The organism is Blastococcus atacamensis (assembly GCF_002938425.1).
GTDB lineage: Bacteria > Actinomycetota > Actinomycetes > Mycobacteriales > Geodermatophilaceae > Blastococcus > Blastococcus atacamensis.
Genome location: NZ_POQU01000004.1, coordinates 57,019 through 101,479 on the forward strand (window position 1 = coordinate 57,019; position 44,461 = coordinate 101,479).

Here is a 44,461-nt window from a genome sequence, read left to right on the forward strand (position 1 = left end):
GGGTGAGGGCCCGGACCCTGCTCTCCGGGACCGCTGGGCCCGGACGTCCTCCGGGACGACGCCGACGCGCTGCTGCGCGCCCGCGGCCTGGTTGCCCTGGACCGGCGGCCGGCGCCGCTGGTCGAGTCCTCCGCGGCCGCTGCACCGTGCGCCCGGAGTGGCCCGCTCCCGGCGGGAGCGGGCAGGTGGTCCTGCCGGTACCCCGTCGGGGATCTCCTGCGGGAGGAACCGCCGGGCTGAGCTACCCGGCGAGCGCGGCCAGGCGGTCCCCGACGTCGGTGGTGCGGATGGGCGCCTGCGGGTCGCGCGTGGAGAGGTCGAAGGCGACGGCGGCGTCGACCTTGCGGGCCTGCTCGGTGCGACCGAGGTGCTGGAGCAGCAGCCCGACCGACAGCACGGTGGCCGTCGGGTCGGCGGTGCCCTGACCCGCGATGTCGGGCGCCGAGCCGTGGACCGGCTCGAACATGCTCGGGTTGGTGCCCGAGGCGTCGAGGTTGCCGCTGGCCGCGAGGCCGATGCCACCGGTCACGGCCGCGGCGACGTCGGTGACGATGTCGCCGAAGAGGTTGTCGGTGACGATGACGTCGTAGCGGCCCGGGTCGGTGATGAAGAACATCGAGGCGGCGTCGACGTGCTGGTAGGCGACGGTGACCTCCGGGAACTCGACCGACACCTCCTCCACGATCCGCGACCAGAGCCCGCCCGCGTGGCTGAGCACGTTGGTCTTGTGGATCAGCGTGAGGTGCTTGCGCGGGCGGGCGGTGGCCCGCTCGAAGGCGTACCGGACGACCCGCTCCACGCCGAAAGCGGTGTTCAGGCTGACCTCGGTCGCGATCTCGTTCGGGGTGTCCTTGCGCAGGACTCCGCCGTTGCCGACGTAGGGGCCCTCGGTGCCCTCGCGCACGCAGAGCATGTCGATCGGGCCGGGGGCGGCCAGCGGGCTGCGCACGCCGTCGAACAGCCGGGCCGGGCGGAGGTTGACGTGGTGGTCGAGCTCGAAGCGCAGCCGCAGCAGCAGGCCTCGCTCGAGGATCCCCGGCGGCACGCCCGGATCGCCGATCGCGCCGAGCAGGATCGCGTCGTGCTGGCGCAGCTCGTCGATCACCGTGTCAGGCAGCAGCTCGCCGGTGCGCTGCCACCGGGCGGCGCCGAGGTCGTACGGGGTGGTCTCCAGGTCGGGGGCGACCGCGCGAAGGACCTTGAGGCCCTCCGCCACCACCTCGGGACCGATGCCGTCTCCAGGGATCACAGCCAGGCGCATGGGAGGGAACCCTAGGTCAGGGCGTGCTGAGGTCCGCGGCCCGGGCTGCCCGCGCGCCGATGCGCCCGGCGATCGCCTCGAACAGCTCGGGGGCGACGGGGCTGTCGACCGTGACGGTCATGAGCGCCTCGCCGCCCTCGCTCGCGGGGCCGGCCTGGGCACCGGCGATGTCGATGCCGGCCTCACCGAGCGCCGCGCTGACGACGACGGGCCGGTCGGCGTAGATGACGGTGTTCGACGTCGGGGCGTCGACCACCATGACGCCCCGCTCGGTGGCGGCCGCGACGTCGACGTCGTCCGGGCCGATGGCGGCGCGGGCGACGACCCTGGAGGTTCGGCGCCGCGCGCATCCGTGTCCCGGCCAGCGCTCTCGGCCGGTCGGCTTGCCCGTCCGCGACCGCCCCCGACATGCTGGAGTTCGCCTGCACCGGCACGGCGGTGCCGACCGGAGGGAACCATGAGCCAGTCCGACGATCCGTACCGCCCCGCCCCCGGGACGCCACCCTCCGGGGACGACTCCCCGGTCGGGCCGTCCAGCGGTCAGCCGCAGTTCGAGAAGCCCGCGTACGGGCAGCCGCCCCAGTACGGGCAGCCCCAGTACGGCCAGCCCCAGTACGGCCAGCCCCAGTACGGGGAGCCGCAGTACGGGGAGCCGCAGTACGGCCAGCCCCAGTACGGCCAGCAGCCCTACGGACAGCCGTCGTACGGGCAGGCGCAGTACGGCCAGCCCCCGCAGGGGCAGCAGCAGTACGGCCAGCAGCCCTACGGACAACCCCAGTACGGCCAGCAGCAGTTCGGGGGCTACGCCCCCGGGGCCGTGCCGGCCCGTCCGCCGGCCGTCATCGTCGCGGCCGTCCTCGGTTTCCTCTTCGGCGCGTTCGCCCTCCTGGGCCTGGTGGGCATCGCCGTCGCGGGGTCGGAGTTCGCCGAGCTCGGGGGTTACTCCGGCACCGAGGCGGACGCCGTGACCGCCGGGCTGGTGTTCGTCGGCATCCTCGTCCTGGCGTACGCGGTCGTCATGGTCTGGGGGGCCGTGCTGGCCCTGACCGGGCGCAGCCGGGTCCTGCTCATCGTCGGCGGCTCGCTGAGCATCGCCTTCGGAGCGCTGACCCTGCTGGGTGCGCTCGCCGAGGGGGACGGCGCCGGGCTGCTGACCACGCTGGTCGGTCTGGCCGCCGCCATCGCGATCGTGGTGCTCCTCGCCGCCCGCCGCGCTGCCGACTTCTACGCCGCGCACCGGTTCCGCCGCACCGGTCACTGAACCGGGTGGTCCGGGCGGCACCCCCTGCCCGCCACCGCGATCAGTGTGACGATCGGACCGATCCGCCCTCGGTGGCCATCCGGGCAACCGACGACCAGGAGGACGCCGCACCATGTCCAGCCCCACGCCCGACCCCGAACAGCCGCAGCAGCCCGGCTGGGCGCCACCGCCGCCGGCACCCGGCTACGGCCAGCCCGGCCACGGCCAGCCCGGCTACGGCCAGCAGCCCGGGTACGGCCAGCCGCAGCCGTACGGGCAGCAGCCCTACGGCCAGCCCGGCTACGGCCCGGCTCCGGCGTACCCCGGTGGTCCCGGCCCGGGCGCCAAGCGGCCCGGCACGGTGGTCGCCGCCGCCGTCGTCGGCATCGTCGTCGGTTCACTCACGGCGCTGCTCAACCTGCTCGGCCTGCTGGCGGCCGACAGCGTGGGTGTCGAGCTCACCGGTCTCGACGTGCTGCTCGGCGTCCTGGCCATCGTGGTCGCCATCGGCCTGCTGGTCGGCGGGATCCAGGTGCTGCGAGGCGCTCGCCCGCAGACCCTGCTCTACGCCGCGTACGCCGCGGTGGCGCTGGCCCTGATCACCATCATCGTCGTGCTGGCGAACGGCGGGGATCTCGGCGACGCCGGCAGCTTCGGCATCCTCGGCCCGGCCGTGATCATCGCCCTCCTGCGCAGCCGGTCCGCGCAGGAGTGGTACGCGGGACGGAACGGCTCCGCCTGATCCGTCCCGCCTCCGCACGACGGCCCCTCCTGCCCGGCAGGAGGGGCCGTCGTCGTCCCGGCACACGACGGCCCCTCACCCGGCCCGTCCAGGGCGATGACCCGCACGGCAGCTGCTGCTCCTCGGCAGCTATCCCTCGGTTGCCGTCCAGCTGCTCGCACTGATCTGGGCGCTGGTCACCGGATGGGGCCTCGTGTTCCTGGGGCCGCCCGGGGCATCGGCCACCGAGGTGGGCGGGCACGACACGGCCCCCGCTGCCGGGGGCAGCGGGGGCCGTCGTCGGACCGGGGTCGATCAGCTGCGGGCGGCGGTACCGGTGTAGTCGTCCGACGCCGAGACCCAGCTCATGAGACCGCGGAGCTTGCGGCCGGTCTCCTCGATCGGGTGCGCCTCGGCGGCGGCCCGCTTGGCCGTGAAGTCGGGGGCGCCGGCGTCCTGGTCGGCGATGAAGGCCGCGGCCCACGAGCCGTCCTTGATGGCCGCCAGGACCTCGCCCATCGACTCCTTGACGCGGGCGTCGATGACCTTGGGACCGGAGGTGTAGTCGCCGTACTCCGCGGTGTCGGACACCGACCAGCGCTGCTTGGCGATACCGCCCTCGTACATGAGGTCGACGATCAGCTTCAGCTCGTGCAGGCACTCGAAGTAGGCGACCTCGGGCTGGTAGCCGGCCTCGGTGAGGGTCTCGAACCCGGCAGTGATCAGCGCGCTGGCGCCACCGCAGAGCACGGCCTGCTCGCCGAAGAGATCGGTCTCGGTCTCCTCGGCGAACGTGGTCTTGATGACGCCGGCCCGGGTGCCACCGATGGCGGCGGCGTAGGAGAGCGCGAGCTGCAGCGCCGAGCCGCTGGCGTCCTGCTCCACGGCGACGAGGCAGGGCACGCCCTTGCCGTTCTCGAACTCGCGGCGAACCAGGTGGCCGGGGCCCTTCGGCGCGACCATGGCGACGTCGACGCCGGCCGGGGGCTTGATGTAGCCGAACCGGATGTTGAAGCCGTGGCCGAAGAACAGCGCGTCGCCGTCCTGGAGGTTGGGCTCGACGGACTCGGCGTAGAGCGTCCGCTGCACGTGATCGGGCGCCAGGATCATGATCAGGTCGGCCTCGGCGGACGCCTCGGCGGGCGTGACGACCCGCAGGCCCTCGGCCTCCGCCTTGGCGCGGCTCTTCGAACCCTCCGGGAGGCCGACGCGCACGTCGACCCCGGAGTCGCGCAGCGAGAGGGCGTGTGCGTGCCCCTGGCTGCCGTAGCCCAGGACGGCGACCGTGCGCCCCTGGATGATCGAGAGGTCGGCGTCGCTGTCGTAGAAGATCTCGGCGGCCATGCGGTGGTGCACTCCTTCGATTGGTGGACCGGCCGAACGGCCGGGAGGTCGGTGCGGGTGGTTCAGGCAGTGCGCTCGACCGGGCGCAAGGTACCGGCGCCCGACATCGCCCGGGGTCCCCGGCCCAAGGCGACAGTGCCCGACTGCGCCATCTCCTTGATGCCCAGCGGCGCGAGCACCGCGAGCAGGGCCTGGAGCTTGTCCGGCGTACCGGTCGCCTCCAGCGTGACGGTGTCGGTGTTGACGTCGATCACGCGGGCCCGGAAGAGCTCGGCGGTCTGGAGCACCTGGGTGCGCTCGGCCAGCGGTGCGCGGACCTTCACCAGGAGCAGCTCGCGCTGCACGGCGGCGCCGCCGTCCAGTTCGACGATCTTGATGATCTCGATGAGCTTGTTCAGCTGCTTGGTGATCTGCTCGAGCGGCTGGCTCTCCGCGTCGACGACGATCGTCATCCGGGAGAGGTCGGGGTTCTCGGTGGGGCCGACGGCGAGCGACTCGATGTTGAAGCCGCGACGGCTGAACAGCGCCGAGACGCGGGCCAGCACACCGGACTTGTTCTCGACCAGGACCGAGAGCGTGTGGCGGGTCATCAGACCTGTCCCTCTCCGAAGACGGGCCGCAGGTCGCGCGCGGCCAGGATGGCGTCGTTGCTCGCGCCCGCGGCGACCATGGGCCACACCTGGGCGTCGGCGCCGACGGTGAAGTCGATGACGACCGGGGAGTCGTTGATGGCCATGGCCTTCTCGATGACGGCGTCCACGTCGTCCTTGGTCTCGCAGCGCAGGCCGACGCAGCCGAGCGCCTCGGCGAGCGCCACGAAGTCGGGGATGCGGACCGGCTTCGGGCTGCCGTCAGGGTGCTGAGCGTGCAGCTTGGTGTTGGAGTACCGGCCCTCGTAGAAGAGGGTCTGCCACTGGCGCACCATGCCCAGGTTCCCGTTGTTGATGACGGCGACCTTGATCGGGATGCCCTCGATGGCGCAGGTGGCGAGCTCCTGGTTGGTCATCTGGAAGCAGCCGTCGCCGTCGATGGCCCAGACCGTCGTCTCCGGGCAGCCGTACTTGGCGCCCATCGCGGCCGGCACGGCGTAGCCCATCGTGCCGAGGCCGCCGCTGTTGAGCCAGGTGCCGGGCTTCTCGTACCTGATGAACTGCGCCGCCCACATCTGGTGCTGGCCCACGCCGGAGGTGTAGATGGCATCGGGTCCGGCGATGGCGCCCAGGCGCTCGATGACGTACTGCGGGGAGAGCGCGCCGTCCTCGGGCCAGTCGTATCCGAGCGGGTAGCGCTGCCGCCAGTCGTCCAGAGAAGCCCACCATGCGGCCAGGTCGGGCGTGCGCCCGGCGGCGTGCTCGGACCGCAGCGCCTCGACGAGCTGGGCGATGGTCTCCTTGGCGTCCCCGACGATCGGCACGTCGGCCTTGCGGTTCTTGCCGATCTCGGCCGGGTCGATGTCGGCGTGGACCACCAGTGCCTCGGGCGCGAAGCTGGAGAGCTCACCGGTCACGCGGTCGTCGAAGCGGGCGCCGAGCGCCACGATGACGTCGGACTTCTGCAGCGCCGTGACCGCGGCGACCGTGCCGTGCATGCCGGGCATGCCGAGGTGCTGCGGGCTGCTGTCGGGGAAGGCGCCCCGCGCCATGAGCGTGGTGACGACCGGTGCGCCGGTGAGCTCGGCCAGCTCGGCGAGCTCCTCGGTGGCCTGCGCCTTGAGCACGCCGCCGCCGACGTAGAGGACCGGGCGGGTGGCGCGGGCGATCAGCGTCGCCGCCTCGCGCACCTGCTTGCCGTGCGGCCGGGTGGTCGGCTTGTAGCCGGGCAGGTCCAGGCGCGGGGGCCAGGAGAAGTCGGTGATGGCCTGGAGGACGTCCTTGGGGACGTCGACGAGGACCGGCCCCGGGCGCCCGGTGGAGGCGAGGTGGAACGCCTCGGCGATCCGCTGCGGGATCTCGGCGGCGTGCGTCACCAGGAAGTTGTGCTTGGTGATCGGCATCGTGATGCCACGGATGTCCGCCTCCTGGAAGGCGTCCGTTCCGATGGCGGCGCTGGGGACCTGACCGGTGATGGCGACGACCGGCACCGAGTCCATGTAGGCGTCGGCCAGGGGCGTGACCAGGTTGGTCGCACCGGGCCCGGAGGTCGCCATGCAGACGCCGACCCGGCCGGTGGCCTGCGCGTAGCCGGTGGCCGCGTGGCCGGCGCCCTGCTCGTGGCGCACCAGCACGTGCCGCACCTTCGAGTCGAACAGCGGGTCGTAGAGCGGGAGGATCGCGCCGCCGGGGATCCCGAAGACGACGTCCACGCCGACGGCCTCGAGGGAGCGGACGAGGCTCTGCGCGCCGGTGATGCCGGTGGCGGGCTGGGCGGCGCTCTCGGCGACGCTGCGGGCCGTGGTCTCGACGCCGGTCAGGGCCTCGGCAGCCTCACGGGTGGCGGTCTCGGCGCCCGGGGCCTCGGTGGGGGTGGTGGTCATCGCGCGGGTCTCCTGTGCCTTGCGGCGGGGTTCGGGCTGGTGCGACGGACAGCGTGCTCGCTGTGCGGCAGGTCACGGCCAACAAAAAACCCCCCGTGCCACGGGCACGAAGGGTCAGCGCGTCGGTCGGTGACCGGACGCGCTACGCGAGTACGAGGACGCCGCTGGTGCGGGCGTCTGCGGGCATGCTGGTGCGAGGCACATCGACACTGTGCGCCTCACGACGCCGCATCGTCAACCGTCGCGTCCCACTAGGTGGACACCGGTGTCCAGATCTGATTCGTCGGCGTCCAGCACGGCCGGATCGAAGGCGCTCAGCAGCGCGAGCAGGTCGGCGAAGGGCATCGGGCGTCCGAACAGGTACCCCTGCAGGAAGCGGCAGTCCATGTCCCGCAACTCGGCCAGCTGCTCCTCGGTCTCCACACCCTCGGCGACGACGTCCATGCCGAGCGTGCGCCCGAGCTCCACGACGCTGGCCACCAGGGCGCGCCCACGCGGACCGGCCTCGATGCCCGCGATGAACTCCTTGTCCAGCTTGAGCACGTGCACGGGCAGCCGCGCCAGGTAGGCCAGCGAGGACCAGCCCCGCCCGAAGTCGTCGAGGGCGAGCACGACGCCCATCCCCCGCAGCGTCTCGAGGTCGCTGAGCAGCGCGTCCTGCGCGTCCAGCAGGACCGATTCGGTCAGCTCCAGGACCAGTTTTCCGGGCGGGAGCGCCGCGGCGGCCAGAGCGGCGGCGACGTCGGGTGCGAGGCAACCGGCCTGCAGGTGCCGCACCGAGACGTTGACGCCCATCTGGACGTCCCAGCCGTCGGCGAGCAGCACCGCCGCGTGCCGCACCGCGACGTCGAGCACCCACCGCTGCAACGGGACGATCAGACCGTCCTCCTCCGCGAGCGGGATGAACTCGTCGGGCGGCACGGTGCCGAGCAGCGGGTGCTCCCACCGCACGAGGGCCTCGAGCCCGAGGATCCGCCGGTCGTGCACACCGACGACCGGCTGGTACAGCACCCGGAGCTGCCCCTCGGACAGGGCTGCGGGGAGGTCACGCGCCAGGCGCGCGCGCCGGCCGATCGCGGCGTCGACCGCCTCGCCGGAGGAGCGCACGCAGCGCTTGCCGGCGGCCTTCGCCGCGCGCAGTGCCAGGTCGGCCTGCCGTACGACGGCGGGGACGTCCGCGGAGCTGTCGAGCCGGGCCACCCCGATGCTCCCGGAGACCGCGAACAGCGGACCGCTGGGGCCCACCCCGGGCGTGGACGCCTGGAACGTGCGGTCGAGCGCGACCACCAGCCGCTCGGCCAGGCCCATCGCCTCGTCGGGTCCACCCGGCACGAGCAGGGCGAACTCGTCACCGCCGAGCCGCGCCACCAGGTCCTGCTCGCGCGCCCCTGCCCGGAGCTGCTCGGCGACCTGCACGAGCACTTGGTCCCCGGCGTCGTGCCCCGCGACGTCGTTCACGGCCTTGAACCCGTCGAGGTCCACCAGGAGGACGCAGCCCGGCTCCCCCGCGAGCGCCCGGCCGTGCGCCTCCTCCAGTGCGGCCATGAAGCGCGCCCGGTTCGGGAGACCGGTGAGGTAGTCGGTGAAGGCCATGCGCTCGAGCTCGCGCTGGTTGGAGCGGCGCGCGGTCACGTCACGCAGGTGGAGCACGAGGCCCTCGCGCAGCCCCGTCCCCGGAACGCCGACTCGCGCGGCGCCGGAGAGCTCCACGTCGCGCCACTCCCCGGCGCTGGTGCGCAGGCGGACCGTGGGCGGGAGCGCACCCGAGGCACCGACGTCGGCGAGGATCCTCGCGAGGACGGCGGAGTCGGCGGGGTCGACCAGGTCGGCCAGGACACGGTTGGTCAGGTCGCGCGCGGACCACCCGAGCTGCCCCCGGGCGGGGCCGGAGACCCAGCGCACGCGGCCGTCGTCGTCGAGCACGAGGGTGACGTCCTCCGCACTGGCGGCCAGGGCCCGGAAGTAGGCCTCCGCCTGTTCCATGCGGCGGGTCAGACGCCGTCCGTCGGCGGCCCAGCAGAGACCGCGCGCCGACGTCAGCAGCACGACCACGCCGACCATGACCTGCTCCAGCAGCGAGAACGTGCGCCCCGCGCCGAGCATCACGACGACGACGCCCGTGACGCCGTACGCGGTCGCCTGGCCGACGACGACGCCGAGCAGGAGCGGCCCCGGGGCGTCCTCGGACCGGCTCACCGGCGCTCCGGGGTCGCTGTCCACGGCGCGGACGGCGGCGGCGAGCATCCCCATCCAGGCGCTGGTCGTGAGCATGTGGGAGGTCTCCGCGCCCAGGACGTTGGCCATGGCGCCGGCGACGGCGACCACGGCGAAGCAGGCCATGGTGACCAGCAGCCAGGCGGCGGCCCGGCGGCGGACGCGGTCCGCGCGCGAGACGGTCATGATGCCGACGCCGCACACCAGAGCGCCGATGACGGGGTAGCCGACGACCATCAGCGCGCCCACCGGGCCGCGACTCCCGGCCACGGCGTCGCCGAGCACGAGCACTCCGATCAGGGCGACGGCCACGAGGACGATGCCGCCGTCGAGGAGCTCCCGCACGCCCAGCCGGCGTCCGGTCCGGGGCGGCATCAGGAGGAAGCAGACGGCGATGCCGAGCGGGACGGCGAGGACCTGCGGCACCTGGGCCGGGACGCTCTGCGAACCGGCCGGGTCGACCACGTAGACCAGCTCCGCGACCACGAGCAGCCCGGCGACCGCCGTCAGCGCCCGCCAGGGTCGCCGCGACCGGGGGTCCAGCCGGCGCGCGTGCCGTGCGACGACCACGGCGGCCAGCCCCGAGGCCACCGCCAGCAGCACCGGGAAGATGCGGGAGGTCCCGGCACCGAGCGAGGCACGCAGCGCCACCGCCAGCAGGGCCAGTGAGCCCAGGACGGTCAGCGCGGCGGCCGACTCACGGCGCGACCGGGGATCGCGGCCGGCGGGCACGACAGGAACGGCGACCGGCCGCCGCGGCGCGCCACGGAGAGTCGCGCGCGGGGTCATCGAGCAACCCCTCCGCGCCCGCTCGTCCGACGTCCGTCCACACCCGCATGGTCGGCAGGCACGTCCCCCCGGCGAAGCGGGGACCGCGAGGGCTCACCCCTTCGGGGGTCAGCCGCAGATGGCGCCCTGCGCCGCCGATCCGACGAGCTTGGCGTACTTGCCGAGGACCCCGGTGGTGTAGCGCGGCGGCAGCGGCTCCCAGCCGACCTTCCGCTGCGCCAGCTCGTCCTCGTCGACCAGCAGGTCGAGCGTGCGCGTGGTCAGGTCCAGCCGGATCCGGTCGCCGTCGCGCACGTAGGCGATCGGGCCACCGTCGGCGGCCTCCGGGGCGACGTGCCCGATGCACAGACCGGTCGTGCCGCCGGAGAAGCGGCCGTCGGTGAGCAGGAGGACGTCCTTGCCCAGGCCCGCGCCCTTGATCGCGCCGGTGACGGCCAGCATCTCCCGCATGCCGGGACCGCCCCGCGGCCCCTCGTAGCGGATGACGACGACGTCGCCGGCCTGCAGGGTGCCCTCGGTGACGGCGTCCATCGCGCCCTGCTCGCCGTCGAACACGCGCGCGGTGCCCTCGAAGACCTCGGTGTCGAAGCCGGCCGACTTCACGACCGCGCCCTCCGGGGAGAGCGAGCCGCGCAGGATCGACAGGCCGCCGGTCCGGTGGATCGGGTCGTTCATCGCGTGGATGATGGCGCCGTCGGGGTCCGGCGGGGCGATCTCGGCCAGGTTCTCGGCCATCGTCTTCCCGGTCACGGTCAGCACGTCGCCGTGCAGCAGCCCGGCGTCGAGCAGTGCGCGCAGCACCACCGGGACGCCACCGATGCGGTCGACGTCGGTCATGACGAAGCGGCCGAACGGCTTCACGTCGGCCAGGAGCGGCGTGCGGTCGCCGATCCGGTTGAAGTCCTCGAGCTCCAGGTCCACCTGCGCCTCGTGCGCGATCGCCATCAGGTGCAGGACGGCGTTGGTCGAGCCGCCCAGGGCCATGACGACGGTGATGGCGTTCTCGAACGCCTCCCGCGTCATGATCTGCCGCGCGGTGATGCCCTTGCGCAGCAGGTTCACGACAGCCTCGCCCGAGGCGACGGCGTAGTCGTCGCGGCGGCTGTCGGGGGCCGGCGGGGCGGCGCTGCCGGGCAGGGCCATGCCCAGGGCCTCGGCGACGCTGGCCATGGTGTTGGCGGTGTACATGCCGCCGCAGGAACCCTGACCGGGGCAGGCGGCCTTCTCGATCGCGGTCAGCTCGTCGCGGCTGATCAGCCCGCGAGCGCAGGCCCCGACGGCCTCGAAGACGTCGATGATCGTGAGGTCGCGGTCGCCGAGCTTGCCGGGCATCGTCGAGCCCGAGTAGAGGAAGACGCTGGCCAGGTCCAGGCGGGCCGCCGCCATCAGCATGCCGGGCAGCGACTTGTCGCAGCCGGCCAGCAGCACGGAGCCGTCGAGCCGTTCGGCGAACATGACCGTCTCGACCGAGTCGGCGATGACCTCGCGGGAGACCAGCGAGGCGCGCATGCCCTCGTGGCCCATGGAGATGCCGTCGGAGACCGAGATGGTGCCGAACTCCAGCGGGAAGCCACCGGCTGCGTGCACACCCTCCTTGGCCCGCTTGGCCAGCCGGTCCAGCGAGAGGTTGCAGGGGGTGATCTCGTTCCACGACGAGGCCACGCCGATCTGCGGCTTGGCGAAGTCGTCGTCCCCCAGGCCGACGGCGCGCAGCATGGCCCGGGCGGGGGCCTTGGCGTCCCCGTCGGTCACCTCGAAGCTGCGCGGCTTGAGCGGGCTGTGCGTCCCGCTGGCGGAGTCGTTGCCCGGGACGAAGTCCTCACCGATGGTCACGGGAAGGAATGCTAGGCCGGTCGGGCACCTCCACCAGGGGCGGGCTGATACTGGTACCGGTACCACCACCGGGGGAGGGTTCCGTGACCGTTACCGCCCGCCGCGAGCTGGCCGAGTTCCTCGGCTCCCGGCGTCGTCAGCTGTCCCCGGGCACGGTCGGCCTCCCGGCGGGCGGGAACCGGCGGACGCCGGGCCTGCGCCGCGAGGAGGTGGCGATGCTCGCGGGGGTGAGCCACACCTGGTACACGTGGCTCGAGCAGGGCCGCGACATCCGGCCCTCCCGGCAGGTGGTGGACGCCCTGGCCCGGACGCTGCGGCTGTCGGCGGCCGAGCACGAGTACCTGCTCCGCCTCGCCGGCCACGGGGGTGCGCCGGCGGACCGGTCGTTCGACGGGGTGCCGGCGCACCTGCAGCGGCTGATGGACGCCCTGGGTTCCTCCCCCGTCTACGCGATCACGTCGAGCTGGTCCATCGTCGGCTGGAACTCCGCGTACGAGCGCCTCTACCCGGGGGTCGCGGCCATGCCCCCGGCCGACCGGAACCTGCTGTGGGCCGTCTTCACCGACCCCGCCGTCCGCGACCTCCTGGGCGACTGGGTCACCGACAGCCGGCGCTTCCTCACCCAGTTCCGCGCCGAGGTGGGGCCGCGGCTGGCCGATCCCGAGGTGGTCGACCTGGTGGACCGGCTGCAGGCGGCCAGCCCGTCGTTCCGGGAGGGATGGGCCAGCCACGACGTCGACCGGTTCACCTCCACCGAACGGCGCTTCGAGCACCCGGTCGTCGGCACGCTGGTCCTGGAGCACCACCAGCTGACCCCCGCCGACGCCCCGGGTATCCAGCTGGTCGTCTACACCGCCGTCGACGGGACCGGGACCGCCGCGAAGCTGTCGCGGCTGGCCGGCTGAGCGGTCTGGGAGGATCGGTCGTCGTGGACGCCCCCGCCCGCCTGCGGATGAACCGCACCGCCCTGGTCCCCGTCGGCCTGCTGGCGCTGTGCGTCGTCCCGCTGGCCTTCGCCGGCCCGTGGCTGCCCGTCCTGCTGCTCGTCCCGGTGGTCGTGGCGCTCTGGGTGCTCCGCACCGGCGTGGACCTCGACGGCGAGGGCCTCACCGTGCAGGCGCTGCTCGGCCGGCGGCGCCTGCCGTGGACCGACGTCGCCGGGATCCGGGTGGCTCCGCGCGGCGAGCTGTGGCTGGTCACGAATGCGGGCTCGGAGCTGCGGCTGCCGGTCGTGCGGGCCCGGGACCTCCCGCGCCTCGCCGAGTTCTCCGACGGCCGGATCCGGCTGTCGGCTCAGTAGTCGCCGACGACGTTCCCCAGCGGCCGGCCGTCCAGCACCCGGGCGATCTGGTCGGTGACCGCGGCGGCGGCCCGTTCGTTGGTGGCCGGGACGGCGCCGCCGACGTGCGGGGTGATGAGCACCCCCGGCGCCGACCACAGCGGATGCCCCACCGGCAGCGGCTCGGGGTCGGTGACGTCGAGCGCGGCCCGCAGCCGGCCGCTGGACAGCTCCGCGAGCAGGGCGTCGGTGTCCACGACCACGCCCCGCGCCGCGTTCACCAGCAGGGCGCCGTCCTTCATGGCGCCGAGGAAGTCGGCGTCCACCATGCCGCGGGTCTCCGAGGTCACCGGGACGACGAGGACCACCACGTCGGCGTCGGGCAGCAGTTCCGGCAGGTCTGCGGTGGACCGGACGCCGTCCCGGGCGGTGCGGGCGACGTACGTCAGCCGCACGTCGAACCCGGCGAGCATCCGCCCGATCTCCCGGCCGATGTCACCGGCGCCCACGACCAGCACGTTCGCCCCCACCAGCGATCCGTGCGTGCCGAACGACCAGCGGCCCACGGCCTGCTCGCCCACGAAGAAGGGGATGCCGCGCAGGGACGCCAGCACGGCCGTGACCACCCATTCCGCCGTCGAGGGCGTGTGCGCACCCCGTGCGTTGCACAGCACCACGCCCTCGGGCAGCCGGCCGGCGAAGTTCTCGGCTCCCGCGGTCAGCAGCTGGACGACGCGCAACCGGGGCAGCGCCGCGAAGAAGTCGTGCCCCGGGAGCGCAGCACCGTTCGACCGCGGCACCCACACCTGGGCCTGCGCCGCCTCCCCGGCCGGCGGACCGTCGGCGGCGTCGACGCGGTGCGCCCGCACGCGCGGGGAGAGCGCCTCGACGGCGGCCCCGATCGCGCGGGAGGGCACGAGGACGTGCAGGGGCTCGCCGGGTTCCAGGTGCAGGTGCGCCACGCCCGGACTCTAGGCGTCGGCCCGGTTCGCGCACGTACTGTGATCCGGGTGGGACGACGGTCGCGGACGGCACGGCTGGTCGCCGCGGCGCTCGGTGTCGCGCTGCTGGCCGGCTGCGGCGACGACGGCTACGAGCCGGTCGGTCCCTTCCGCCCACTGCCCGAGGGCGCCCCGCCCGAGGTCGGCCGCCCGCCCGAGCAGCTGCCGGGGAGTCCGGCGCAGCCCGGATCGGGCGAGGAGGGCGGCGACCCCAACGTCGTCGCCTCCGGCCTGACCGTGCCCACCGGCCTGGTCCTGCTCCCCGACGGCTCGGCGATCGTGGGCGAGCGCGAGACCGGGCGGCTCCTGCAGGTCTTCCCCGACCGCTCGCCGGCCAAGGAGCTGATGACCCTGCCGGGCATCGACACCACCGGTGACGGCGGACTGCTGGGCCTCACCCTCTCCCCCACGTTCCCCGAGGACGGGCTGCTCTTCGCCTACGTCTCGACCGCGACCGACAACCGGGTGGTCCGCTTCCCGATCGGCGGCACCCCCAACCCGGTGCTGACCGGCATCCCGCGCGGCGAGGTGGGCAACGGCGGCGGCCTGATGACCGGCGCCGACGGCAGCCTCTACGTCGGCACCGGCGACGCCGGCGATCCCGCCCTGGCCGCGGATCCGGCCTCGCTGGCCGGCAAGGTGCTGCGCATCGACGTGTTCGGCCGGGCGGTGGGCGGCGCGAGCCCGGTGTTCAGCCGCGGGCACCGCGATGTCACCGCCCTGTGCCAGGACGAGGAACGCGTGTACGCGACCGACGAGTCGCGGGAGGGGCCCGACGAGCTCGAGGTCGTCACCGACCAGGGCGACGCCACCGCACCGCCGCTCGCGACGGTCCTGCCGGAGGAGGGCGGGCTCGGCGGCTGCGCCGCCGCCTTCGGCACCGTCTTCCTGGGCGCGCTCGACGGGCAGCGGGTGCACGTCCTCACCCTCGACGACGAGGGCGATCCCGTGGAGGACGCGACCGAGGAGGTCCTGGGCGGCCGCTACGGCCGGCTGCGCACCGTGGTCCTCGACACCGAGGGTGCGCTGTGGGTGACGACGTCGAACAAGGACGGCATCGGGACGCCGGCCGAGGACGACGACAAGGTGCTGCGCATCCGCCCGCCCGGCGGCCAGCCCGACTCCCCGCTATGACATTGCGATCCTCCGGATCGCACCGCGGCCAGGAACCGTCCCCCTGCTGAGCTGAGCTGCTGAGTCACGCCTGCGCGGAACCCTCCGGGCCCCACTCGGCGTGACGGCGTGGCCCGGAGGGTTCCGAAGTCAGTTGCTGACCAACCTCTCTTCCAGCATGCGCTTGACCGTGGCGGCGTCGGCCTTGCCGCGGGTGGTCTTCATGACCGCCCCCACGAGCGCGCCGATGGCCTGAACCTTGCCGCCGCGCACCTTGTCCGCGACGTCGGGGTTGCCCTCGATGGCCGCCTCGACGGCCGCGACCAGCTCGTCGGAGTCGCCCATGACCGCCAGCCCGCGCGACTCGACCACCGCCGCCGGGTCGCCCTCGCCGGCGAGCACGCCGTCGAGGGCCTGGCGGGCCAGCTGGTCGTTGACCGTGCCGGCCGCGACCAGCGCGGCCAGCTCGGCGACCTGCTTCGGCGTGACCGCCAGGTCGGTCAGCTCGACGCCGCTGTCGTTGGCACGACGGGCGAGCTCACCCAGCCACCACTTGCGGGCATCGCCGGGCGACGCACCGGCGGCGACGGTGTCGCTCACCAGGGCGAGCGCACCGGCGTTGACGATCCACGCCATCTCGGTGTCCGAGAGCCCCCACTCCTCGCGCAGGCGGACCCGGCGGGCGGCGGGCAGTTCGGGCAGCGCGGCTCGGAGAGCCTCGACCCACTCCTCGTCGGGCGCGATCGGCACCAGGTCGGGCTCGGGGAAGTACCGGTAGTCGGTGGCCTCCTCCTTGCTCCGCCCTGACGACGTGCTGCCGGAGTCCTCGTGGAAGTGCCGGGTCTCCTGCACCACGCGCTCACCGGCGTCGAGGACGGCGGCCTGGCGGCGCATCTCGAAGCGCACCGACCGCTCCACCGAGCGCAGCGAGTTCACGTTCTTCGTCTCGGTCCGGGTGCCCCAGTCGAGGCTGCCGATGGGCGCCAGCGAGGTGTTGACGTCCGACCGCAGGTTGCCCTGCTCCATCCGCACCTCGGAGACCCCCAGGGCGAGCAGGATCTCGCGGAGCTCGGTGACGTAGGCGCGGGCCACCTCCGGCGCCTTGGCGCCGGTCCCGGGGATGGGGCGGGTGACGATCTCGACCAGGGGGATCCCGGCGCGGTTGTAGTCCACCAGCGAGTGGTCCGCGCCGTGGATGCGCCCGGTCGCGCCACCGACGTGCAGGTTCTTGCCGGTGTCCTCCTCGATGTGGACCCGCTCGATCTCCACCCGGTAGGTCTCGCCGTCGAGCTCGATGTCCAGGTGCCCGGCGGTGCACAGCGGCTCGTCGTACTGGCTGGTCTGGAAGCCCTTGGGGATGTCCGGGTAGAAGTAGTTCTTCCGCGCGAACCGCGACCAGGAGGCGATCCGGCAGCCCAGGGCGAGGCCGATCCGGATCGTGGACTCGATGGCGGCCTCGTTGACCACCGGGAGCGCGCCGGGCAGACCCAGGCAGACCGGGCAGGTCTGGGTGTTGGGCTCCGCGCCGAACGTGGTCGAGCAGCCGCAGAACATCTTCGACGCGGTGCCCAGCTCGACGTGGGTCTCCAGGCCGATGACCGGCTCGTAGCGGGTCAGGACCTCGTCGAGGTCGACCAGGGTGTCGCTCATGAGGGGGCGTTCTCCTTCGGGGCGATCCCGGCCAGCAGGGCGTGCCCGCGGGCGGCGTCCTGCGCGGCCTCGAGAGCGGCGGCCACGCGGTAGCAACGGTCGTCGGCCAGCGCCGGCGCCATGATCTGGAAACCGACCGGCAGTCCCTCGGACAGGCCGCAGGGAACCGAGATCGCCGGTACGCCCGCGAGGCTGGCCGGGAGCGTGCACAGGTCGGCGGCGTACATGGCGATCGGGTCGTCGACGCGGGAGCCGATCGGCCAGGCCACGGTGGGGCTGGTCGGGCTGACCAGCACGTCGACGTCGTCCCAGGCGGTGGTGAAGTCGCGGGTGATCAGGGTCCGGACCTTCTGCGCCTGCCCGTAGTAGGCGTCGTAGTAGCCGCTGGACAGCGCGTAGGTGCCCAGGATGATCCGGCGCTTCACCTCCGGGCCGAAGCCCTGCTCGCGGGTCAGGGCCATGACCTCGTCGAGATCGCGGCTTCCGTCGTCGCCGGCCCGCAGGCCGTACCGGACGCCGTCGAAGCGGGCCAAATTGGACGACGCCTCGCTCGGGGCGATGAGGTAGTAGGCGGGCAGGGCCAGGTCGAAGGCGGGGCAGGAGATCTGCCGGACCTCCGCGCCCATGCCCTCCAGCAGCGCCACCGCCTCGGCCGCGCGCTCCAGCACACCGGGGTCGTAGCCGTCGGTGTGCCCGTCGCCGCCCAGCTCGGTGACGACGCCGACCCGGAGGCCGGCCAGGTCTCCCTCGGCACCGCGGCGGGCCGACTCGGCCAGCACCGGCACCGGCGAGTCGATGCTCGTGGAGTCCAACGGGTCGTGGCCGGCGACGGCCTCGTGCAGCAGGGCCGCGTCGAGCACCGTCCGGGTCATCGGACCGGCCTGGTCCAGGCTCGAGGAGAAGGCGATCAGCCCGTAGCGGGAGACCGAGCCGTACGTGGGCTTGTGGCCCACGAGCCCGGTGAGGGCGGCGGGCTGCCGGATGGAGCCCCCGGTGTCGGTGCCGATCGCCCACGGGGCCAGCCCCGCGGCGACGGCGGCCGAGGAGCCACCCGAGGAGCCGCCCGGGACCCGGTCGGTGTCCCACGGGTTGCGGGTGACCTTGTAGGCGGAGTTCTCGGTGGACGAGCCCATCGCGAACTCGTCCATGTTCGTCTTGCCGAGCAGCACCGTGCCGGCGGCCTTGAGCCGGGCGGCCAGGGTCGCGTCGTACGGCGGCCGCCAGCCGTCGAGGATCTTCGAGCCGCTGGTGGTGCGCACGCCCTCGGTGACGACGACGTCCTTGAGCGCCAGCGGCACGCCGGCCAGCGGGCCCAGCTCGGCGCCCTTCGCGCGGGCGGCGTCGATCGACTCGGCGGACGCGAGCGCGGCCTCGGCGTCGACGTGCAGGTAGGCGCCGATGGTGTCGTCGTCGGCGGCGATCCGGTCCAGGTAGGCGCGGGTGACCTCGACGGAGCTCAGCTCGCCGGACTGCAGCGCGCTGGAGAGGTCGGCGGCGCTGCTGCTCGTGACGTCGCTCACGCCTCCTCCCCCAGGATGCGCGGCACGCGGAACCGATCGTCCTCGGCGGCCGGGGCGCCGGCCAGGACGACGTCGCGGGGCAGGCTGGGGCGTACGACGTCGGGCCGCATGACGTTGGTCATCGGCACCGCGTGGGTGGTGGGGGTGACGTCGGTGACGTCGGCCTTGCCCACCTGGGCGACGGCGTCCAGCACGGCGGCGAGCTGACCGGCGAAGAGGTCCAGCTCCTCGTCGCTCACCGCCAGCCGGGACAGGTGCGCCAGGTGCGCCACCTCGTCGCGGGTCAGTTGGCCCTTCGGGGAGGGGGTGCTCATGCTGCGGTGGAACTCCACTTCGGCGATGCCCGGCGGCCCGCTCTCGGGCCGGGACGTGACCGGATCACTGTACGTGGGGCCCATTCGGGCCTGACCAGCGTGAGAGGCTGCCCCGGACCGCGATCGACGGAGATCGAACAAGGACCCCCTGCCCCCGGCACTGGCGCGCTCGCACCGGGGCCCTGCAGGGGGCCGACGTACGGCCCCCGGAGGAACCGTGTCCTATCTCCTGCGCCTCGTGGTGCCCGACCGTCCCGGTGCGCTCGGCGCCGTGGCCACCGCGCTCGGTGCCGCCGGCATCGACATCGTCTCCCTGGACGTCCTCGAACGCGGCAACGGCATCGCCGTGGACGACGTCGTCGTCGACCTGCCCGGGGACCGGCTGCCCGACAGCCTGATCACCGTGGTGCAGGCCGTCGAGGGGGTGCAGGTGGAGTCGCTGCGGCCCTTCGCGGGTCCGCTGGACACCCACCGCGAACTGGACCTGCTCGACGCCCTCGCCCGCGGGAACCACGCACCGACCGGTCTGCTCACCGAGGAGCTGCCGCGGGTGTTCCACAGCGGCTGGGCGGTCATCCTCGAGGGCTCCGCGCAGCCGGCCCCGCTGCCCGCGTCCGCGGTGCTCGCCGCGTCCGACGCGGCGCCCGCCTTCACCGGCCTCACCCTGCCGTGGCTGCCCCTGACGGGTCCGCGACTGCTACCCAGCGACGGATCGTGGCTTCCCGAGCGCTGGCAGGAGATGGCCCTGGAGATGATGGCCGTGCCCTACGGCAGCACCGGCGCGCTGGTGCTCGGACGCTCCGGCGGTCCCGCCTTCCGGCGCTCCGAGCTGCTGCGCCTGGCGCACCTCACCGGCATCGCGGCGACGGTGGCGCAGCTCCCGCCGGCCTGAGCCCGGCACTCTCCGGGTCCAGCAGTGTGCGCGGATGCGCAGTTGTGGCCCGGTTGATTGCGCATCCGCGCACACGGTGGCTGGAGTGGGTCAGCTGCCGTCGCCGATCGTGGCCACCTCGCGGGCGGCGTCGGGCCCGTCGTCCAGCAGCACCTGGAAGCCGTCGTCGTCGAGGATCGGCGCCTTCACCTGCACGGCCTTGTCGTACTTGCTGCCCGGGTCGGCGCCCACGACGACGAACCCGGTCTTCTTCGACACCGAGCCGGTGACCTTGCCGCCGCGCTCCTGGATGGCCGCGATCGCCTGGTCCCGGCTGTGGTCGCGCAACGAGCCGGTGACCACGACGGTGACGCCGGTGAGCGGCCCGGGCGGGGCGTCCTCCCCCGCGTCGGCCATGCGCACGCCGGCCTGCCGCCACTTCTCCACGACGTCGCGGTGCCAGTCGACGGTGAACCAGTCACGGACGGACCTGGCGATCGTCGGACCCACGCCGTCCGCCGCGGCCAGCTCCTCCTCGGTGGCGGCCATGATGCGGTCCATGGACCGGAAGTCGCGGGCCAGCGCCTGTGCGGCTGTGGGGCCGACGTGCCGGATGGACAGCGCGACGAGCACCCGCCACAGCGGGACGTCCTTGCGGGTCTGCAGGTTGGTGAGCAGCTTCGCGCCGTTGGCCGACAGCGTGCCGTTCTTCTTCGTGAAGAACGGCGAGCGCTGCAGCTGTTCCTCGTCCAGGAAGAACAGGTCGCCCTCGTCGGACAGCAGCCGGCTCTGCAGCAGCGCGATCGCCGCCTCGTAACCGAGGTTCTCGATGTCGAAGGCACCGCGGCCGGCGACGTGGAAGACCCGCTCGCGCAACTGCGCGGGGCAGGACCGGGCGTTCGGGCAGCGGATGTCGGCGTCGCCCTCCTTCTCCGGCCGCAGCTCGGTGCCGCACTCGGGGCAGTGGGTCGGGAACACGAACTCGCGCTCGGAGCCGTCGCGGGCTGCCACCACCGGCCCGAGCACCTCGGGGATGACGTCGCCGGCCTTGCGGATGACGACCGTGTCGCCGATCAGCACGCCCTTCCGCTTGACCTCGCTGGCGTTGTGCAGAGTGGCGAGCTGGACCGTGGAGCCGGCGACCTTCACCGGCTCCATGTAGGCGAAGGGGGTGACCCGCCCCGTGCGCCCGACGTTGACCCGGATGTCGTGCAGGGTCGTCGTCGCCTCCTCCGGCGGGTACTTGAACGCGATCGCCCACCGCGGCGCACGCGAGGTCGACCCCAGCCGGCGTTGGAGGGCCACCTGGTCGACCTTCACCACCACGCCGTCGATCTCGTGCTCGACGGAGTGCCGCTGCTCGCGGTAGCGCTCGATGTAGGCCCAGACGCCCTCGAGGTCGTCGACGACCTCGAAGCGGTCGCTGACCGGCAGCCCGAGGGCGCGCAGCCGCTCGTAGGCGGCCGACTGGCGCTCGGGCTCGAAGCCCGTCCGCGCCCCGAGGCCGTGCACCACCAGGCGCAGCGGGCGGGACGCGGTCACCCTGGCGTCCTTCTGCCGCAGCGAGCCGGCGGCGGCGTTGCGCGGATTGGCGAACGGCGCCTTGCCCTGCTCCACCATGCCGGCGTTGACGTCGGCGAAGCCGGCGGTCGGGAAGTAGATCTCGCCCCGCACCTCGAGCAGGTCGGGAATGTCGTCCCCGGTGAGCTCCTGCGGCACGTCCGCCATCGTGCGGACGTTGGCCGTGACGTCCTCACCCGTGGTGCCGTCGCCCCGCGTGGCGGCCCGGACGAGGCGCCCGTGCTCGTAGACGAGGTCCACGGCGACGCCGTCCACCTTCAGCTCGCACAGGTAGCTGCCGCCGGCGGCGCCGTCGCGCTCGGCGCGGGCGGCCCAGGCGGAGAGCTCGTCGCTGCTGAACGCGTTGTCCAGGCTCTGCATCCGCTCCAGGTGCTGCACCGGCGCGAACGTGGCGGTGAAGCCGCCGTTGACCTTCTGGCTGGGCGAGTCGGGCGTGACCAGGGCCGGGTGGGCGGCCTCGATCGCCTTGAGCTCGCCCATCAGCTCGTCGTACTGGCCGTCGCTGATCAGCGGCTCGTCGCGCACGTAGTACGCGAAGGCGTACCGGTCGAGCTCCTCGGAGAGGTCGCGGTGCCGGGTGCGGACGTCGTCGGGGACCTCCGTCAGGTCCTCGCGGTCCGTCGGCGCCCCGACCGGCAGCTGCTCGACGCTGACTTCCTCGACTCCGGCCTCGCTGGTCACGCCCGAACGGTATCCGGCGGGTACGACGACCAACCGACGCTCACCCGGTCGTGGTGCGGACCACGGCGTCCGACGGCGGCCCTCCCTGTCACCATGCCGGGGTGCACGCCCAGCTCGCCCGCGCCCTGGAGCCGGTGCTTCGCGACCTGCGCACGACCGGGGCGCCGACGCCCCGCGTGGAGCCGAGCGACTGGCCCGGCGAGGACGCCGCGGCCGGGGCCATGCTGTGGCACCCGGACGGCAGTGCCTCGGGTGTCTCGGTCGTCCTGGACCGGCCCTTCGCCGAACAGGTGGCGCACGTGACCGACATGGTGCACGACTGGATCCTCGAGGAGCTGTGGGGCCGTGCCGGGACCAACTGGCCGCCGTGTCCCCGGCACCCGACCACCCACCCGCTCGAGGTGCGCCGGAGCGGCGACGAGGTCGCCTGGGTGTGCCCGGCCGACGGCGTCGCGGTGTGCCGGGTGGGCGAGCTGCGGTGAGCTACTCCGGCAGGAGGTACTTCGCCGCCTCCCGCACGTGCCGCATGGCGGTCCGGGCGTAGCCAGGGGTCGCACCGGCCAGGCCGCACGACGGGGTGAGGGTCACCGCCTGCGGGAGCTGCTCGGCGGCGAAGCCGAGCTCACGCCACCACGCCTGCACCCGTGAGGCGCTGGCCTTCGGGGCAGGCAGCGAGGTGTCGGTGCCGGGCACGACACCGGCCAGCAGGTGGACGCCGGCCTCGACGGCCTCGCCCACCGCGTCGAGGTCCTGCACGAGGCTGAGATCGAAGGAGAGCCCCGCCGCCCCCGCGGCGCGGAAGAGCCCCAGAGGCATGCGCCGGGCGCAGCAGTGCACGACGACGGGGCGAGGCAGCGCCCGGACGACCGCCGCCAGCTCCTGCTCGACGACGTCCTCCGGGATCGCGGCGAGCTTGCCGAAACCGCTGGCGGTGGGCAGTCCGCCGATGATCACCGCGGGGACCGAGGGCTCGTCGAGCTGGACGACGATCTCCGCACCCGGCACCCGCGCCTGCACCTCGGCGACGTGCGCCGCCAGGCCCTCGGCCAGCGACTGCCCCAGGTCGCGACGGGCGCCCGGGTCGGTGACGGCACGGTCGCCGCGGGTGCGCTCCAGACCGGCGGCCAGCGTCCACGGGCCGGCGGCCTGGACCTTGAACGGGCCGGTCCAGCCGTCCGCGACGTCGTGCAGCACGTCGAGGTCGCGGGCCAGGAACTCCTCGGCCCGCTGCTGGTCGATGCCGGCCCGCGGCACGAGCCGCCAGCCGGCCGGGGTCAGGTCGAACGACAGGTCCACGAGCAGGGCGGCGCTGCGGCCCAGCAGATCGGCGCCGGCCCCCCGCCCCGGCAGCTCGGGGAGGTGGGCGAACCCCGGCAGCTCCCCCACGACGGTGCGCAGCGCCTCGGCGGGGTCGGTCCCGGGGAGCGATCCGATCCCGGTCGCGGGCCCCCAGAGGGTGGGAGCCGGCCTCGGGTCGGAATTCTCGGAGCTCACGGCGACGACGCTAGTCGCCGGCCGCCGCGGCCCCGTCCGGGGTCAGCGCCGGACGGTTCCCTGCCGTCGGGCCGACGTCCGGATCGCGGCCTGCCCGACGACGCGGTCACCGCGCTCGGCGTCGGGCTCGTACAGGACCGCGGACTGCCCGGCGGCCACCCCGCGCTGCACCTCGTCCAGCCCGATGAGCAGCCCGCCGTCGTCGCCGCCGGTGACCTCGCAGCCCACCGGCGCACCGTGCGCCCGCAGCTGGACCTGCGCCCGGAAGGGCAGCGCCGGCGCCTCTGCGGTCCACGTCGGGGCGGCGGTCGAGATCTGGTCGACGCCGGCGAGGTCTGCGGTGCCGATGGTGACCGTGCGCGTCACCGGCTCGATGCCCAGGACGTAGCGCGGCTGCTGGTCCCCGACACTGACGCCGAGGCCGCGCCGCTGGCCGACGGTGAACCCGTACGTGCCGTCGTGCTCGCCCACCGTCGCCCCGGTCGCGGCGTCGACGAGCGGGCCGGGCCGGCTGCCCAGCTTCCGCGTGAGGAAGCCGCGGGTGTCGCCGTCGGGGATGAAGCAGATGTCGTGCGAGTCGGCCTTGGTCGCGACGGCGAACCCGCGCTCGGCCGCGATCTCCCGCACCCGGTCCTTGGTCATCCCGCCGAGCGGGAACATCGCGGAGGCCAGCTGCTCAGGGGTGAGCACGCCCAGCACGTAGGACTGGTCCTTGCCTGCGTCCACGGAGCGGCGCAGCTCGCCGTCGGCCAGCCGCGCGTGGTGGCCGGTGACCACGGCGTCGAATCCGAGCGCGCGGGCACGGTCGAGCACGGCGGAGAACTTGATCTTCTCGTTGCAGCGCAGGCACGGGTTGGGCGTGCGCCCGGCGGCGTACTCGGCCACGAAGTCGTCGACGACGTCCTCGCGGAAGCGGTCGGCCATGTCCCAGACGTAGAACGGGATGCCCAGCTCGTCGGCGACCCGGCGGGCGTCGTGCGCATCCTCGACGCTGCAGCACCCCCGCGCGCCGCTGCGCAGCGTCTGCCGGTCCGGGGACAGCGCGAGGTGCACACCGGTGACGTCGTGGCCCGCGTCGACGGCCAGCGCCGCCGCCACCGCGGAGTCCACTCCGCCGCTCATCGCCGCCAGGACGCGCATCAGCGTCGCCCCATCCCGGCCCGGCGGGCGCGCTCGACGACCGGCGCGATGACGCCGAGGAGCGCGTCGACGTCGGCCTCGGTGCTGGTGTGCCCGAGGCTGAACCGCAGCGAGCTGCGGGCACGGTCGGCCTCGGCCCCTACTGCGAGGAGCACGTGGCTCGGCCGGGCGACCCCCGCGCTGCATGCCGACCCGGTGGAGCACTCGATGCCCTTGGCGTCCAGCAGCATCAGGAGCGCATCGCCCTCGGCGCCGGGGAAGGACAGGTGGGCGTTGCCCGGCAACCGGCCGGGACCCGAGCGGACGACGTCGTCGAGCGGGGCTCCGTTGAGCTGCGCGTCGGGCACCTGCTCCATCACCCCGGTCACGAGCCGGTCGCGCAGGTCGGCGAGCGCGGCCGCCCGCTCCACCCGGCCCTGCACCGTGGCCACGGTCGCCACACCGAGGCCGACGATCGCCGCGACGTCGAGGGTGCCCGAACGCACGTCGCGCTCCTGGCCGCCGCCGTGCAGCAGCGGGGTGCACTCGGCGTCGCGCCGGAGCAGGAGGGCACCGGCGCCCATGGGGCCGCCGAGCTTGTGCCCGGTCATGGTGAGGGCGTCCACGCCGGTGGCGCCGAAGTCGACCAGGACCTGCCCGACCGCCTGGACGGCGTCTGTGTGCAGGGGCACCCCGACGTCGTGGGCGGTGGCGGCCAGCTCGGCGATGTCGCTCACCGTGCCGATCTCGTTGTTGGCCCACATCACGCTGGCGACGGCGACGTCGCTGCCGTCCCCCAGCGCCTCGGCCAGGGCCTGCGGCGTCACCCGGCCCGACGGCTCCACCCGCAACCAGGTGACCTCGGCGCCCTCGTGGGTGGCCAGCCACTCGACGCTGTCCAGGACGGCGTGGTGCTCGGCCGGGCTGACGACGATGCGGCGGCGGCGGGGGTCGGCCTGGCGCCGGGCCCAGAACAGCCCCTTCACGGCGAGGTTGTCGCTCTCGGTGCCGCCCCCGGTGAAGAGGACCTCCGAGGGGCGGGCGCCCAGCGCCTCGGCCAGGCGCTCGCGGGCCTGCTCGGCGGCGCGGCGGGCGGACCGGCCGCTGGCGTGCAGCGACGAGGCGTTGCCCACCCGGCCCAGCTGCTCGGTCATGGCCGCCAGCACCTCGGGGAGCACGGGCGTGGTCGCCGCGTGGTCCAGGTAGACCGGCTGGGGATGAGTCATGACGCGCTCAGGGTAGTCGCGCGGACCGCCGGGTCCGCCGTCGCCGCCGGGTCCGCCCCCGCCCGCGGGGCCAGCAGGGCACCGGCGAGGGCGACCGCGGTGAGCACTCCCACCCCGGCGAGGACGGCCGCGGGGAGGGACATCGTGCCGGCGGCGGCCGCGGCGACGAGGACCCCGACCACGCCGATGCAGACGGCGCTGCCGGTCACGTCCGCGATCTGGAACGCCGCGGAGTCCGCGCCCCGGCTCTCGTCGGAGGACCGGTCGAGCAGCAGCACGCTGAGGCTCGGCATGCCCAGCCCCATCCCGAGCCCGGCGACCGCCCAGCTCAGGTAGGCCGGCCACCCGCCGATCCCGGGAGCGGCCACCAGGGCCGTGGCGGCCAGGCCGGCGGCCAGGAGCAGGAAGCCGGCGCGGAGCAGCGCCACCCGCGACCAGTGCGGATTGCGCCCCTGCAGTTGCGACGCCGTGGCCCAGCCGAGCGCGCCGGCGGTCAGCGGCACCCCGGCCGCGGCCGCTTCGTAGCCGTGCAGCTCGGTCAGGGCCAGGGGCAGCAGGACGTCCATGCCGAAGAACGCCCCGGCCAGCAGCCCCCGCCCGGCGACCACGGCGGGCAGGCCCGGGCGCGAGCCGGCCGTGCCCGGGGGCATCAGGGGGCGCAGGCCGAGGACCAGCGCGAGCAGTCCGGCGGCGGCCAGGCCGACCGCGAGGAGGTCCAGCCGCTGCCCGGCGTACTGCAGCGTGCCGATGCCCAGCCCGGCCAGGAGCGCCCACCAGCGCCGGGCCGAGGCGACGACGACGCCCCCGGTCGGCGGGGGCAGGGCGCGCACGGCGGGCAGCACGAGCCCCAGGCCCAGCAGGATCAGCGGCAGCAACCCGAGGAAGACCAGGCGCCAGGTCAGGTGCGTGGTGAGCAGCCCGGCGACCGTGGGGCCGACCAGCGCGGGCAGCACCCACGCGGCCGAGAAGGCACCGAACAACCGGGGCCGCAGCCGGGCGTCGAAGGCCTGGCCCGCGACGACGTACAGGGCGACGGAGATGATGCCGGCGCCGATCCCCTGCAGCGCCCGGGCGGCGACCAGCACCCCCATGTGCCCGGCCAGCCCCCCGGCGAGGAGCCCGGCGGCGAAGATCGCGACGCCGGCCAGCAGGGCCACGCGGGAGCCGCGCCGATCACCCAGGTCCCCGCCCAGCACCATGCCGAACACCGAGGCCACCAGGAAGGCGCTGAACGGCCAGGCGTACCAGGCCAGCCCGTCCAGCTCGGCGACCGCGGTGGGCATCGCCGTCGCCACGGCCATGGACTCGAAGGCCACGAAGGTGACCAGCATCAGCAGGCCCGCGGTGGTCAGCCGGTGCGCCCGGTCGAACAACGCGGGCTGCGACTGGGTCTCCACGCCGTGGCCAACCCCTCGGAACCGTCGCTGCTTCCCGCCCCGGACACGCGTCGAGCGCCGACCCCCGGAGGGATCGGCGCTCGAACAGGTGAGGCGATGGAACGGCCTCGTCCAGAGGCTCACGCCGAGCGGAGCGAGGCGTGAGGAGGACGGGGTCCTTCTACTTGCGGGCGTTGATCTGCTCGGTGGCAGCCGGGACGACCGTGTTCAGGTCGCCGATGACACCGAAGTCGGCCAGCTCGAAGATCGGGGCCTCGGGGTCCTTGTTGATGGCCACGATGGTCTTCGAGGTCTGCATGCCGGCGCGGTGCTGGATGGCACCGGAGATCCCGACGGCGACGTAGAGCTGCGGCGAGACGGTCTTGCCGGTCTGACCCACCTGGAAGCTGTGCGGGTAGAAGCCGGAGTCCACCGCGGCGCGGGACGCACCGACGGCCGCGCCGAGCGAGTCGGCCAGGCCCTCGATGATCGAGAAGTTCTCGGCGCTGGCCACACCACGTCCACCGGAGACCACGATCGAGGCCTCGGTGAGCTCGGGGCGGTTGCTCTTCTGCTCCACGACGCGCTCGACGACCCGGACCTGCTTGGCGGCGTCGCTGATCGACACCGACACGGTCTGCTCGGCACCCGCGGCCGGAGCCGGCTCGGGGGTGACCGAGTTGCCCCGCAGGGTGAAGATCGGCGTGCCGGTGGTGACCTTCGAGTGGACGATCGTCTGCCCGGCGAACGCGACCTGGGTCGCGGTGCCGTCGGCGGTGATCTCCGTGACGTCGGTCAGGAAGCCGCTGCCGGTCTTGACGGCCAGGCGGGCGGCGATCTCCTTGCCCTCCGGGGAGGAGGGGATGACGACGGCGGCCGGCGACTTCTCGCTCACCAGCTGGGCCAGCACCTCGGCCTTGGGGGCCACGAGGTAGTCGTCGATGTCGGCCGACTCGGCCACGTAGACCGTGGCCGCGCCGTACTCCGCGAGCTGGTCGCGGACGCCGGCCGCGGTGCCGGGGGCACCGAGGACGACAGCGGAGGGCTCACCGAGCGCGCGGGCCGCGGTGAGGGCCTCCAGGGTGGTCTTGCGGGCGCCGCCGCCGGCCGGGTCGAGCTCGGCCAGGACAAGGACCTCTGCCATGGGTTTTCTCCTCTTCCTTCGATCCGGGCCGGGCTCAGACGATCTTCTGGCCGGCGAGGAAGTCGACGAACTTCTGCGCGCCGTCGCCCTCGTCGGTCACCTTGACGCCCTCGCCCTTCGGCGGGCGGCCGGCGAAGTCGAGCACCTGCGTGGTGGCGTTGGCCAGACCCACGGCGGAGGCGTCGATACCCAGGTCGGCCAGAGACTTGGTCTCGACCGGCTTCTTCTTGGCGGCCATGATCCCCTTGAACGAGGGGTAGCGCGGCTCGTTGATGGTGTCCCAGGTGGAGACGATCGCCGGCAGCGGGGCCTCGAGGGACCAGTAGCCACCGTCGGTCTGCCGCTCGACCTTGGCGGTGCCGCCGTCGATGGTCACCTTGCGGGCACCGGAGAGCTGCGGGATGCCGAGGCGCTCGGAGAGCAGCGCGGGCATGACGCTCATCTGGCTGTCGGTCGCCTCGGCGCCGCACAGGACGAGGTCGTACTCCAGCTGCTCCAGGGCCGCGGCCAGGACGGCGCTGATCTGCACGGCGTCGGAGCCGTGGATCGCCTCGTCGCTGACGTGGACGGCCTTGTCGGCGCCCATGGAGAGCGCCTTGCGGATGGCGTCGGTGGCGCCGTCGGGACCGACGGTCAGGACGGTCACCTCGCCGCCCTGGGCCTCCTTGATGGTGAGCGCCTCTTCGATGGCGTACTCGTCCATCTCGTTGATGACGTTGTCCGCGGACGCGCGGGCGACGGTGTTGTCCGCCGGGTCCAGCTTGCGCTCGCTGCCGGAGTCGGGGACCTGCTTGACCAGAACGACGATGTTCATCGCCAGACCTACCTCCGCGATGGGGTCAGGGGTGCGGGCACGGATGCCCGCATGCACTCATACGAGATCTGCACCGATCATGGAGGTTACTGCGCAGTAACGCGGGAGCGGACCGAGGGGCCGGTGACCCCCGTCACGCACCTCCGCCCGGCACGAGCCACTCCCCCGTGGCCGCGAACCTGACCAGCGTCTCCGTCGCCGGAGCGAGGTCCATGCCCTGCTCGGCGACCCACTCGTCGGAGTAGTAGGTGTGCGCGTACCGCTCCCCGCCGTCGCAGAGCAGGCTGACGACGCTGCCCCGGCGGCCGGCCGCGACCATCTCCGCCACCAGCCCGAAGGCACCCCACAGGTTGGTGCCGGTGGAGCCTCCCGCCCGGCGCCCGGTGACCCGTTCGAGGTGGCGCATCGCGGCCACCGAGGCGGCGTCCGGGACGCCGATCATCCTGTCGACGATGGTCGGGACGAACGACGGCTCGACCCGGGGCCGCCCGATGCCCTCGATGCGCGAGGGCATGCCGGTGGTCCAGCCCGGCTCCCTGGCCTCGTAGCCGGGCAGGAACGCCGAGTTCTCCGGGTCGACGACGGCCAGCCGGGTGGGATGCCGCCGGTAGCGGAGGTAGCGGCCGATGGTGGCGCTGGTGCCCCCGGTCCCGGCGCCGACGACGACCCACTCCGGAACCGGGTGCCGCTCGGCGGAGAGCTGCTCGAAGATCGACTCGGCGATGTTGTTGTTGCCGCGCCAGTCGGTGGCCCGCTCGGCGTAGGTGAACTGGTCCAGGTAGTGCCCGCCGCACTCGGTGGCCAGCCGACGGGCCTCGTCGTACATCTCCGGCGGGCTCTCCACGAAGGAGCACCGCCCCCCGTGGAACTCGATGAGGGCGATCTTCTCCGGACTGGTCGAGCGCGGCATGACCGCGACGAAGGGCAGGCCGAGCATCCGCGCGAAGTAGGCCTCGCTCACCGCCGTCGACCCGCTGGAGGCCTCCACCATCGTGGCGCCCTCGGTGATCTGCCCCGAGCAGAGCCCGTAGAGGAACAGTGAGCGGGCCAGCCGGTGCTTGAGGCTGCCGGTCGGATGGGTGGACTCGTCCTTGAGGTACAGGTCCACACCCCACTCCGGCGGCAGCGGGTAGACCAGCAGGTGGGTGTCGGCGCTGCGCCGGGCGTCGGCCTCGACGATCTCGACCGCGCGGTCCACCCAGGCCCGGCCGCCCGGGTCGGACCGGTCGACGACGGCGGTGCCGCTCACTCCGGCTCCACCGGTGCCACGAGCACCGGGCGCTCGGCCGGCACCACGGAGACCGCCGCGCCCGGCACCAGGGCCTGGCTGTCGGCGCTGGCGACGTCGATCCGCACCTCGGTGCCGTCCGGGAGGGCGACCAGCACCCGGGTGACCGCGCCCGAGAAGGTCCGGGTCACGACCCGCCCGGAACCGGAGCCGTCGGCCCGCACCACCAGCGCCTCGGGGCGGACCAGGCCGACGACGGGGCCGGCGGACGGGGCGGCGCCGGCGATCGGACGGCGGGTGCCGAGCAGCTCCACCGCACCGCCCGCGAGCGTGGCCGGCACCCGGTTCATCGTGCCGACGAACTCCGCCACGAACGCCGTCGCCGGGCGCTCGTACAGCTCGTCGGGCGAGGCGACCTGCTCCAGCCGGCCCGCGCGCATGACACCGACCCGGTCGGCGACCGACAGCGCCTCGGCCTGGTCGTGGGTGACGAAGACGGTGGTGATGCCCAGCTCCAGCTGCAGCCGGCGGATCTCCTCGCGCAGCTGCACCCGGACCTGGGCGTCCAGGGCGGAGAGCGGCTCGTCGAGCAGCAGCACCTGAGGTGCGACGGCCAGCGCCCGGGCCAGCGCGACCCGCTGCTGCTGGCCACCGGAGAGCTGGTGGGGGTAGCGCCTGGCGCGGTCGGCCAGGCCGACGAGCTCGAGCAGCTCGGCCGCCCGGGCGGTGCGCTCGCCCTTGCCCCGCCCGCGGACCCGCAGGCCGTACGCCACGTTGTCCGCGACGGTGAGGTTGGGGAAGAGGCTGTAGGCCTGGAACACCATGCCCATGTCCCGCTTGTTCGCCGGCACCGAGGTCACGTCGCGGTCGCCGAGCAGCACCCGGCCGGAGTCGGGCCGCTCGAAGCCGGCGATCGCGCGCAGCGCCGTCGTCTTGCCGCAGCCGGAGGGGCCCAGCAGGGCCAGCAGCTCCCCGCCGGCGATGTCGAGGTCGAGCCCGTCGAGGGCGACCACGCTGCCGTAGCGGCGGGTCAGCCCGTCCAGCCGGACCGGCGTGCCGGGCCGGGCGCGCAGGTCGGCCGCGGCGCCCGCGGCGGAGGCGGTGTCGGTCGTCATGAGCTCTCCTCGGTCCGTCGCCGGCGGTCCAGCGCGGAGATCAGCAGCAGCAGTGCCCAGGTCACCAGGAGCGAGAGCACCGACACCGCGACCGACAGCTGGGGCTGCGAGCCGGCCACCTGCACGATCCAGGTGGGGAACGTCTCGAAGCCCAGGATCGAGGCCACGGTGTACTCCCCCAGCACCAGCGCCAGGGTCAGGAAGGAGGCGTTGAGCACCGAGGTGCGCAGCAGCGGCAGCACCACCGAGACCAGCACCCGGGGCCACGAGGCGCCCAGGCTCCGGGCGGCCTCGGTGAGGGTGCGCAGCCCCGAGTTCCGGACGCCGGCGTCCAGGGCGCGGTAGACGAACGGCAGCACCAGCACGACGTAGACGAGCACCAGGATCCACGGCAGCGTCGGCTCCTGGAGCGCGAACATCGCATCGGCCACGGGGGTGCCGTAGAAGTGGTCCGGCGCCCAGGACAGGACGCTGCGCACGCCCACGACCAGCGCGATGGGTGGGATCACCAGGGGCATCAGGGTGAGCAGCTCGACGGCGGTGCGCAGCCGCGGCAGCCGCAGCTCGACGAGCACCACGGTGGGCACCATGAGCAGCAGCGCCAGGACGACGGTGAGGACGCCGAGCGCCAGCGAGCGGCCGAACGCCTCGGCGAACCCGGGAGCGCCGGGGATGGCGGCGTAGTGCTCGGCCGTCAGGCCGCCGCTGCCGCGGTCGCGCACCGTGAACCACAGCGAGGACGCGATCGGGACCGCGAAGTACAGGCCCAGCACGACGAGGACGACCATCCGCCAGGCCCCGCCGCGTCGGCCTCCCGTCCGGGCCGGTGCGGCCGGTTCGACGCTGCCCGCGCCGGCGACGCCCTCCGCCAGCGCGGTCATGCCAGCCACCGCTGGGTGCGCCGCTGGACCCAGGCGTAGAAGGCCATGACCAGCCCGACGACGACGACCATGCCCAGCGCCAGCGCCGTCCCGAGGTTCTCCGAGCCGACGACGACGTTGCTGGAGAGCGCATCGGCGATCTGCAGGGTGACCAGCGGGAGGGTGCTCCCGACCAGCGCCTTGGCCGTGGCGTAGGCGGCGAAGGCGGAGGCGAAGAGCAGCATCATGGCGCCCAGCACCGGCGGCAGCAGGACCGGCCCACCGACGTACCGCCAGTACTGCCAGGCCGAGGCGCCGAGGTTGTCCGACGCCTCCCGCCACTGCGGGCGCAGCGCCTCCAGCGCCGGGGTGATGGTGAGGACCATCAGCGGGATGAGGAAGTAGAGGTAGACCAGCGCCAGGCCGGCCATCGAGTACAGCGAGAACCCCCCGAGGCCCAGCCCCAGGGTGTTGGTGAGCAGGCCGGTGACGACCCCTGCGTTGCTGCCGATGGTGGCGATGAAGGCGAAGGCGAGCGGGATGCCGCCGAAGTTGGCGAGCACGCCGGACGCGGTCAGCACCAGACGGCGCAGCAGCCGGCCCCGTTCGGCGCGCAGCACCGCGACGGCCAGCGCCAGACCGAGCACCGTGCCCAGCACGGCGGTGATGGCCGACAGCTGCAGGCTGCCGACGTAGGCGCGCGCCGAGGCGCCCTCGGTGACCGCGGCGAGCGAGTCGGTCGACCAGCTCTCCTCGAACGTCGTCGGGTCGGTGGCCCGGAATGCCTCCACCGCCAGGACGCCGATCGGCAGGAGCAGGACCACCGCGACGAACAGGAGGAACGGCAGCGCACCGAGCAGGGCGAGCGAGCGCCCGCGGCGACCCCGGGAGGGGGCCGGCGCGGGCGCCGTCGTCGTGGCGGTACTCAGCCCGAGATCTCCGCGTTCCAGCGGTCGGCGACCACCTTCTGCGCCGCCGTCTGCTGCTCCTGGGTCGGGAACTCGACGTCCCCGGCGACCTCGGGCAGTCGGGCCAGTGCGTCGGCGTCGGCGGTGCCGGCCTCCTCCATCGCGGGCAGCCGGACGGGGCGGGAGCCGCCCTTCAGCCAGATGTTCTGGCCGTCGTCGCTGTAGAGGAACTCCTGCCACAGCCGCGCGGCCGCCGGGTGCGGGGCGAACTTGTTGATCGCCTGGCTGTAGTAGCTGCCGAAGATCCCGTCGGTGGGAACGGCGACCTGCCACTCGACGCCGGCCTCCGCGAGGGTCTCGGTGAGGCCCGCGTTGACGTAGTCCCAGTCGATGGCCAGCGGCGTCTCACCGCTCTGCACGGTGGCCGGGGTGACCTCGACGGGGTTGAAGTTGCCGGCGTCCTTGACCTTCTTGAAGAAGTCGATGCCGGGCCCGATGTCGTCGAGGTCGCCGCCGTTGGCCAGGGAAGCCGCCCAGACGCCGCTGAAGGCCGCCGCCGCCTGGGTCGGGTTGCCGTTCAGGGCAACCTTGCCGGCGTACTGCGGGTCGAGCAGGTCGGCGATGGTGGTCGGGCACTCGGCGATGACCGAGGCGTTGCACCCGATGGAGATGAAGCCGCCGTAGTCGTTGTACCAGCGGCCCTCGGGGTCCCTCTGGTTCTCGGGGATGTCGTCCCAGGTGGCCACCTGGTACGGGGCGAGCAGGTCCTGGGCGGCGGCCTGCTGGGCGAAGCTGGTGCCGACGTCGAGGACGTCGGGCGCGCGGTCCTGGCCCTTCTGGCTGGTGACGGCGTTGAGCTCGTCCTGGCTGGACGCGTCCGGCGTCGCCTCGTTGATCTCGATGCCGTACTTCTCGCTGAAGGTGTCCAGCATCTCGCCGTAGTTGGCCCAGTCGCGCGGCAGGGCGATGACGTTGAGCTCGCCCTCGGCCTTGGCGGCCTCGACGAGCCCCTCCATCCCGCCGAGGTCCTCGGCGGAGGTGGCCGTCGCCGCCTCCGAGCCCCCGCCCCCGCCGGAGCCACTGCCACCCGAACCGCAGGCGGTCAGCGCCAAGCCGGTGGTGACGACCGCGACAGCGGTCCGCAGGGTGCTTCGTCGCACGTGTCCTCCTGAGGTGGTGCCGTGCTCCGGACGGGCCCCGCTGGCCCATCGGGACGGCGTGGGGATTGTGACCGAGACCGCGCGATCGTGGGCGGTCCTGGCGCTGTCCAGCGGGTGAACGTTCTGCTCTCGAGACCTCAGCGGCCGGTGAACGTGGCCTTGCCGGGCCCGCTCTCGAGGAAGGAGCGCATGCCGGTCTTCTGGTCCTCGGAGCCGAAGAGCTCGGCGAACAGCCGGCTCTCCAGGTCCAGGCCCTCGTCCAGCGAGCCGTCGAGACCCTCGTCGATGGCGCGCTTGGCAGCGGCCAGCGCCAGCGGCGGTCCAGCGGCGAACTTCTTCGCCATCGCCACGGCGGTCCCGTACACCTCGGCGTCGGGGACGACGGCGTCGGCGAGGCCGATCTCCAGGGCCTCCTCCGCACCGACGTGCCGGCCGGTGAAGACCAGGTCCTTGGCCTTGGCGGGGCCCACCAGACGGGTCAGGCGCTGCGTGCCGCCGGCGCCGGGGATGACGCCCAGCAGGATCTCGGGCTGGCCGATCTTGGCGCTCGCGCCGAGCACCCGGAAGTCGGCGCAGAGGGCCAGCTCGTAGCCGCCACCCAGCGCGTAGCCGGTGATCGCGGCGATGACCGGCTTGGGCGTGCGGGCCACGGCCCGGAACGAGTCCTGCAGCTCCTTGCCCCAGGCCTGCATGCCGTCGGCGTCGAGTCGGGACATCGCCTTGATGTCGGCGCCGGCGGCGAACACCCGCTCGCCGCCGTAGATGACCACGGCGCGGACGTCGTTCCGCTGCCCCGCCTCGAGCGCCGCGGCCCGCACCTCCAGGTGGAGCTGCTCGTCGATCGCGTTCATCTTCGGCCGGTCGAGGCGGATCGTGCCCACGCCGTCCTCCACCTGCAGGGTCACGAACTCCGGCTCTCCAGACATGGCCCGCACCCTAGAAGGACCCCGCTGCCCCCCGCACCTCGTCCGCTCGGCGCGGGCCCCGCAGCGGAGCCGTTCCAGCCAGTCACCCTGCGCGGCGGGCGGTGAAGCGGCCGTTCGTCCGGGTGAGCGACAGGGCCAGGCCGAAGGTGTCCGACAGCATCGGCGCGGTCAGGACGTCGTCGGCCGCGCCGGCGGCCACCACCTCGCCGTCGCGGAGCAGCAGGGCGTGCGTGTAGCCCGGCGGGATCTCCTCGACGTGGTGGGTGACCAGCACCTGCGCGGGCGCGTAGTGGTACCTCGCGAGGTCCGAGAGCCGCGCGACGAGGTCCTCGCGGCCACCCAGGTCCAGGCCGGCGCCGGGCTCGTCGAGCAGCAGCAGCTCAGGATCGGGCATGAGCGCCCGGGCGATCTGGGCCCGCTTGCGCTCGCCCTCGCTGAGCGTGCCGAACGGGCGGTGCGCGTACTGCGCGACGCCCCACTGCTGCATCAGGATCCCGGCACGGGTGAGGTCGTGGACGTCGTAGCGCTCCCGCCACCGCCCGACCACGGCGTACCCCGCGGAGACGACGACGTCGCCGGTCTTCTCCTCGGGGGCGATGCGCTGGGCCAGCGAGGCGCTGGTGATGCCGATCCGGGGGCGCAGCTCGAAGACGTCGACCGCTCCCAGGGTCTCCCCCAGCAACTGCACCTCACCGCGCGTGGGGTGCATCAGAGCGGAGGCGAGCTGCATCAGCGTCGTCTTCCCCGCACCGTTGGGCCCCAGGACCACCCACCGGTGATCCGGTTCCACCCGCCAGTCGACCCCCTTGAGCAGGTCGTTCTGCCCTCGGACGACGTCGACCCCGGTCATCCGTACGACGGCCCCCGCGGAGGCGTCTGCGCTCGACACACCCCCATCCAATCAACTCCGTTGCGCCGACGTTGCGCCCCGTCCGCCGTCGGAGGGGGCACGATCGCGCCGTGACCGATTCCTCCCGAGCGGGGCACCACCCCTCCGGCCACCTGAGCGGCGTCGTCCCCGGCCTGCTCCCGGGCACCCCCGCACCGCTCGGGGCCACCTGGGACGGGCGCGCGACGAACTTCGCGCTGTGGTCGGGCGGGGCGTCCGCGGTCGACCTGTGCCTGTTCGATGCCGACGGCACCGAGCACCGCCACCGCCTCGAGGAGACCACGCACCAGGTGTGGCACGGCCGGCTGCCCGGCGTCGGCCCGGGGCAGCGCTACGGCTACCGCGTGCACGGCGGCTACGACCCGTTCTCCGGGCTGCGGTTCAACCCCGCGAAGCTGCTGCTGGATCCCTACGCCCGGGCCGTCGACGGAGAGCTGCAGCTGAGCACCGCGCTGTTCGGCCACCCCTACGAGACGGTCGACTCCCATGTCCCCGACGACCAGGACTCGGCGCCCTTCGTGCCGCGCGGCGTCGTCGTCCACGACCCCTTCCCCTGGGACGGCGACCGGCCGCTGCGCCGCTCGTGGTCGGACACCGTCATCTACGAGGTGCACGTGAAGGGGGCGACCGCGCGGCACCCCGGGGTCCCGCCGCACCTGCGGGGCACCTACGCCGGGCTGGCGCACCCCGCGTTCGTCGAGCACCTGCTGTCCCTGGGCGTCACCGCCGTCGAGCTGCTGCCGGTGCACTCCTTCGTCAGCGAGCCGCACCTGCTGCGCCGCGGGCTCACCAACTACTGGGGCTACAACACCCTGGGCTACTTCGCCCCGCACGCCGGGTTCAGCTCCGCGGGCAGTGGCGGCGGCCAGGTCACCGAGTTCAAGACCATGGTGCGCGAGCTGCACGCCGCCGGCATCGAGGTGATCCTCGACGTCGTCTACAACCACACCGCCGAGGGCGACCACAGCGGGCCGACCCTGTCGTTCAAGGGCATCGACAACGCCGGCTACTACCGCCTCGACGGCGGCAACCGCGCCCGGTACACCGACTACACCGGCTGCGGGAACACCCTCGACGTCCGGCGTCCCGCGGTGCTCGGGCTGCTCATGGACTCGCTGCGCTACTGGGTCACCGAGATGCACGTGGACGGCTTCCGCTTCGACCTCGCCTCCGCGCTGGCCCGCTCGATGCACGACGTCGACCGGCTGTCGGCCTTCTTCGACGTCGTCCACCAGGACCCGGTGGTCAGCCAGGTGAAGCTGATCGCCGAGCCGTGGGACGTCGGCCCCGGCGGCTACCAGGTGGGCAACTTCCCGCCGCCGTGGACGGAGTGGAACGGCAAGTACCGCGACACCGTGCGCGACGTCTGGTCCGGGGCGCACGTCGGCGTCCGCGACCTGGCCTACCGGCTGACCGGCTCCTCGGACCTCTACCGCTCCGACGGCCGCCGTCCGTTCGCCAGCATCAACTTCGTCACCGCGCACGACGGCTTCCCCATGGCCGACCTGGTGGCCTACGAGCACAAGCGCAACGAGGCCAACGGCGAGGACAACCGGGACGGCGAGAGCCACAACCGGAACTGGAACTGCGGCGTCGAGGGGCCCACCGACGACCCGGACGTCCTGGAGCTGCGCGGGCGGCAGGTCCGCAACCTGCTGACGACGCTGCTGCTGTCCACCGGGGTGCCGATGCTGACCGCCGGTGACGAGATCGGCCGCACCCAGCGGGGCAACAACAACGCCTACTGCCAGGACAACGAGATCTCCTGGCTGGACTGGGAGAACGTCGACGAGGACCTGCTCGCCTTCGTCACCCACCTGGTCCGGCTGCGCCGCGGGGCGCCGGTGCTGCGGCAGGAGGCGTTCTTCGAGGGCCACGAGCTGCCGGGCACCGGCGGCACGCGCGACCTGGCCTGGTTCGCCCCGGACGGCGGCCAGCTCACGACCAGCCAGTGGTTCGACACCGGGCTGCAGACCATCGGCATGTACCTCGACGGTCGCGGCATCCGTCACCGCGACGAGCACGGCCACCCGCTGGTCGACGACTGCTACCTGGTGCAGCTGCACGCCGGCCCCGACCCGGTCACGGTCGAGCTGCCCGGGCCGCCGTGGGCCGACGGCTACGAGCTGGTGCTCTCGACCGAGTACCCGCGCGGCGCTCCCCCGGCGCCGGCCTTCCTCGCACCCGGCCCGGTGGAGCTGCCGGGCCGCTGCGTCTGGCTGCTGCGGATCGAACGCCGCCCCTGACATCGTCGAGTGGGCAGTTGCGGTCGCCGACACGCGGCGACGCGCCGTCGCGGGCGACAGCAGCTACCCACTGGACGCAGGAGAGCCCCGGTCCGATGTCGGACCGGGGCTCTCGTCAGCGTGCGGCTGCCGCTACTCCTGCGGCTGCTCGAAGGTGATGACGGTCCAGCCCAGCAGCAGGCGGTCGCCGTCGGAGAGCGGGTGGGCGACCCCCGGCTCCAGCTGCGTCCACTCGGTGGCCTCGGGACCGGCGACGTGCGTGCCGTTCAGCGAGCCGAGGTCGACCAGCGAGACCTCGCGGCCCGATCGGGTCAGCGCGGCGTGGGCGGAGGACAGCACGTTCTGGGTGTCCGCGATCGGCACCGCGCGGGCCGAGCCGCTGGAGACCATCTCGTGGTTGTCGGGACGGCGGCCGAGCACGAGGTCCTCGTCGATGGTGACGACCATGCCGTCGTCGAAGCGCAGCAGCGGCACGGCGCCGTCGGTGCTCGGCGACCAGAACGCCGTCTGCTCGCCGGACTCCGGGCGGGCTGCCGCCGTCGACCCGCGGGAGGACCCGAAGCCGGAGTCGGAGGAGGCGGCGAAGGACGACGGCGCCGGGGTGCCCGACGCCGCCGGTACGGCCGACGACGACGGGGCGGCCGCGGCCAGGTGCAACGTCGCGCCGCCACCGGGCACCGTGCCCTCGACGAGGTCGAAGCTCACGCCGGGCGGCGTGCGGGGCGCCGACTGACCGGGGCCCACGTACAGGGACTGCCCCAGCGAGAAGCCGGAGGCGAGCGTGCCGCCCTCGACCGACGATCCGGACACGGGGACACCGTCGACGGCCGGCTGGCCCTTGCCCGCCCACAGCGCGACACCGGAACCGGTGTCGTCGGTGAGGACGAGGGCGAAGGACGCGCCACCCGAGGCGAGGGAGCTCACCTGGCCGGCCACGGCGGCCAGCACGCGGTCGGCGCCCGGCCCGGACACACCGAGGCAGGCATGCAGGGCGGACACGAGGGCGGGCGAGCCGGGAGCGTCGACCCACAGCAGGCCGCCGCCGCGGCGGGCGACGACGGCATCTCCGGGGAGGACTTCACAGCGGTCGGGCATGCCGTCCAGACTAGTGATGCACAGCCGATCTCGGCGCCCCGGCCAACCCGCCACGCCGGGGCATTCTGAGGTCACAGTCGGTCACTGGGATCGGCGTGGCGGATGAGTTGGATGGTGTCGCGATCACGCGGTGCTGACCACCCCGAGCTCGGCCGGATCGGCCAAGTACTGAGAGTACGGGAGAACACGCACCGTGTAGCCGAACGCGCCGGTGCGCTCCAGCGGAACCGTGGCCGTGAACCAGTGCCGCGACCCGTCGGTGTGCTCGTGTGCCATCGGCACCGTCGTCAGCTCGTGCAGACCGTCGGCGTCGTCCACCCGGCCGTAGGCGGCCTGCACGACGACGTCCGACGGCTCCAGACCCGGCAGCTCGACCTCGGCACGCAGGGCCAGCGTCGACCCGATCTCGGGGGCGTCGCCCGCACCGGTGGCCTCGACGTGCGCCACCCGCACGTCGTGCCAGTGGTGGAGCAGGTGCGCCCGCCACGACGCCTCGGTGCGCGCCGGGGCGTAGCCGTCGGTCGCCATCGTCCGCGCCGAGCCGGCCGCCGGCACGTACAGGTTGCGCACGTAGTCCCGGACCATCCGGGTGGCCAGCACCTTGGGACCGGTCTCGCGCAGCGTGTGCCGCACCATCTCCACCCAGCGGCCGGGCACGCCCGTGCGGTCGCGCTCGTAGAAGCGCGGCAGGACCTGGTTGTCCAGCAGATCGTAGATCGCCCGCGCCTCGACCTCGTCCCGCCGGTCGGCGTCGCTGACGCCGTCGGCTGTCGGGATCGCCCAGCCGTTCTGGCCGTCGAACCACTCGTCCCACCAGCCGTCGCGGATGGAGAGGTTCAGCCCGCCGTTCAGCGCCGCCTTCATGCCGGAGGTGCCGCAAGCCTCGAGCGGGCGCAGCGGGTTGTTCAGCCAGACGTCGCAGCCCCAGTAGAGGTAGCGGGCCATGCCGATGTCGTAGCCGGGCAGGAACGCGATGCGGTGCCGGATCTCCGGGTCGTCGGCGAAGGCCACCATCTGCTGGATCAGCTTCTTGCCGCCGTCGTCGGCGGGGTGGCTCTTGCCGGCGATGACCAACTGGATCGGCCGCTCGGGGTCCAGCAGCAGCGCCTTGAGCCGCTCGGGGTCACGCAGCATCAGCGTGAGCCGCTTGTACGACGGCACCCGCCGGGCGAATCCGATGGTCAGGACGTCGGGGTCGAAGGCGGTGTCGGTCCAGCCGACCTCGGCCTCGCTCGCGCCGCGGGACAGCGCGGTCTCGCGGACCCGCCGCCGCACCTCCTCGACCAGCCGCCCGCGCAGCGTCCGCCGCACCGCCCACAGCTCGGCCGCCGGGATGCGATCCACGCCGTCGAAGTGGACCTCACCGTCGATGCCGACGGGGTCGCCCTGGCTGGAGGTCTGGGTGCCCATCTCGACCAGCTCGCGCGCGGTCCAGGTCGGCGCGTGCACGCCGTTGGTGATCGACCCGATCGGGACGTCGCCCTCGTCGAAGCCCGGCCACAACCCGTTGAACATGCCGCGGCTGACGTGGCCGTGCAGCTGGCTCACCCCGTTGGCCCGCTGCCCCAGCCGCAGGCCCATGTGCGCCATGTTGAACTTCGACGGGTCCTCCTCGGCGCCCAGCGGGAGCAGGTGCTCCATCGGCACGCCGAACCCGGCGAAGTAGCGCTCGATCAGCGCCTTGGGGAACCGGTCGATCCCGGCCGGCACCGGGGTGTGGGTGGTGAACACGGTGCCCGCGCGGACCGCCTGCAGCGCCTCGGCGAAGCCCAGGCCGTGGGCCTCGGTGAGCTCGCGGATGCGCTCCACGCCCTGAAAGCCGGCGTGACCCTCGTTGGCGTGGAACACCTCCGGCATCGCGGTCCCGGTCAGCGAGCAGTACGCCCGCAGCGCCCGCACGCCGCCGATGCCGAGCAGCATCTCCTGACGCAGGCGGTGGTCCTCGTCGCCGCCGTAGAGACGGTCGGTGACCAGGCGCTCGGCGGGCGCGTTCTCCTCGATGTCGCTGTCGAGCAGCAGCAGCGAGACCCGGCCGACCTGCGCCCGCCAGACGTGGGCGAACAGGGTCCGCCCCTCGGGCAGCGGGACGTTGATGACCACGGCGGAGCCGTCGGACTGGCGCAGCAACTTGACCGGCAGGCCGTGCGGGTCCAGCGACGGGTAGTGCTCGAGCTGCCAGCCGTCCGCCGACAGGCCCTGCGTGAAGTAGCCGGCCCGGTAGAGCAGGCCGACACCGATCAGCGGGACGCCGAGGTCGGAGGCGGCCTTGAGGTGGTCCCCGGCCAGGATCCCGAGCCCGCCCGAGTACTGCGGCAGCACCTCGGTGATGCCGAACTCCGCGGAGAAGTAGGCGATGGTCTGCGGCGCCTCCGGGCCGAGCGACTGGTACCAGCGCGGGGTCGAGAGGTACTCGTCGAGGTCGTCGACGGCGTCGGTGAGCCGGCGCACGAAGCGGCGGTCACCGGCCAGCTGGGCGAGCCGCTCGGCCGACACCTCCCCCAGCGCGCGCACCGGGTCCCCGCCGCAGCGCTGCCAGAGCGCGGGGTCCAGGGTCTCGAAGAGATCCCGCGTCTCGGGGTGCCACGACCAGCGCAGGTTCATCACCAGCTGCGACAGCGGCAGGAGCGGCTCCGGCAGAGCCGCGCGGACGGTGAAACGTCGGAGAGCTCGCACCGGCCGAGACTAACCAGACTCGCGCCGTTCGTCAGGGCTTCCCGATGAACTCCTGGCACCGCGTGCCGCGCCTTCCCACCGCCTCAACGGGTGAGGCGGGAGGGGCAGATCATCGGCCGAGATGCTGGTGGGGCGACGGGTCGATAGCGTGGTCGGCGATGACTGGCCGCGCTGATCTCCGCCTCGGCATCACCGATGTCGCCCCCGTCGTGTCCTGCGGGACCTTCTCCGCCCGTGCGGTCGTCGGTGAACACCTGCCGATCACCGCCACCGTGTTCCGCGAGGGGCACGACGCCGTCGCGGCGAACGTCGTGTGGAGCCCCCCAGGGGACGACGGGACTCCCCCGTTCCTCCGGATGGCGAAGCTGCCGCCGGAGCCGGACCGGTGGCTGACCACGGTCGTGCCCGACCGCGAGGGTCTGTGGACCTTCAGGGTCGAGGCGTGGAGCGATCCCCTCGAGACGTGGAAGCACGCCGTCGAGGTCAAGGTCGAGGCCGGCCAGGGCGCCGAGGACCTCGCCAACGACCTCGAGGAGGGCGCGCGGCTGTTGGAGCGGGTCGCCGCGGAGGCCGACGCCGACTGGCGCGGCCGCGTCACGGCCGCCGCCGAGTCGCTGCGGGACACCTCCCTGGAGCTGACCGTCCGCATCGCCCCCGCGCTCGCGGCCGGGCTGCAGCGGTACCTGCACGAGCACCCGGTGCGGGAGCTGGTCACGGCGTCGGCCACCTACGAGGTGTGGGTGGACCGGCGCGAGGCGCTCTACGGCTCCTGGTACGAGTTCTTCCCGCGCTCGGAGGGGCCCGTCGTCGGCGGCGTGCCGACCCACGGCACCTTCACCACCGCGGGCGACCGGCTGCCGGCCATCGCCGACATGGGCTTCGACATCGTCTACCTGCCGCCGATCCACCCGATCGGCACGGTGAACCGCAAGGGCCCCAACACCGCCCAGTTCCCCGGCGGCAACCCGCACGAGATCGCCCCCGAGGACGTCGGCTCCCCGTGGGCCATCGGCAGCGCCGAGGGCGGGCACGACGCCGTCCACCCCGAGCTCGGCACGCTTCAGGACTTCCGCGCCTTCGTCGACCGGGCCCGCGGGCTGGGCATGGAGATCGCGCTCGACCTGGCGCTGCAGGCCGCGCCGGACCACCCCTGGGTCGAGGCGCACCCCGAGTGGTTCACCACGCTCCCCGACGGCACGATCGCCTACGCGGAGAACCCGCCGAAGAAGTACCAGGACATCTACCCGATCAACTTCGACAACGACCCCGAGGGTCTGTACGCCGAGGTGCTGCGGGTCGTCCGGCACTGGATGGACGCCGGCGTCCGGATCTTCCGCGTCGACAACCCGCACACCAAGCCGCTGAACTTCTGGCACTGGCTGATCTGGGAGGTCAAGAAGACCGATCCCGACGTCCTCTTCCTGGCCGAGGCGTTCACGCGGCCGGCGATGATGCACCAGCTGGCCCGCATCGGCTTCACGCAGTCCTACACGTACTTCACGTGGCGGACCGAGCGCGAGGAGATCGAGGAGTACGGCCGCGAGCTCGCCACCAACTCGCACTACATGCGGCCGAACTTCTTCGTGAACACCCCGGACATCCTCCACGAGTCGCTGCAGTTCGGCGGCCCGCCGATGTTCAAGATCCGCGCGGTGCTCGCCTCGATGTTGAGCCCGACCTGGGGCGTCTACTCCGGGTTCGAGCTGTTCGAGCACGTAGCGGTCAAGCCGGGCAGCGAGGAGTACCACCAGAGCGAGAAGTACTCGCTGCGCCCGCGCGACTGGGCCGGCGCCGAGGCCAGCGGTCGCAGCCTCGCGCCCTACCTGCGCCGGCTCAACGAGATCCGGCGCGCCCACCCGGCGCTGCAGCAGCTGCGCACGCTGCGGTTCCACGCGGTGGACAACCCGAACCTGCTCTGCTTCACCAAGACCGACCCCGGCTCGGACGACGCCGTCCTCGTCGTCGTCAACCTCTCGAGCCACAACACCCAGATCGGGACGACGGCTCTGGACCTCCCGACCCTCGGGCTGGACTGGCACGAGCGGTTCGCGGTCACCGACGAGATCACCGGCGCCCGGTACGACTGGGGTCAGTTCAACTACGTCGAGCTGGATCCCTACCGGGAACCGGCGCACGTGTTCGGGATCAGCTTCCCGCGGCCGGTGCAGTTCCCGCCGCCGGTCGACTGACGAACGACCCCCTTGCCCCCCGCCACTCGCCAGCTCGCGGCGGGACCCGGCAAGGGGGTCACCCCGCCCTGAGCGGGCCGCGACCTGTCTCTTAAAAACCATTTACGTTTCCCA

At 73.5% G+C, this 44,461-nt stretch carries 36 protein-coding genes; 9 read left to right on the forward strand and 27 right to left on the reverse strand.

Annotated elements, in window-relative coordinates; all coding sequences use genetic code 11:
* Positions 1–241: 241 nt before the first annotated feature.
* Positions 242–1,261, reverse strand: coding sequence for a 3-isopropylmalate dehydrogenase (locus tag C5508_RS02175; protein WP_104523165.1), 1,020 nt, complete (start codon positions 1,259–1,261; stop codon positions 242–244).
* Between the two features lie 16 nt (positions 1,262–1,277).
* Entirely contained in the window at positions 1,278–1,835 is a 558-nt protein-coding gene (locus C5508_RS20785) for a hypothetical protein (RefSeq protein ID WP_269801739.1), read from the reverse strand.
* On the opposite strand from C5508_RS20785, the gene C5508_RS19765 reads away from it, so the two are divergent.
* Together C5508_RS19765 and C5508_RS19770 are read left to right on the forward strand one after the other, a co-directional pair.
* Positions 1,719–2,522: a hypothetical protein gene (locus tag C5508_RS19765; protein WP_198597797.1), complete on the forward strand. Its 804-nt coding sequence runs from the start codon at positions 1,719–1,721 to the stop codon at positions 2,520–2,522. The two genes, C5508_RS20785 and C5508_RS19765, sit on opposite strands and share 117 nt — an antisense overlap.
* 112 nt (positions 2,523–2,634) lie before the next feature.
* Positions 2,635–3,243 (forward strand): hypothetical protein, encoded by a 609-nt coding sequence (locus tag C5508_RS19770; protein WP_198597798.1) that lies wholly within the window; start codon positions 2,635–2,637, stop codon positions 3,241–3,243.
* A 294-nt stretch (positions 3,244–3,537) separates the two neighbouring features.
* Here the strand turns inward: C5508_RS19770 and ilvC are convergent, their stop codons facing one another.
* From ilvC to ilvD, 5 genes are all read right to left on the reverse strand, one after another.
* On the reverse strand, positions 3,538–4,566 hold the full coding sequence (ilvC, locus tag C5508_RS02195; RefSeq protein WP_104523167.1) for a ketol-acid reductoisomerase: 1,029 nt from the start codon (positions 4,564–4,566) through the stop codon (positions 3,538–3,540).
* A gap of 62 nt (positions 4,567–4,628) precedes the next feature.
* On the reverse strand, positions 4,629–5,156 hold the full coding sequence (gene ilvN, locus C5508_RS02200) for an acetolactate synthase small subunit (protein WP_104523169.1): 528 nt from the start codon (positions 5,154–5,156) through the stop codon (positions 4,629–4,631).
* Positions 5,156–7,039, reverse strand: coding sequence for an acetolactate synthase large subunit (locus tag C5508_RS02205; RefSeq protein WP_104523171.1), 1,884 nt, complete (start codon positions 7,037–7,039; stop codon positions 5,156–5,158). The genes ilvN and C5508_RS02205 overlap by 1 nt, the downstream gene beginning before the upstream one ends.
* A gap of 234 nt (positions 7,040–7,273) precedes the next feature.
* Complete coding sequence (locus tag C5508_RS02210; RefSeq protein ID WP_198597799.1) at positions 7,274–9,985, reverse strand: putative bifunctional diguanylate cyclase/phosphodiesterase; 2,712 nt, start codon at positions 9,983–9,985, stop codon at positions 7,274–7,276.
* 165 nt (positions 9,986–10,150) lie between these two features.
* Positions 10,151–11,875: a dihydroxy-acid dehydratase gene (gene ilvD / locus C5508_RS02215; protein WP_104523174.1), complete on the reverse strand. Its 1,725-nt coding sequence runs from the start codon at positions 11,873–11,875 to the stop codon at positions 10,151–10,153.
* An 83-nt stretch (positions 11,876–11,958) separates the two neighbouring features.
* On the opposite strand from ilvD, the gene C5508_RS02220 reads away from it, so the two are divergent.
* Together C5508_RS02220 and C5508_RS02225 are read left to right on the forward strand one after the other, a co-directional pair.
* Entirely contained in the window at positions 11,959–12,780 is an 822-nt protein-coding gene (locus C5508_RS02220) for a helix-turn-helix transcriptional regulator (RefSeq protein ID WP_232796859.1), read from the forward strand.
* 23 nt (positions 12,781–12,803) lie between these two features.
* The gene (locus C5508_RS02225) at positions 12,804–13,175 is read left to right on the forward strand and encodes a PH domain-containing protein (RefSeq protein ID WP_232796860.1); all 372 of its coding nucleotides are present in this window, start codon (positions 12,804–12,806) and stop codon (positions 13,173–13,175) included.
* Here the strand turns inward: C5508_RS02225 and C5508_RS02230 are convergent.
* Positions 13,169–14,116 carry a 2-hydroxyacid dehydrogenase gene (locus C5508_RS02230; RefSeq protein WP_198597800.1) on the reverse strand — a complete coding sequence of 316 codons (948 nt, stop codon included), beginning with the start codon at positions 14,114–14,116 and terminating at the stop codon, positions 13,169–13,171. The genes C5508_RS02225 and C5508_RS02230 overlap by 7 nt on opposite strands.
* 48 nt (positions 14,117–14,164) lie before the next feature.
* Between C5508_RS02230 and C5508_RS02235 the strand changes: the two genes are divergently transcribed.
* Complete coding sequence (locus C5508_RS02235) at positions 14,165–15,289, forward strand: PQQ-dependent sugar dehydrogenase (RefSeq protein WP_198597801.1); 1,125 nt, start codon at positions 14,165–14,167, stop codon at positions 15,287–15,289.
* A gap of 129 nt (positions 15,290–15,418) precedes the next feature.
* On the opposite strand, the gene gatB is transcribed toward C5508_RS02235, so the two are convergent.
* From gatB to gatC, 3 genes are read right to left on the reverse strand one after another with little or no spacing between them, the layout of a single operon-like run.
* Positions 15,419–16,918, reverse strand: a complete 1,500-nt coding sequence (gene gatB / locus C5508_RS02240) for an Asp-tRNA(Asn)/Glu-tRNA(Gln) amidotransferase subunit GatB (protein WP_104523178.1) — start codon at positions 16,916–16,918, stop codon at positions 15,419–15,421.
* Positions 16,915–18,438 carry an Asp-tRNA(Asn)/Glu-tRNA(Gln) amidotransferase subunit GatA gene (gatA, locus tag C5508_RS02245; RefSeq protein ID WP_104523180.1) on the reverse strand — a complete coding sequence of 508 codons (1,524 nt, stop codon included), beginning with the start codon at positions 18,436–18,438 and terminating at the stop codon, positions 16,915–16,917. The genes gatB and gatA overlap by 4 nt, the downstream gene beginning before the upstream one ends.
* Positions 18,435–18,752, reverse strand: coding sequence for an Asp-tRNA(Asn)/Glu-tRNA(Gln) amidotransferase subunit GatC (gene gatC, locus C5508_RS02250; RefSeq protein ID WP_104523228.1), 318 nt, complete (start codon positions 18,750–18,752; stop codon positions 18,435–18,437). The genes gatA and gatC overlap by 4 nt, the downstream gene beginning before the upstream one ends.
* A 217-nt stretch (positions 18,753–18,969) precedes the next feature.
* Between gatC and C5508_RS02255 the strand changes: the two genes are divergently transcribed.
* Positions 18,970–19,644, forward strand: a complete 675-nt coding sequence (locus C5508_RS02255) for an ACT domain-containing protein (RefSeq protein WP_104523182.1) — start codon at positions 18,970–18,972, stop codon at positions 19,642–19,644.
* Positions 19,645–19,734: 90 nt separating this feature from the next.
* On the opposite strand, the gene ligA is transcribed toward C5508_RS02255, so the two are convergent.
* Positions 19,735–21,885: an NAD-dependent DNA ligase LigA gene (gene ligA, locus C5508_RS02260; RefSeq protein WP_104523184.1), complete on the reverse strand. Its 2,151-nt coding sequence runs from the start codon at positions 21,883–21,885 to the stop codon at positions 19,735–19,737.
* A 101-nt stretch (positions 21,886–21,986) separates the two neighbouring features.
* On the opposite strand from ligA, the gene C5508_RS02265 reads away from it, so the two are divergent.
* Positions 21,987–22,367, forward strand: a complete 381-nt coding sequence (locus C5508_RS02265) for a hypothetical protein (RefSeq protein WP_104523186.1) — start codon at positions 21,987–21,989, stop codon at positions 22,365–22,367.
* A 1-nt stretch (position 22,368) separates the two neighbouring features.
* Here the strand turns inward: C5508_RS02265 and C5508_RS02270 are convergent, their stop codons facing one another.
* From C5508_RS02270 to C5508_RS02330, 13 genes are all read right to left on the reverse strand, one after another.
* Positions 22,369–23,379: a methionine synthase gene (locus C5508_RS02270; RefSeq protein ID WP_104523188.1), complete on the reverse strand. Its 1,011-nt coding sequence runs from the start codon at positions 23,377–23,379 to the stop codon at positions 22,369–22,371.
* Between the two features lie 42 nt (positions 23,380–23,421).
* Positions 23,422–24,519, reverse strand: coding sequence for a tRNA 2-thiouridine(34) synthase MnmA (mnmA, locus tag C5508_RS02275; protein WP_104523190.1), 1,098 nt, complete (start codon positions 24,517–24,519; stop codon positions 23,422–23,424).
* Positions 24,519–25,724: a cysteine desulfurase family protein gene (locus C5508_RS02280; protein WP_104523192.1), complete on the reverse strand. Its 1,206-nt coding sequence runs from the start codon at positions 25,722–25,724 to the stop codon at positions 24,519–24,521. The genes mnmA and C5508_RS02280 overlap by 1 nt, the downstream gene beginning before the upstream one ends.
* A complete protein-coding gene (locus C5508_RS02285; protein ID WP_232796861.1) occupies positions 25,721–27,121 on the reverse strand; it encodes an MFS transporter in 1,401 nt (466 codons plus the stop codon). The genes C5508_RS02280 and C5508_RS02285 overlap by 4 nt, the downstream gene beginning before the upstream one ends.
* Positions 27,122–27,281: 160 nt before the next feature.
* On the reverse strand, positions 27,282–28,244 hold the full coding sequence (locus C5508_RS02290; protein ID WP_104523194.1) for an electron transfer flavoprotein subunit alpha/FixB family protein: 963 nt from the start codon (positions 28,242–28,244) through the stop codon (positions 27,282–27,284).
* Positions 28,245–28,278: 34 nt separating this feature from the next.
* Positions 28,279–29,058, reverse strand: coding sequence for an electron transfer flavoprotein subunit beta/FixA family protein (locus tag C5508_RS02295; RefSeq protein ID WP_104523196.1), 780 nt, complete (start codon positions 29,056–29,058; stop codon positions 28,279–28,281).
* A gap of 133 nt (positions 29,059–29,191) precedes the next feature.
* Positions 29,192–30,307 (reverse strand): L-cysteine desulfhydrase Cds1, encoded by a 1,116-nt coding sequence (cds1, locus tag C5508_RS02300; RefSeq protein ID WP_104523198.1) that lies wholly within the window; start codon positions 30,305–30,307, stop codon positions 29,192–29,194.
* On the reverse strand, positions 30,304–31,401 hold the full coding sequence (locus C5508_RS02305; RefSeq protein WP_104523200.1) for an ABC transporter ATP-binding protein: 1,098 nt from the start codon (positions 31,399–31,401) through the stop codon (positions 30,304–30,306). Before C5508_RS02305 ends, cds1 begins: the two co-directional genes overlap by 4 nt.
* On the reverse strand, positions 31,398–32,282 hold the full coding sequence (locus tag C5508_RS02310; RefSeq protein WP_104523202.1) for an ABC transporter permease subunit: 885 nt from the start codon (positions 32,280–32,282) through the stop codon (positions 31,398–31,400). Before C5508_RS02310 ends, C5508_RS02305 begins: the two co-directional genes overlap by 4 nt.
* Entirely contained in the window at positions 32,279–33,085 is an 807-nt protein-coding gene (locus C5508_RS02315) for an ABC transporter permease (RefSeq protein WP_232796862.1), read from the reverse strand. The genes C5508_RS02310 and C5508_RS02315 overlap by 4 nt, the downstream gene beginning before the upstream one ends.
* Before the next feature lie 101 nt (positions 33,086–33,186).
* Entirely contained in the window at positions 33,187–34,329 is a 1,143-nt protein-coding gene (locus C5508_RS02320; protein WP_104523204.1) for an ABC transporter substrate-binding protein, read from the reverse strand.
* A gap of 137 nt (positions 34,330–34,466) precedes the next feature.
* Positions 34,467–35,255 (reverse strand): enoyl-CoA hydratase/isomerase family protein, encoded by a 789-nt coding sequence (locus C5508_RS02325; protein WP_104523234.1) that lies wholly within the window; start codon positions 35,253–35,255, stop codon positions 34,467–34,469.
* An 82-nt stretch (positions 35,256–35,337) separates the two neighbouring features.
* Entirely contained in the window at positions 35,338–36,144 is an 807-nt protein-coding gene (locus C5508_RS02330) for an ABC transporter ATP-binding protein (protein ID WP_232796863.1), read from the reverse strand.
* Between the two features lie 71 nt (positions 36,145–36,215).
* Between C5508_RS02330 and glgX the strand changes: the two genes are divergently transcribed.
* Positions 36,216–38,390, forward strand: coding sequence for a glycogen debranching protein GlgX (gene glgX / locus C5508_RS02335; RefSeq protein WP_232796864.1), 2,175 nt, complete (start codon positions 36,216–36,218; stop codon positions 38,388–38,390).
* 132 nt (positions 38,391–38,522) lie between these two features.
* Here the strand turns inward: glgX and C5508_RS02340 are convergent, their stop codons facing one another.
* Positions 38,523–39,485 carry an FHA domain-containing protein gene (locus C5508_RS02340; protein ID WP_104523208.1) on the reverse strand — a complete coding sequence of 321 codons (963 nt, stop codon included), beginning with the start codon at positions 39,483–39,485 and terminating at the stop codon, positions 38,523–38,525.
* A 123-nt stretch (positions 39,486–39,608) separates the two neighbouring features.
* Positions 39,609–42,158 carry an alpha-glucan family phosphorylase gene (gene glgP / locus C5508_RS02345; RefSeq protein ID WP_104523210.1) on the reverse strand — a complete coding sequence of 850 codons (2,550 nt, stop codon included), beginning with the start codon at positions 42,156–42,158 and terminating at the stop codon, positions 39,609–39,611.
* A gap of 158 nt (positions 42,159–42,316) precedes the next feature.
* Between glgP and C5508_RS02350 the strand changes: the two genes are divergently transcribed.
* Complete coding sequence (locus C5508_RS02350; protein WP_104523212.1) at positions 42,317–44,347, forward strand: alpha-1,4-glucan--maltose-1-phosphate maltosyltransferase; 2,031 nt, start codon at positions 42,317–42,319, stop codon at positions 44,345–44,347.
* The last annotated feature ends 114 nt before the right edge of the window (positions 44,348–44,461 follow it).

Excerpts from the sequence above, each read along its gene's own strand:
- C5508_RS19765 (WP_198597797.1), top strand. The coding sequence starts at position 1,719 with ATGAGCCAGTCCGACGATCCGTACCGCCCCGCCCCCGGGACGCCACCC.
- C5508_RS02290 (WP_104523194.1), bottom strand. The coding sequence starts at position 28,244 with ATGGCAGAGGTCCTTGTCCTGGCCGAGCTCGACCCGGCCGGCGGCGGC.
- C5508_RS02175 (WP_104523165.1), bottom strand. The coding sequence starts at position 1,261 with ATGCGCCTGGCTGTGATCCCTGGAGACGGCATCGGTCCCGAGGTGGTG.
- C5508_RS19770 (WP_198597798.1), top strand. The coding sequence starts at position 2,635 with ATGTCCAGCCCCACGCCCGACCCCGAACAGCCGCAGCAGCCCGGCTGG.
- ilvN (WP_104523169.1), bottom strand. The coding sequence starts at position 5,156 with ATGACCCGCCACACGCTCTCGGTCCTGGTCGAGAACAAGTCCGGTGTG.
- C5508_RS02295 (WP_104523196.1), bottom strand. The coding sequence starts at position 29,058 with ATGAACATCGTCGTTCTGGTCAAGCAGGTCCCCGACTCCGGCAGCGAG.
- C5508_RS02350 (WP_104523212.1), top strand. The coding sequence starts at position 42,317 with ATGACTGGCCGCGCTGATCTCCGCCTCGGCATCACCGATGTCGCCCCC.
- mnmA (WP_104523190.1), bottom strand. The coding sequence starts at position 24,519 with ATGCGCGTCCTGGCGGCGATGAGCGGCGGAGTGGACTCCGCGGTGGCG.
- C5508_RS02205 (WP_104523171.1), bottom strand. The coding sequence starts at position 7,039 with ATGACCACCACCCCCACCGAGGCCCCGGGCGCCGAGACCGCCACCCGT.
- C5508_RS02310 (WP_104523202.1), bottom strand. The coding sequence starts at position 32,282 with ATGACCGCGCTGGCGGAGGGCGTCGCCGGCGCGGGCAGCGTCGAACCG.
- ilvC (WP_104523167.1), bottom strand. The coding sequence starts at position 4,566 with ATGGCCGCCGAGATCTTCTACGACAGCGACGCCGACCTCTCGATCATC.
- C5508_RS02280 (WP_104523192.1), bottom strand. The coding sequence starts at position 25,724 with ATGACTCATCCCCAGCCGGTCTACCTGGACCACGCGGCGACCACGCCC.
- C5508_RS02340 (WP_104523208.1), bottom strand. The coding sequence starts at position 39,485 with ATGCCCGACCGCTGTGAAGTCCTCCCCGGAGATGCCGTCGTCGCCCGC.
- gatC (WP_104523228.1), bottom strand. The coding sequence starts at position 18,752 with ATGAGCACCCCCTCCCCGAAGGGCCAACTGACCCGCGACGAGGTGGCG.
- C5508_RS02305 (WP_104523200.1), bottom strand. The coding sequence starts at position 31,401 with ATGACGACCGACACCGCCTCCGCCGCGGGCGCCGCGGCCGACCTGCGC.
- C5508_RS02325 (WP_104523234.1), bottom strand. The coding sequence starts at position 35,255 with ATGTCTGGAGAGCCGGAGTTCGTGACCCTGCAGGTGGAGGACGGCGTG.
- gatB (WP_104523178.1), bottom strand. The coding sequence starts at position 16,918 with ATGAGCGACACCCTGGTCGACCTCGACGAGGTCCTGACCCGCTACGAG.